The following is a 57,671-nucleotide window of genomic DNA, read 5'->3' as shown; positions in this document are numbered from 1 at the left end:
CCGGGACCCTAATAAAATATCACATTTAACCGAACTGAAAAACATTCAGGATGTGCTGGAACTAATTTACGATGTTGCAAAAGAGCAGCGTAAAGTGATAGAAAAATACCGTGACGAAGAGATTACTCCTCCACAATCGTAAAACAGTAATCATCAAAAAATTTCACACGTGCTTTCAGTTCATCCGAAATTTTGTCGTCATGCACTCTGCAACGGATATCATAAAGATGTTTCAGCCCAAAAGGTTTCACCTCGTAATGTTTTTTCAGAGACCAGTGTTTGGAATGGTGAATTTTATACATACTTTCTTTCACACTCCAGATGATGGTATAGAATATGACTTCCGCATCAGATGGGATGAACCCGCGCTCATTTTCGTAAGTGAATTTATCTATAACCCTTAAAATTTTAGGATTGAATTTCTCTATATCAATTCCTATTTTATTTTTTGAAACTGCTATCGCAGCAAAAGGATAAGAGTGTGTGATTGAGATTTCGGCATCGTTGGGAGAAAGAAAGGGCTCGCGTTCTCTGTACAGGATTTTAGAATCAGGTTTTAAACTTTTCAGAAGTCTCCTCACCATTAAAACTTCCAGGAGCTTTTTCGGATGATAATCTTTTACTTTTTCCGCATTTTCAGGCTCTAAAAGTTCATCTATATTCAAATCATCATTCCCGTCATATTTCCAGACAAGAATGGTGGCTTTATCATCAGAAAAATCCCGGTAAAGAGGCATCGTTTTGAATTATTGTGCAAAAATAACGAATTTTTTCTGGGATAATAGATGTTGTGAGAAGCAAGTTTGCCTACTCAGATTCTGAAATAAAAGCTGGCCTGAAAAATAATTGATTTATTTTTTTAAACTTATAATACAGCTTAATCCTCTTAAGTTTAAAGAAAACTGTGAAAACTCATATTTTTGAAGTAAAGGATGCGTTTTTTTTTCTAAACTATATGTTGTAATTTTGCACTTTAAATATTTGAATTTAAAATCATTCAGAAGATATGAGTACAACAACACAATACATTCCTTATAAAGTTAAGGATATCTCCCTTGCAGAATGGGGAAGAAAAGAAATTACCTTGGCAGAGGCAGAAATGCCAGGTTTGATGGCTATCCGTGAAGAATATGGGCCATCTCAGCCGCTGAAAGGAGCAAGAATCGCAGGATGTCTTCACATGACGATCCAGACTGCAGTTTTGATTGAAACTTTGGTTGCATTAGGTGCCGAAGTTACCTGGTCTTCTTGTAATATTTTCTCTACTCAGGATCACGCTGCTGCTGCAATTGCCGCTGCAGGAATCCCTGTTTATGCCTGGAAAGGTCTTAACGAAGAAGAATTTGACTGGTGTATTGAGCAGACTTTATTCTTTGGTGAAGACAGAAAGCCATTAAATATGATTTTGGATGACGGTGGAGATTTAACCAACATGGTTTTCGACAGATATCCTGAATTCACAAAAGACATCAAAGGTCTTTCTGAAGAAACAACTACAGGAGTTCACAGATTGTACGAAAGAATGAAAAACGGAACTTTGGTAATGCCTGCAATCAACGTGAATGATTCTGTTACCAAGTCTAAATTTGACAACAAATACGGATGTAAAGAATCTGCAGTTGATGCTGTAAGAAGAGCAACTGACATCATGTTGGCCGGTAAAAGAGTGGTAGTTTGCGGATACGGAGACGTAGGTAAAGGTACTGCTGCATCTTTCAGGGGTGCCGGTTCTATCGTTACGGTTACAGAAATCGATCCAATCTGTGCGCTACAGGCTGCAATGGACGGTTTTGAAGTAAAAAGATTAGATTCTGTAGTAGATAACGCAGATATCGTAATCACTACAACAGGTAACTTCAACATCGTAAGAAAAGAACATTTCTTAAAATTAAAAGATAAAGCTATCGTTTGTAACATCGGTCACTTCGATAACGAAATCGATATGGCTTGGTTAAACGAGAACTACGGACACACAAAATCTGAGGTTAAACCACAGGTTGACATCTATACTTTGGAAGAAGGTAAAGAGGTGATCATTCTTGCTGAAGGCAGATTGGTAAACCTTGGTTGTGCAACTGGTCACCCATCGTTTGTAATGTCTAACTCATTCTCTAACCAGACTTTGGCTCAAATCGAACTTTGGACTAATTCTCAGGCTTACGGAAACGAAGTGTATATGTTACCAAAACATTTAGATGAGAAAGTAGCAGCTCTTCACCTTAAAAAATTAAGCGTAGAGTTGGAAGTTCTTTCTACTGAGCAGGCTGAGTACATCGGTGTAGAAGTACATGGACCTTACAAGCCGGAATACTACAGATATTAATTATCGGTAATGAGCAATTGATAATGAGCAATTGATAATGAGCAATTGATAATGAGCAATCATTGGCAATCATCAATATACAACGCTTCGGAAATTTTTCCGGAGCGTTTTTTTATACAAATTTTCTCAAACTCTCCCACTTTCCACTCTCAAACCCTAAAACCCTAAAACTAAAATCTAATCAACTAAATTACTAAACCACTAGAATACTTCTCCTCAAACTCTCTCACTCTCCGACTCTCCTACTCTCAAACACACTAAAGAGCTTTTTCCCGCTATCCGCTGTTTCTTTTGCTCTTCGTTGTTCCTCATCACAAAAGGATGCCGCTGCTATCGGGGCTAGTCCAAGATTGCGCATACACCACCCCGTCAAAAAATCGAAGATTTTTCGCCACCCTCCAGAGGAGGGGAATTGACACATATATTAATTAACATGATTTCGGATTAAGCTTTAAGTATAAATTTTCACAGAGTTAAATCAATAGCGTCGGGCTTTAGCCAGATCTTTCTTATAATGAACATTATAAAGCTTTAGCCGAAACTTTAAGGTAGATTTCGGCTAAGGCCAAATGTATATCTTTTTTCCATGAATGGGTTAAAGCACATTCCTGTTGAATTATAGAATCTTTCTTATCTCGTATTCAAGTTATTGAAATCTATTCTTCACTAACTAACAGATATATTATCAAGTTTCAATTAATGTAGCCAACTCATTTTAAATTTAAAAACTTACACAGATATACTTCGTTTTTCCAATAAAAGTGATAAAATCCTATATTTCATCAGACAGATTCACAAAAAAATAATATATTTGATATCATTAATAAACAAAAAAACAAATAATGAAAAAACAGGGAGTTTCAACCGCATTCGTCGCAGCATCTTGGATAGCATTGGGAGCGGGAATGATAGGATTTATTGTAGGGTTGGCGAGAGCCGAAATGCAGCTTAACGAAAAAGGATATTATTTCACCATTCTGCTGTACGGTTTGTTTGCGGTAGTTTCACTTCAGAAAGCCGTGCGTGACCGTTTGGAAAACATCAAAGTAACTGATATTTATTACGGAATCTGTTGGTTTGCGACGCTTTCATCGATTGTTTTGCTGGCCATTGGTCTTTGGAATGCCACCATTTTACCAAGTGAAAAAGGATTCTACGGATTTGCATTTCTGCTGGCTTTATTTGGTGCCATCGCCGTCCAGAAAAATACGAGAGACAATATGACTCAGGAATAAAAGAGCTGAAACCCACCAGATCCGGTGGTTTTTTTTTTGGGTAAAATCACTATTTCACGAAATAATGAAAATTAAAATAACTATCTTTGATTTTCTTTTAAGATACCAAATTAAATTCAGAATAATGATTGTAGAAAATTACTTTTTTAAAATAAAATTACTAAACAAGTCTAATGCATCAAATTTAAGGATGATGGGCAAAACATTTGCGATGGTGCAGAGTTTTTACCAGCCTGTTAGCGATTTGGATGTTGCTTATGTGGCAGATTTCCATAACATTTTTAAGCGTGCTGCTGTTTTTCATTCTGACATAGCGGGATCGATCAGCTTTATCACTCTGAAAAATAAACCAGATGATATTTTACACAACTGCGTTTAATCCCAAGAGCTCAAAACGAAATATTTTTCACGCAGTGCAATGCTAAAGGCTTCCAACCAAAATATGATGTTTTGCAGAGAAAAATTAATGATGACAAAATTCATTTCAGAACCCCATCTTTAGTACTCTGCCCTGTTTAAATACATCCCCAAACACTTGAGAAATATCAGAATCATCAAAAGTTTACACCAATCCAATTAATATGAATAAAACAGTATTCACCTTAATCATCTCGCTTTTATGTTTTTTTCCAAAAGCACAGGATGAATTTATCACAACGTGGAAACCCAGCAACACCGCCAATATCCTTCCAAACAATCCTCCATTTCCATCTTCTGCTACACAGGCATGGGCTCCTTTTGCAGGAACAGATTATAAAATTTCCTGGGAAGAAGTAGGCTATCCTGCTCATAATTCTACGATCAGTAATGTTACTTCTCAGTATCAGGTCTTACTGGATTTTGGCACCGCTCATAATCCAATTCCGGCTAACGCCACCTATACAGTAAAAGTGAGCAATGGAAACGGTAATTTCCACCGTATTTATTTCAGCGATGATGATCCCACAAATACCATTGGCCATCTTGGAGACAACGCTAAAATTGTACAGATCAACCAATGGGGATCTACAGTATGGTCTTCTATGCGTAATGCTTTTTCAGGATGTATGAATTTAAATATGACTGCTAGTGATATTCCCAATCTGAGTGCTGTAACAGATATGTCTTCTATGTTTGCCGGCTGCTCATCTCTTATCGGTAACAGTTCTATCAACAGCTGGGATATTTCCGGTGTAACCAGTTTACAGGGTATTTTCATGTCCTGCACTGTTTTCAACCAACCTATAGGAAACTGGAATACCGGTAATGTACAAAACATGGGTACAGTGTTTCTGATGAATCAAAACTTTAATCAACCCATAGGAAACTGGAATACTTCTCAGGTAACCGCCATGGACGCGATGTTCAATAACGCGAAAAGCTTCAATCAGCCCATCGGCGACTGGGATGTCTCTAATGTAGATGAAATGGAATTTATGTTTGCCAACGCATGGGTTTTTAATCAACCTCTGGCCAACTGGGATGTGTCTGGAGTGTGGCAGATGAACCACATGTTTTTGAGTGCCAAGGCCTTTAATCAGCCTATCGGAAACTGGAATACCTCTGCTGCAACTGTCATGCACGGGATGTTTTATAATGCTTCAGTCTTCAATCAACCCATTGGAAACTGGAACACTTCGAATGTTACCAGTATGAATACGATGTTTCAAAATGCCTCTGCCTTCAATCAGAATATTGGCAGCTGGAACACTTCACAAGTTAATAATATGAGCAATATGTTTACCGGTGCTGCAAATTTCAATCAAAATCTGGGCAGCTGGAATCTCAGCTCACTTGTCAATGCATACAGCATATTTCAAAATTCCGGACTGAATTGCCAAAATTATGACAGTACGCTGTACGGCTGGAGCTCAAACCCTTCTACAGCAAGCAATATCAACATCAGCAGCGCCTCACCAATGATTTACACGCATCCCGCAGCAGTAAATGCCAGAAATTACCTCATCAACACCAAAGGATGGACGATAACAGGAGATACGTATGACGACAAATGTGTTTCAGCTCTATCTACACAGGAAGCTGCATTTTCTGACGATTTCAGTATTTATCCGAACCCGGCGTCAGATTTTATTTATTTTAAAAATTTAAAGGCTGCTGTGAGCTACAGGATTTTTGACAACAGTGGAAGGTTAGTTTCGAAAGGCGAATCAGAAAAAGACCGAATTGATATTAGAAATTTAACAAAAGGAAACTACATACTTCAAATCACAATGAATAAAACAATAAAAATCCTTAAAATTGTAAAGAATTAACATTAAATAAAAACGATATGGAAAGGTCATTCTTTACCTTGATCATTTTATTGTTTTGTTTCTTTTCAAAAGCACAAAACGAGTTTATTACGACTTGGAAACCGCAAAGTTTTTCCAATTCAACTTTAGCTGATGCTCCCTTCCCGTCATCCTATACCCAGGCGTGGGCTCCTTTTCGGGGAAACAATTATACGATCTTTTGGGAAGAAGTAGGTTATCCCTCGCACAACATGACTATGAATAATGTTACCTCTGCCTCACAGGTGCTTCTGGATTTTGGCACGCCACTTAATCCAAATCCTCAAAATGCGTCTTACAGAGTAAAGGTAAGCAATGGCAATGGTAATTTTCATAGGGTTGCATTCAGAGATGATTTTCAAAACATGGCTCAGACCTATTCATTCGGAGATACAAATAAGATTACAGAAATCAATCAGTGGGGTTCTACGGTATGGTCTTCTATGAGAGGAGCTTTTTACGGATGCAAACTCTTAAATATGACGGCAACCGACAGCCCGAATCTCAACAATGTTTCAGACCTGTCTTACATGTTTGGAAATTGTGAAGCACTTACAGGAAATGCATCTTTCAACAATTGGAATACCGGCGCAGCCAATACTTTACTGGGCATCTTCAGCGGCTGTACATTATTTAACCAACCTATAGGAAACTGGAATACGTCTAATGTACAGAATATGAAATATGTTTTTACATCGGCTCAGAATTTTAATCAGCCCATCGACAATTGGAATACTTCTCAGGTTCTTACGATGGAAGAGATGTTCAACAGTGCCAAAAGCTTCAATCAGCATATCGGCAGCTGGAACACAGCCAATGTCGTCAATATGAAAAATATGTTTATCAACGCGTGGGCTTTTAACCAGCCGGTCGGCAGCTGGAACACTTCTCAGGTAACAACTATGGAAGGTATGTTCACTTTTGCAAAAGCCTTCAACCAACCCATAGGAAACTGGAATACTTCAAACGTAACAGCCACGCATTCTATGTTTTTTGGTGCAACGGTATTTAATCAACCGATAGGAAACTGGAATACATCAAATGTCACTGTGGCGCATGGAATGTTTTTTATGGCAGTTGCCTTCAATCAAAATATCGGAAGTTGGGATACTTCCCAGATGATCAACATTCAAAATATGTTTAATGGAGCTACAGTTTTTAATCAGAACTTGGGAAACTGGAATCTCTCGTCACTCGTTTTGGGACAGGGAATGTTTTTTAATTCCGGTTTAACCTGCCAGAATTATGACAGGACGCTCTACGGCTGGAGCCTGAATCCTGCAACTCCCAATAACATCAGCCTTCAAAGTGCATCGCCGATGAAATACGCTCATCCGGCTGCAGTGACAGCGAGAAACTATCTCATCACCTCAAAAGGCTGGTCTTTCACCGGAGACAGTTACCAGCCGACATGTGAGTCAGATTTATCAATCTCTGAAGCCACTCTTTCAAATGGGATATCAGTCTATCCTAATCCGGTTTCAGATTTTATTTATTTTAAAAATTTAAAAAATACAGGGAACTACAAAATTTTCGACAGCAGCGGAAGAATTGTTTTACAGGGAAAATTGAATGTAGACAAAACTGATGTAAGAAATTTAACCAAAGGAAATTATCTGTTTCAGATCAAAACTAAAGAAGCCTTGATCAATCTTAAATTTATCAAAAAATAACCTACCTGTCTTTAACTCAAAAATATTTAAAAAACCTTTTTAGACTTTATTATTTTAAGACTTTACAAACCATAAAAACCAAAGAAAGGTAAAGAAAACCGCGTACTTTCTGTTTAAATTTTTACAGGGTGAAGAAAAATTGCCATAATAAAAACAACATCACACCAAAATATTATGAAAAAATCACTTTTATTATTAATTTTAATTCTGTTTTCGCTTTCGGTCACGGCTCAGAATGAATTTATCACTGTCTGGAAACCCTCTAATGCTTCCACAACAAATATATTTGGAGGTATCCCTTCCACGGCTACACAAATATGGTTTCCAGGTACTGGCAATAATTTTAATGTTGCCTGGGAAGAAGCAGGATTTCCTACACATAACGGTGTTCTGTCTAATATCAGTTCATCCAAAAACTTTCTGATTGAATTTGGCAATCCGCAAAATCCCGTGCCAGCCAACGCAACTTATATTGTGAAAGTAAGCAACGGAAACGGAAATTTTGAGGCAGTAAAATTTCCTGACACATTTTTCCCAACCCCGATTGATGTTCCTCCGCTTGTAAACATATACAGCGGAGATGCCAAGAAAATCCTGAATGTTTCACAATGGGGAAACATCCATTGGAACAGTATGGAATTTGCATTTATGAACTGTCAGTTTCTCAATGTTTCAGCGACAGATTTGCCGGATTTATCAGACGTAACAACCGCACAGGCTATGTTTTTTTCAAGCGGCTTGGTTGGTAATTCGAGCATTTCTCTCTGGGACACCTCCAGTATTACCAATATGGCGTATATGTTTGGGCAAACCGCGTTCAATCAGCCATTGGGGAATTGGGATGTTTCGAATGTCACAGATATACGGTGGATGTTTCATGCATGCTCAAACTTCAATCAACCACTCAACAGCTGGAATACATCGAGTGTAGTACGTATGGATCATGTATTTCATTATTGCAATGCTTTCAATCAGGATCTTTCAAACTGGGATACTTCAAATGTCACCCACATGGATCTGCTTTTTGGCGCGGCAGATATATTTAATCAGGATCTCGGTACCTGGGATTTATCTTCAGTAGTTGATGGATTACAAATGCTCAGCGGAACCGATTTAAGCTGCAGCAATTGGGATAAAACACTTTTCGGATGGTCTAATAATCCCAATTCTCCCAATAATTTTAATCTGGGAAATGTATCTTCAGCAGTCTACACACATCCGCTTGCCGTCTCCGCAAGAAACAACCTCATCAATGTAAAAGGATGGACATTTTCCGGCGACGTTTACGACCCCACCTGCGAATCTGATCTGTCCACTTCAGAAACCATTTTTGAAAAGGAAAGTTCTATTTACCCAAATCCTGTATCTGATTTTATTTACTTCAAAAACATAAAAAATACTGACAGCTACAAAATCTTCGATCACAGCGGGAGAGTTGTTTTGCAGAACCATTTTAATTCAGATAAAAATCAAATTGACGTCAGAGTATTATCGAAGGGAAATTATATTCTCCTGTTAAAAACAAAGCACTCAATGAGGACGTTTAAATTCATTAAAAAATAAGTACTTTCTTTAAAAACATCAACTTCATCTTAAAATCACTCATTACCACATTAATTTTGATTTTTTATATCATAAATTGAATAACTTTCAGGAAAGATTCATGCACATCTGCAACATACTTTCCCACTTCGGAAACAACCCATAGCACTGCTGCAGGGAGTTTTCTGTATGTCAAATACAGTTTATAAAAAACAAAATCCGCTTCGTGGCGGATTTTGTTTTGTTTTTAAATATCGAAATGATTGGGATGTTTAGATTTAACATCATCCACCGTTCCCAAAACTTTATCTTTCAAAGCATCCTGGTATTTCTGAAGATTTTCAGAAACTGTGTCGTCTGCACTGGCAATGATTTTTGCTGCCAGAATTCCTGCATTCAAAGCTCCGTTCAAAGCAACTGTCGCTACGGGAATTCCGCCCGGCATCTGAAGAATAGAGAGAACAGAATCCCATCCGTCTATAGAATTGCTTGATAAAATCGGAACTCCAATTACAGGTAAGGTAGTGCAACTCGCGACCATTCCCGGTAAATGTGCGGCTCCTCCGGCTCCTGCAATGATTACTTTCAATCCTCTTTCTTTCGCTGTTTTGGCGTAATCAAACATTCTTTCAGGCGTTCTGTGCGCGGAAACCACCGTCAGTTCGTAAGGGATATCAAGTGATTTTAAAAATGTTGCTGCCTGTTCCATGATTGGCAAGTCGCTCTGACTTCCCATTATTATTCCTACCATTTTCGTCAGTTTATTAGATGGTTCAAAGATAGAGATTTAAAATTCAAGGTTCAAGATTTAAGATTTAAGATTCGGGATATGGGTTGCAAGATTTGAGATTTGAGATTCAAAACTACTTTAAATTGAAATACTGGAACAATATACTATTAAACCAATAACCAACTAAACCACTAAATCATTAATCAACAAAGTCACTAAAATATAAAACCACTAAATTACTCAACCACTAAACTGCAAAACCATCCCAAATTCTCTATCTTTGCCGCTACAATTCTCTGTCTTGAAAGATCTCAAACTCACTTTAGCCATTCTCACCGTTGCCATCGTTTGGGGAACCACTTTTTTATCGATACGTGTTGCCGTGGAAACCATTCCGGGATGGTTTGTGGCAGGGATCCGTCAGTTTCTGGCAGCCATTATCATGATGCTGATTCTTCTCTACCGAAAGGAATTCAAATGGATTGGCTGGAACAACCTTAAATATCAACTCATTTTCTCAACACTCATGCTCATTATTGCCAATGGAATGACAACCGTTGCAGAAGAAAGGGTGACGAGCAGTCTGGCATCTCTGGTGAGTGCCTGTTCGCCAATTATCGTTTTTCTGGGAAGCATTGCAATCGGTCTGCAAAAGTTTAGCTTCAGGGCAATGACGGGGATTATTCTCTGTTTCAGCGGAATTCTTTTTATCTTTTGGGACGGTTTGAATGACCTTTCCAATCCTGAATATCTCTTGGGTGTGATTTTCCTGTTTATCGCCATTTTCGGTTGGGCATCAGGAACAATTTTCACAAAGAAACTCAATCTTCAGAGCGGAAATATAACCCTGAATCTCTTCTACCAATTTATCTTTGCCGGAATTGTGCAGCTTTGTTTTGCACTGGCATTTTCAGATGATTACAATTTTGAAAACTGGAGCTTTAATAGTATTTCAGCGATGCTTTATCTTTCGGTTTTCGGTTCTGTGGCAGCATTTTTTGCCTTTCATTATGCTTTAACCAAAATTTCGCCGGTTCAGGTTTCTATTTTAACTTATTTTAATACTATTATCTCCATTTTCCTCAGCTGGTTGATTTTGAATGAAAGTATTTCAGCTAAATTTTTATTAGCTGCAGTTCTGATTATTGGCGGTGTTTTTATCATAAACTATTCGCCGGAAATGTTTAAGAGAAAACAGATTGAAAGATAATTTAATCCTTAAAAACATCATTTCACATCCCTGAAATTAAGCCCAACAGCTACGGAGATTTGCTTCTGTCACGATTTTTGCCTATATTTTTAGACCAAAACTTCTGTTATGACAAAAAAATCTTACTCTCTGCTCTGCATTTTACCTATATTTTTTCTCAGCTGTAACGATAAAGAAAAAAATCAGGAACTTACCGATCGCGAAAATAAGCTTTTGGAAAAAGAAAAACTTTTTGCCACGAAAGAATCTGAATATCAATCTCTTTTAAAAATGAGAGACAGTATTTTCAGCAAAAAAGATTCTGTGGAAATCATTAAAAAATGGCCGGCAGAAGTTTTTGGCGCATGGACGGGCAAGGTGATCTGTACAGAATCATCGTGCAGCGACTATGTGATCGGCGACCAGAGAATTGATACATGGGAATTTGACAGTGATTCCATGCAGCTGTTTTCAAAAATTATCAACAATAACAAACTTGTGAGATTATACGCAGGGAAATTTGAAAATAACGAAGTAAAACTCAATTATAAAACAGATTCCACGGCAGAAAAAGCTGTGGAAATGAATGTTCTTCTGAATGAGTTTTCAGCCAATAAAATTCGCGGTCAGCGTACGGTAAATATCGATAACAAATGCATGGCGAAGTTTTCTGTAGAACTGACAAGAATCTCTAAATAAACACTTATGATTTTAAGCTTACACAATCTCAGCCTGCCTCTTGAGGATCCGGTTTTGAAATTCCTGATTGTTCTTATCATTATTCTGGCGGCTCCGCTTTTACTGAACAAAATTAAAGTTCCGCATCTTTTGGGATTAATTATCGCAGGTGCCGTGATTGGCCCCAATGGCTTTAACATTCTTGCCAGAGACAGCAGCATTGTAGTAACGGGAACTACCGGACTTCTTTACATTATGTTTCTCGCCGGTCTGGAAATCGACATGGGCGATTTCAAAAAAAACAAATGGAAAAGTCTCGGATATGGTGCATATGCATTTATTTTTCCGTTTATTCTTGGTTATATAGGATCATATTATATCCTGGGGTTTTCTGTAATGACATCGGTACTTTTTGCGAGTCTGTTCTCTTCCCAAACGCTCATTACCTATCCCCTAATCAGCAAGCTTGGTATAGCGAAAAACAGAGCTGTAAATATTACGGTTGGCGGAACTATGATTACTGACGTGGCCACCTTACTGGTTTTGGCCGTTGTCGTAGGAATGGTGCAGGGAGATGTGGGAACTTCTTTTTGGTTCAAACTCACAGGATCGTTTGTTATTTTTGGGATCATTGTGCTGATGGTTTTCCCTCTTATTGGAAGATGGTTTTTTAAAAAAGTAGACGACAAAATCTCTCAGTATATTTTTGTTTTGGTGATGATATATCTTGCCGCACTTTTGGCAGAGCTGGCTGGAGTAGAAGCTATTATCGGAGCTTTTTTTGCAGGTTTGGCATTAAACAGATTGATACCACATACATCCTCTTTGATGAACCGTGTGGAATTTGTCGGAAACGCCATATTCATTCCATTTTTCCTGATAAGTGTCGGTATGCTGATAGATTTTAAAGTTTTCTTCAACAGTTTTGAGACCCTCAAGGTTGCGGGTATAATGCTAACGGCATCAATAGGAGGAAAATATATATCGGCAGTTTTTGCACAAAAAACATTTCGTTTTACAAAAGATGAAGCCGTTCTTGTCTTCGGACTAAGTTCGGCTTCCGCTGCAGCAACTTTAGCTACGGTAATGGTTGGCTACAACATCATTATTTCGGAAAGCGAAACCGGTGAACCGATCAGGCTTCTGAACGAACATGTCTTAAATGGCAGCATTCTCCTTATTTTAATTTCCTGCACCATATCATCATTCGTTTCGATGGCAAGCGGTGAAAAAATAGCAGCAAGAGAAAACGAAGAAACTATCACAGGAAATAACCACGAAGAGGAAAATATTCTTTTAGCTTTAAATTACGAGAAAACCGTTGAAAGAATGGTGAACATGGGAATTTTGATAAAAGCTCATTCCAACACCAAAGATTTTTTTGCTCTGAATGTTATCAACGAAGATAAAAATGAATCTTCTGTAAAAAATGCTGAGAAACTTTTACATCAGGCAACCGACACAGCGGCAGCAGCGGATGTGAATCTTCAGGCATTAAAAAGATATGACAACGACGTGATTAATGGTGTAAACAACGTGATTAAAGAACAGAAAATCACCGATTTACTCATCGGTCTTGAAGATGATAAAGGATTTTCTGCTTCATTTTCACATAATCTTTACAACGGTTATCTGAAGAATGACGACGTTAATATTCTGGTTTACCATGCAGCACAGCCACTTTCGACCATTAAAAAATACGCTGTTATCATTCCTGAAAACGCTCACAAAGAAGCCGGATTTTTCCACGCGCTCGTTCGAGTGTGGAATATTGCGAGAAATTCCGGTGCGACCGTGGTGTTTTATGCAAAAGAAAATATTCTCGATATATTGCAGAAAATAGTAAAGAAAGCCAACATCGAAGCAGAATTTGTCATCATGAACAGCTGGGAAAATGCTGAAGAAGCGGCTTCCAAAATTAAGGAAAATGAAGGTCTTATTATTTTTATGGCAAAACACGGAATGCAGTCTTATCATCCAAGAATGCGTATGATCCCAGAACTTCTGAACAAAAGCATGCTGGATCATAATTATTTACTGATTTTCCCTTACTCAGAACACAAAGAAAACAATGTAGAAAGGCGCTCAGTAGGTAATCACGATGATTTTATGGAAATTGGGAATGTGATTATGAAGATATTTAAATAATTTCTTGAAAAATATAATTTTAATTGTTTAAGGAGATTTTTCCGGAATGAGTTCTGACAGTTTCTCCTTTAAATTTTCGGCCCTAAAACGCCCTTCGTGATAGTAACTCAAATTCTGATTTTCATCTAAAATAATCCATAACGGATAAACAGGCTGGTTTTTATTTTTAGATAAAGCCAAAACCAGCTCATGAATTCCGGAGTTTCCATTAGGCAAATAATTAAATTCTTTTCCCTGAAAAATAATTTTTTCCTTCATTTTTTCAGCTTCTAAATTGATGAAATGAAAATTTGCGTTGATGGTTTTTACTAAAACTTTGTCTTTATTTAAACTGAAAGCTTCGATTTTACAGATGGAGCACCATTGGGTGTAGATGTGAATAATAATCGGTTTCGGATTTACTTTTTGTTGCGCTTCCAACTCTGCAAACGAAATCGATTTTATTTGTGAGAAATAAAATTGTGGAATTAATATTATTAAAAACAGAATATTTTTCATTGTAAAATATTGAACCGTTTAGTGCTATAAGTTGCCAAGTTTTTTAGGAAATATCCCATATATTCAAGATCATAATGCTATAAATTTACCATCGATTATTTCAAATTATATTTCACACCCAAAAACCCTCTGATTCTCTGCATTGGCGCATAACCGTAGGTTGTATCGAAAGTATAACGGTTCGGATTATTGATCGGATCATTCACATTATTATCAAACGGATCAAATGGTCGCAATAACGGATCTTTCGGCGTAAAATTGAATAAATTTTTCACACCGCAGTACACTTCAAACCCAGATTCAAAACTCTTTGACACCTGAATGTTCGCCAGAGAATACAGCGGAGAATATTCCGGTCGGTAATCGTTAGGCAAAACAGGCAACCGCATCGGGCCGTAAAACTGTCCGGTAAAATCGATGGCAAGATTGTTCTTAAATTTGTAAGTCAAATTGTATGTTCCACTCCATTTCGGGGCATGCAGCTGGCGGGATTTTTCTCTCTCATTATCAAATTTCTGATAAACATCGAGATAAGTGACCCCAAGATTGACAGTCAGAGGAAAATTAAAACTGAAATCCACATTCACCGATGCACCCCGGGAAATTCCGTAACCATTCAGATTATCGTAAATAATTTTATCAGGTTCAGAATCAAAATCACCGACGATTTTATTGCTGAAATAAGTGTAAAATGCAGATGCATCCACATTTATTAAACGATCACCTGCTGGAATTTTCCAGACATAATTTAAATTTGCATTAATGGATTTTTCCGGTTTTAAATCAGCCTGAATCACCACTTTACGCGAGCCAGTCAAAGCCGCATGATCTTCGGTAAACAAATTCACCACTCGGAAACCAGTTCCAAAATTAAATCTGAAAGTATGATATGGATTTGGAGAAAATTTCCACGCAAAACGCGGTGAATGCACAGCATGGTGGATTTTATCGTAATCAAAACGGTAACCCAGCAAGACCGTATTTTTTTCATTAATCTCCCATTGATCCTGAACAAACGCTCCAAAAATCGGTGACTTCATCGGCTGATTGGTCACTTCATCCGAACCTAATGTTCCGGGAGTATTATCATCATAAAATGTTTTTTTGAAAGTAAGACCTAAAATCAAATCATGATTTCCTAGCTTTTTGTCCCAATACGTTTGGGCAAATGCAACTTTTTGCAACGCTTCATAAGGCGTATTTCCGTAAAATGAATTCTGGTCGTGGTAATTATAAGAAAACTGTGCGAAAATCTGTTCTTTCAAAGGCAACTGATACATCCCGAAAGCCTCTACCCTGTTCGTATAAATACTTTCTCCGTAGACTTCGTCGCCTCCACGGTGCGATTTATTCCACTGCATTTCTCCGCCGAAACGGTCTTCATACAGGTATCTCAAGGCAAAACTTGCCATTCGGTTTTCTTTCCTTTTAAAATTCCATTTATTAAAAAGAGAAATTCTGTTCTGAAGCGCAGCATCCGTGAAATTATCTTTATTCTGATCTATTTTTTCATTAAAACTGAAATAATTAAGACTTAACAAAGAAGCCGCATTTTTGCCAACAATAAATTTTGTAGAAAGATCCACATTATTTTCCACCCATGTCGTTGTCATCAGATTGACACTCAATTTTGGAGCAGTTAAGGCATTTTTTGTGATAATATTAATGACGCCACCCATCGCTTCAGAACCGTACAGCGATGAAGCAGGGCCTTTTACAACCTCAATTCTTTCAATCAGACTGTTGGGAATTCCACTTAAACCGTAAACTGTGGAGAGCGAACTGACAATCGGCATTCCGTCAATCAAAATCATTGTGTATGGCCCTTCCAGACCGTTGATGTGAATATCTCCCGTGTTACAAACTGAACAGTTGAGCTGTGGCTGAACTCCGTTGACCATTGCAATCGCTTCAAAAACACTCGGCGTAGGATTTTTCTGAAAAAATTTCTGACTGTAAATTTCCACATTCACCGGGCTTTTAGATTTGCTTACCGGTTTTATCGTTCCCGTAATTACCACATCGTCAATATCACTTATCCTTTCCTTTTTTACAGGAATTTTTACGGAATCAGATTTTTTATTAAAATCTAAACTATCCGTTTCCTGAGAGAAACAGAAACCCGGAAAAAGTATAGCAGAAAAGAATATTCGCTTCATGAAATTAAAATTGTTAGACAAAACTAACAATTATTTTTAGAACAGCAAAACTATTTTTTAATTAACCACAAAAGTCACAAAAGCCTTCGTTTATTTAAAGTTCTCCAACTTTGAAAACAGAAGTTTAAAAAAGCTGGGTGTAATTATTCTAAATGTTTTGAACTTATCAACAGCACTCGTCAAAACTTAATTTCTGGCATTAACTTTTGTGGTTAAAATAACACAGCTTAACTGGATGTAATTATTTTCAAACCTTTTTTGAACTTATCAACAACATTCATTAAACTTAATCTTAAGCATTCAACTATTGTGACTTTTGTGGTTTAAAAATCTTTGCACACAATTCATTAAAAAATATTAAATTTGAGAGTCAACATATAAAAGTAAAATGAGATATCATCATTCGGGAAATATCCCACAAAAAAGGCATACAGTTTTCAAATCTCCGGAAGATAAATTCTACTACGAGCAGCTTTTCGGGACGGAAGGTTTTCATGGGATTTCGTCTCTGCTCTATCATATTCACCGTCCGACGCAAATCAAATCAATCGGCGAAGCAAAAGACGTGACTCCAAAGATCGCGGTTGACAAAAACGTGACGCCAAGAATGTTTAAAGGAATGAATGTGACTTCTGAAGACGATTTTATGGACAGCCGAAAGTTTCTGATGGTGAACAATGACCTGAAAATGGGATTGTCGAAGCCAAGGAAATCGATGGATTACTTCTACAAAAACGCTGAATGTGACGAACTTTTATACGTTCATAACGGAAGCGGAACCTTGAAAACTTTTGTCGGAAATCTTGAATTTTCATTTGGTGATTATTTAATTATTCCCAGAGGTACGATTTATCAGGTGGAGCTAAATTCTGATGACACTGTATTTTTTGTGGTGGAAAGTCACTCTCCAATTTATACTCCGAAGCGTTACAGAAACGAATTCGGGCAGCTTTTGGAACATTCTCCGTTTTGCGAAAGAGACATCATCGCACCGACTTTTGTAGAACCGAAGGACGAAAAGGGAGAATTTTTGATTAAAGTAAAAAAAGAAAATCAGATCACCGATTTCATCTACGCAACGCATCCGTTCGATGTTGTGGGTTGGGACGGTTATTTTTATCCTTATAAATTCAATATCAAAAACTTCGAGCCGATTACGGGAAGAATTCACCAACCACCGCCAGTACACCAGACTTTTGAGGCACACAATTTTGTGGTTTGTTCGTTCTGTGCAAGAATGTACGATTACCATCCGTTGGCAATTCCGGCTCCTTACAATCACTCGAACATTGACTCTGATGAAGTTTTATTCTACACCGAAGGCGATTTCATGAGCAGAAACCACATCGATTTAATGGACTTCACTTTGCACCCAGGCGGAGTCGTGCACGGACCTCATCCAGGAGCGATGGAACGAAGTATCGGGAAAAAATTCACTGAAGAATATGCTGTTATGGTTGACCCGTTTAGACCTTTAAAAATTACGGAAGAAGCGATGAAAGTTGAAGATCCTTCTTATAAAACTTCGTGGCTGGAAAGTGAGGATCATAGTTTGGAGGACAGATCGCAGGAATAGTCTTGCTTTTGGCGAATGGCTTATGGCTTTTTGCTGTAAATGTGATACATGATAAAAGGATTGAATGTGAAAGTTCAGTCCTTTTTGTTTTTTAAATTCAATAAAACATGACAAATATCTTCACTTTTAAAAGACAACATTTAGACTTATTCTAAACAATAAGACTTATCTTTAGAATATTAAAGTAAGCGATAAAAAATTTCAATATGTATAATTATATCAGTGCAGAAGAAGCTGTTTATACCATTAAAAGCGGCAACCGTGTGTTTTTTCATGGAAGTGCGTGTACTCCAAATCATTTGATTGATGAGCTGGCAAGGCAATCTCACCGTTTGGACAATGTGGAAATGGTTTCCATTACCCAACAGGGAAATGTGGAAATCGCAAAACCTGAATACAAGGATAAATTTTTTGTGAATTCACTTTTTGTTTCAACGCCGGTGCGTGATGCAGTCAATTCTGACCGCGGAGATTTTGTTCCGGTTTTTTTAAGTGAAATTCCAATCTTATTCAGAAAAAATATTTTACCGTTGGATGTTGCTTTAATTACCGTTTCACCTCCTGATAAACATGGTTTTTGTACATTGGGAACCTCTGTAGATGTTGCCAGAGCAGCCGTCGATACTGCAAAAATCATTGTTGCCATTGTAAATCCTCTGATGCCAAGAACGCATGGCGACGGAATGCTTCACATCAGCAAAATCCATAAATTGGTCTGGCATGAAGAAGAACTTCCAACTGTAGATTACGGCGCAAAAGTAGGACCTGATGAAATGCTGGTCGGAAAAAATGTTGCAGAACTTATCGATGACAGATCGACTTTACAAATGGGAATCGGAACTATCCCTGATGCGGTCTTAAAGTGTCTGGGAAACCACAAAGACTTAGGTGTTCACACTGAAATGTTGAGTGACGGAGTGATTGATTTAATTCAAAATGACGTCATCAATAATAAGTACAAAGGCTACAACGACAATAAAACCATTACAAGTTTCTGTTTCGGGACGAGAAAATTATACGATTACGTAGACGACAACACGGTTTTCTCTTTCGATGATCTAAGCACGGTCAATTTCCCTATTAATATTATGAGAAATCATAAAATGGTCGCCATTAATTCTGCCATTGAAATCGATTTGACCGGACAAGTCTGTGCAGATTCTATAGGAACAATGCAGTACAGCGGCATCGGCGGACAGATGGATTTTATGCGTGGAGCCGCGCTAAGTGACGATGGAAAACCAATTATTGCCATCACTTCAAGAACGAAAAGAGGAGTCTCCAGAATAGTACCTTTCCTGAAACAGGGAGCCGGAGTTGTGACGACCAGAGGTCACATTCACTGGGTGGTTACAGAATATGGAAGCGTTTATCTGTACGGAAAAAACCTCAGACAGCGAGCTCAGGAATTAATCAGTATTGCCCATCCCGATGACAGAGAAATGTTGGAGAGAGCGGCTTTTGAGAGATTTAAACATTAATTATAACATTTTATAATTTAATGAAAAAAATAATTTTTATCTGCTTAGTTTTAATAACTAGCTTTTTGAATGCTCAAAACTTAAAATTTAAGAATTTTAAAATTGCAGACTACGAAATTACAAGCGATGGAATTGTTGAAATTTCAACTCATTCTACAGTTGATAAGAAGGGAAATATAATTGTTTATTCAGACAGCTGGGATGGGAAAAATTTCTTTGAATATAAATTGAGCAATAGTGAAATTGAAAAGTTGAATTCTCTTACAGAACGAGACTTAGAAAAATTTGTAAAACAAAAAAAATTAAATGAAAATCAATTTTTTGCAGGGAAGAGAAAGTTTATCACTTTTGATTATAAAGGAAAAAACAGAAGCCTTTGTTTTATAGAACCATTTATGAATGAAGAATTTGCAGAAATTTTAAAATTACTTGGAAAGAATATTTACGGTCATGACGAGAATGCAAAAATTCCAATGATGTCAACTGATTTTGAAAAGACAAAGAAAGATATAATTAACAGAGAAAAAGTGGATAATTACTTACCTCAAAAAGCAATTATTAGACAAATTAAATAGTTAAATATACCTTTGCTAAATTAATTTGCGAAACCATATAAGAAGCTGTACATTATTATATGACTTTTCTGCTTAAAAAGAATCATAAATATTTTATTAAAACTTTAACTTACAGCTGTTTGTTTCAATTTTAACATTATCGCAGAATTTTGTAATTTGCAACATCAATAAAAGTAAAATACAGAAAATATGTCAACATTAACATTTGCCGAAAAAATTGCTCAGGCAGAGAACTTTTTGCCAATTAACGGTACAGATTATATCGAGTTTTATGTGGGGAATGCAAAGCAGGCAGCTCATTATTATAAGACAGCGTTCGGTTTTCAGTCGGTTGCGTATGCAGGTCCTGAAACAGGTGTGAGAGATCGTGCTTCTTATGTTCTTCAGCAGGGAAAAATCAGATTAATCCTTACGACAGGTTTAAAGTCTGACTCTCCAATCAGCGAGCATGTAAAAAAACACGGTGATGGTGTTAAAATTTTGGCACTTTGGGTTGATGATGCCTATTCAGCTTTTGAAGAAACGACTAAAAGAGGTGGAAAACCATATTTGGAACCTACAACTTTAACTGACGAATTTGGTGAAGTGAGAATGTCCGGAATTTACACTTACGGAGAAACCGTTCACATGTTCATCGAAAGAAAAAATTACACAGGTCCTTTCATGCCTGGCTACCAAAAATTGGAAAGCGATTACAAGCCTGAAGAAGCAGGATTACTGTACGTTGACCACTGTGTAGGAAATGTAGACTGGGACAGAATGATCCCAACTGTTGAATGGTACGAGAAAGTAATGGGGTTTGTAAACATTCTTTCTTTTGACGACAAACAGATCAACACAGAATATTCTGCTTTGATGTCTAAAGTAATGTCAAACGGAAACGGTTTTGCAAAATTCCCGATCAATGAGCCTGCGGAAGGTAAAAAGAAATCTCAGGTTGAAGAATATCTTGATTTCTACGAAGGAGAAGGTGTTCAGCATATTGCAGTAGCAACAAAAGACATTATTCACACTGTTACAGAATTGAAAAAAAGAGGTGTGGAATTTCTTTCAGCTCCACCGGAAGCTTATTACGATATGGTTCCTGAAAGAGTGGGTCACATCGACGAAGACATCAAAAAACTTCAGAGCTTAGGCATCCTGATTGACCATGATGAGGAAGGTTATTTACTTCAGATTTTTACTAAACCGGTAGAAGACCGTCCTACCCTATTCTTCGAAATCATTGAGAGACACGGGGCTCAGAGCTTTGGTGCCGGTAATTTCAAAGCGTTATTTGAAGCGTTGGAAAGAGAGCAGGAAAAAAGAGGGAATCTTTAATTTTTTTTAAACAATATACAGTTTTTTGTCAGGACAAACAATCCTGACAAAACTTTTTATAAACACAGGATTATGAACAAAATTTTCAGCGGATTAATGCTTATTGGGGCCAGTTTTTTTGCCAATGCTCAATACGGAAGCATCAATGCTATTCTTACAAAATTGGAGGAAAGAAAAGGCATTAAACAGAATTTAAGCGATGTCAATATCGATGATAAAAAATTTGTCTTGATTAAAGATTTTAAAGATCACACAGAAAGAAATTTCATTATTATCAAAGGCAAAAATGCCACATACGTGGAAATGTTTGATGATAAAGCAACCAACGAAAGTACCTCGAACGTATTTTCCGGTGACATTGTGAGAAGCAGAAAAAATATTGTTTCTTTAAGAGCCGATATGCTTGAAAACAAAAAAGTTCCGATTCCTGTTACTAAAACACTTTTGCTGACAAAGCTGGATGAAATTCTCTACCTAATCGACGTCAACAGCAAAGACCGTTGGATTGATGAAGCATCTTTTTCAAAAGCAAAATCTTCTAAAAAGTAGTTAAGCTGTTGGCAAATGGCTTTTATCTTTTGGCTTGCAGAACTATCCTGCTAATTTTTATTCAACACTAAAAACTTTCTAACAAAACATTTAACAAACTGCATAGAAATTTCAAAAAACGATCACACTTAAATTAGTGGAATTCGAAAAAATTTGTGCAATAAAAATTAAAAATCTTATGAAATCATTTGTAGAATATAATTCAGATTCAGACTTTTCGATACACAATATTCCTTTCGGAGTAGCGGTGTTTAACAAAGAATTCATCGCTTGCTGTACAAGAATCGGTGATCAGGTGATTGATCTGGCGACCTTGTATGACCTTGATTATTTTGAAAATATTAAAGGTCTTGAAGACAACGTTTTTGAAGCATACTCATTAAACGAATTTATCGAGCTTGAAAAACCTGTAACCAACGCCGTTCGTCTGAAACTTCAGGAATTACTTTTGGAAGGTTCAATCCTGTCAAAAGACGAAAAAACCATAGAAGCTGCTTTTTATGAGCTGGATCAGGTGAAAATGATGATGCCGGTTCACGTTCCGAACTATACAGATTTCTACAGCAGCATTGAGCACGCTACCAACGTTGGAAAAATGTTCAGAGATCCCGCCAACGCATTACTTCCAAACTGGAAACATCTTCCGGTAGGTTATCATGGTAGAGCTTCTTCAATTGTGGTTTCAGGAACTGAAATCAACCGTCCAAATGGTCAGACCAAACCTGCTGATGCAGAAAAGCCTGTTTTCGGACCATCAAAACAATTGGATTTTGAGCTTGAAATGGCGTTTATCCTGAACAAAAATACAGAAATGGGTGAAACTATTTCTACAAAAGATGCTGAAGATGCTATTTTCGGAATGGTGATTTTCAACGACTGGTCAGCTCGGGATATTCAGTCTTGGGAATATGTTCCGCTGGGACCGTTTTTGGCTAAAAATTTCGGTTCGTCAGTTTCTCCGTGGGTGGTTACTCTGGAAGCTTTAGAACAATTCAAAACCACTTCTCCTACTCAGGATCCCGAAGTTTTGGATTATTTAAAATTTGAAGGAGACAAAAATTACGACATCAATCTTGAAGTGTATTTACAGCCGGAAAACGGTGAAAAAAACCTCATTTCTGAAAGCAATTACAAACACATGTACTGGAATATGACCCAACAATTGGCTCATCAGACTGTTAACGGTTGCAACGTAGAAGTTGGCGATTTATATGCAAGCGGAACCATCTCAGGAAGCGACCCAAAATCTTTCGGTTCTATGCTTGAATTAACGTGGAGAGGGCAAAACCCGATCACATTAAGTAACGGCGAAGAAAGAAAATTCATCAACGACAACGATACGGTAACGATGAAAGCGTGGGCTGAAAAAAATGGCGTGAGAGTAGGTTTCGGGGAAGTTTCCGGTAAAATTGTGCCTGCTAAATAAATTTTCAACCACAAAAGTCACAAAAGTTTTTTCACATCTAAAGCTTGATGTTTTGTGAATAAAGTTCAAAAAAGCTGTACGTTAAATCATTGTATATAAAACCAGATGATAACACAATCTTATTTAACAGATCTGACCTATAAAATTAATGGAGCATGCATTGAAGTTCATAGAATTATGGGTCCAGGTTTACTTGAGAGTGTTTATCACCAATGTTTGATAGAGGAATTCAGCATAAGAAATATAATTTTTAAATCTGAATTAAGAATCCCAGTAATCTATAAAGGAAAAGAAATCAATTGTGGCTTTTCGTGCGATTTTCTTGTTGAAGACCAAATTGTTCTTGAAATAAAATCGGTTTCTTCATTAAATGAAATTCACAGAGCTCAGGTTTTAAACTACATTAATTTATTGCAAAAGCCCAAAGGTATTTTAGTCAATTTTAATGTAAAAAATTTATATCATTTAGGTCAAGAAACATTTGTAAACAAATATTATGACATGCTTTTTTGAACTTTAAAAATCACTAATTATAACACTCAAAACTTTTGTGACTTTTGTGGTAAAAACAGAAACTAAAGAATCTGCATTCACCTTTTTTGAACTTTAATAATCAATAATTATAACTCTAAAGATTTTTGTGACTTTTGTGGTTAAATAAAAAATTATGAAAACACTCACTCCATCCGAAATAACTCCCGTACAACTGCAAACAATAATGCAGACTGCAGTTTCGCCACGACCTATAGCATTGGCTTCTACGATTGATAAAGACGGAAACAGCAATTTATCACCTTTCAGCTTTTTCAATATGTTCAGTACGGTGCCGCCGATCTTGATTTTCTCTCCTTCGAGAAGAGTGAGGGACAATACGACGAAACATACCCTGGAAAATGTTCTGGAAGTTCCAGAAGTCGTGATTGGGACAGTCAATTTCCCAATTGTACAGCAGATTTCTCTGGCATCAACCGAATATGGAGACGGTGTAAATGAGTTTACAAAGTCGGGATTGACGATGAAGGATGCTGATTTGGTTCAGCCAAAATTGATTGAAGAATGTCCGGTCAATTTTGAATGTAAGGTTTTGGAAGTAAAATCTTTGGGCGACCAAGGCGGTGCGGGAAATCTTGTGATTTGTGAGGTTCAGAAAATCCACATCAGAGAAGAATATCTGAATGAGGAAGGAAATCTCGATCAGGCAAAACTGGATATGGTAGCCCGTTTGGGTGGAAATTTTTATTCAAGAAATAATGAAAACAGCCTTTTTGAAGTTCCGAAACCTTTGGTAACGAAAGGAATTGGTTTTGACCTTCTCCCCGATTCCATCAAACTCAGCAAAGTCTTTACAGGAAACGATTTGGGAATGCTGGCGAATGTAGAAGTTTTACCTTCAGAAAATTGTCATGATGATGAAAATATTCATCTGGAAGCTCAGAAATTTTTGCTTTATAGTAAGATTGATGAGGCCTGGAAGGTTTTAATAAGATAAAAATTTTTACTTATAAAAAACTCCTGAAGAAAAATCTTCGGGAGTTTTTATATTATTTCTTCATATATATTTCAAAAAAGTTGTAATCAACCTCGTAAATAATTTTAGGTTTTAATCCTAATTCTACTTTTTCAAATAGTTCTACCAGCTTTTTTCCATCAATTAATTCAATTGGAGGTGCCCCATCTCTTGAAGCTTCCCTTTTTGCCTCTTCAGAAAAAGTTCCAGTTGTTAAAATAATACCCTTATCAGCTCTTCCAATCATAGCATTTCTAAAATCGCCAATTTGAGCTCTTGATACGGTGCCTTTGTACCTTTTACATTGGAAGAGAACTTTCATACTTACAAAAGGATTTAGCTCTAAAGTTCCATAGCCATCTATTCCTCCATCGTGAGATGCTTGTGTTACACATACATTTTCAAATCCATGCTCCCTCAATAGTCTCTTACAAATATGTTCAAAACCAGTTGGAGTTACCGATTGTAGAACTTCAAGCAGACTTGGTGTAATTTCATGTTCTAATTCCTCAGGCTCTTCCTCTTCTTGAATATTAACTATTTTTGTTGGAGAAGATTTTTCTTTTTTTGCTTTTTGATGAATTTCAACCCATTTTAAGAAGAGTTTTCTTGAATCATCTAATGTTAAAGATGTAATTTGTCCTTTTGAAGTTAATGTCCATACACCCTTTTTCGAGTTATCCAATAATCCTTCCCATACCAAATATTGTCTTGCCCAAGCAACTTGATTATCGAATCTTAAAATTCCTGATTTCATAATCTCCTCTCGAATAGAATCGGAAACTTTTTCTTTTTTAGCGATTTCTTCAACAACCTCTTTTGGTCTTGCTGAACCACCTAATTCACGAAGAGCGTCTAATAGAGGACCAAACCATTTGGTGAACGTTGCTTGTTTTGATTTCTTTTTTATTTCTGTCATTACATCTTCTTTTAAAAAACTCCAAAATCAAAAGAATTTGGAGTTTTAAATGTATAAAATAAACTCCTATTTCAAAGGAATATTCGCTAAAATATCCTTCGTAAAACTCCAGAATTTCTGGGTTGAAGAAATATTGGCTTTTTCGTCCGGCGAGTGGGCTCCTCTGATGGTAGGGCCGTAGCTAACCATTTCCATTTCGGGATAATTGGCGCCGATAATTCCGCATTCCAAACCGGCGTGACATGCGACAACGTGTGGTTTTTCGGTGAATTTTTCGGTGTAGATTTTTTCCATCATCTGAACGATCTCAGAACCTGGTTTTGGTTTCCAGCCAGGATATGATCCGCTGAATTCTACATTCATTCCTGCCAGTTCGGCAACAGATTTCAACTGTTCGGCAACTGAATCTTTAGATGAATCTACGGATGATCTTGAAAGGTTTAAAATCTTCAGACCACCTTCCTTCAACTCAACTCTTGCGACGTTGTTTGATGATTCCACCAAATCCTGAACGTCAGGGCTCATTCTGTAAACGCCATTGTGCAGCGATTTCAAGACCAAAATAATCTTCTTTGAATCTTCCTGAGAAAGTGCTTTGTCTGAACTTGTAGAATTTTCGATATTGATCTGAAGTCCGGCTTCGATGGAAGCGAATTCTTCTAAAATTTCTTTTTTAATTCCTTCGGTTACATTATCGATAAACTCAGCTGAATTTCTAACAGAAACCAAAGCAACAGCCTCTCTCGGAATCGCATTTCTCAGACTTCCACCATCGATAGAAATCAACTGTATATTTTCGTTGGTTAAACCTTTGTAAAGAATTCTTCCCAAAATAACATTGGCATTCCCAAAACCTTTGTGAATATCCATCCCTGAATGTCCACCCTGCAGACCTTTCACTTCTATTCTTACGATCTGTCCGCTTGCGGCTTCTGTCGGGTAGTTTTGATAAATGGTAACGTCAATTCCACCGGCGCAGCCAATGTCGATTTCATCGTCTTCTTCAGTATCTAAATTTAAGAGGATCTGTCCGGTCAATTGTCCCGGCTTTAAACCTAAAGCTCCGGTCATTCCCGTTTCTTCATCGATGGTAAATAAAGCTTCCAAATCAGGATGTGGAATGTCTGAACTTTCCAAAACCGACATAATCGTTGCCACACCCAATCCATTGTCAGCGCCTAAAGTTGTACCTTTTGCTTTTACCCAGTCGCCATCAACTTCCATTTGAATTCCCTGAGTTTCAAAATCGAAGTTCACATCGTTGTTTTTCTGACAAACCATATCCAAATGCGACTGCATTACGATAGATTTACGGTTTTCCATTCCAGGAGTGGCCGGTTTTTTAATAATGACATTTCCAACTTCATCAACAGTAGTTTCCAAGCCTAAATTTTCGCCGAATTCTTTGATGAAGGCGATTACTTTTTCTTCTTTTTTAGACGGTCTCGGAACAGCATTAAATTTGGAAAAATTCTTCCAGATAATCTGCGGTTCTATGTTTGATAGTTCCATAAAATTTATTTTTATCAAAATTACGGATAAAAAAAATGCTCCCGAAATTCAGGAGCAGTAATTTTTTCAATGATGGATGCGGGGTGTTAGGTGCTGGATGTTAAAAGCTAGAAGCTAATCGCCAGTTGCCAACAGCCATTTAACAACCACACTCCCCATAAATAGGAATAACTGTTTTCGTTCCGTCAGGCTTTTCAATGGTTAAAGTTCCGTCAAAAAGCATGGCTTCTTCAGATTTCAGTTTTTTACCTTTTACAGAAATCTTGTAATTTTCATTTTCAATTTCTTTGGTTAAAACATCATCAACTTCCATATCACTTGACGAAATCAGGGGCAAAGCAAGACGCTTTCCGTCAATTTTCATGTAGGCTAAAGTTCCGGCATTGTCTGCGTAAATATAATTTTCGTTTTCAAAATCTTTCTTGCTGCGTGCAAAATAGCAGGAACACTCCTTGATTTCCGTTGGAAAAGGAAAAGCTTCCACCGAAATTGCTGCATTGGGTTTTTCAATGATAGAATCTTTCTTTAAAACCTGCGTACTGTCTGAACTTTTGTCTGTGGGAGTTTGAGTTTCTTTTTTGCAGGCTGTCAGTAAAAGTGCAGTTGCGAAAACAAAAATATATTTCATTTGAAGTAGTTATTAAAAAAAAATGTAGGCCAGAAGCCAGTTGCCAGAAGCTAAAACCTTGTTATCCTCTTGCTCTTTCCAGCAAAATCATCATCAGTAAAGAAAGAATCACCAAACTTTCGTCATCATCATCAATATCGATCACTCTGTCGAGCTGAAATCTTCTTCCAAACATTGACGGCATTTTTTTCAGCTTGAAATATTCTTTGCCGTCAATACCTCTCACAGTGTAGGTAGGATTCAGGAAATATCCTGTAAATAGGCCTACTACAGGAATTTCGCCCACCATTCCGTCTAAAAACTTCACCCAGGCATTGTCTTCAGTGATGGTAAATTTCTGTTTGTCGCCAAAATCAAGTACATCGTAGCTCGATTTCCAGATTGAACGCATGCCCTTTCTTGCCAGTCTTCCGAAACTTTTGCCTGTGGCAATTTCAGTCATAGAATAAGATGCATTAAAATCAATCCATTGGTTGGCCTTAATTCTGAAAAGCTCTTTTGTCTTACTTTCATCATTAAAAACAATCACATCTTCTTTCAGTTTAAACATTTTCTGACGAACGTATGCCACCGCATTTCCGTTTTTGTCTGTAATGTTGAAATCGCTCGCCAGCGTGGATAATTTGAATTTAAAATCCAGCGGATAATTGAGGTTGTTAAGTGCCATAATTTTTTTTCTGTTTATTGTTTGAAGTTCAAAGATAAAGTTTTTTAATGAAGAGAAATAAAAAACGGAACTAGTTTTAGACCCATCAAATTAATATTTCTTAACAGAAAACCTTATTTTTGTATTATGGATTATCCTAGTAAAGTTTTGGCGAAAGCAGTTGATGAAATTTCCGGATTGCCGGGGATTGGGAAAAAAACAGCTTTGCGTTTAGCCCTCCATCTTTTGAAACAGCCGAATTCCAGGGCAACAGGTTTGGGCACCTCAATCATCAATCTGGTGAATGAAATTAAATACTGTAAAGAATGTCATAACTTCTCTGATTATGATGTTTGTGAGATCTGCAGCAGCCAAAAGCGTAATGGTGAGATTATCTGCATCGTAGAAGATGTACGTGACGTTATTGCGATAGAAAATACCGGAAAATACACCGGAAAATATCTGATTTTAGGAGGAAAAATTTCCCCCATTGAAGGCATGGGACCTCATCATCTGAATATTCCTAGTATTGAAAAAAAGATTAGTGACGGTGGCGTTTCTGAATTTATTTTTGCACTGAGTGCAACGATGGAAGGCGATACAACAGCGTATTACATTTATAAAAAGTTTAAAAATTCTGAGGTGAAATTCTCAAGCATTGCAAGAGGAATTTCTGTGGGAGATGAACTGGAGTATGCCGATGAAATTTCTCTCGGAAGATCGATTATCAACAGACTTCCGTATAACGAAAAAGATTAATTTGCTGTGAAATTATCCTTTATCATTGTTAATTACAACGTCACTCAACTTCTCAGAAACTGTCTGGTTTCTATTGAAAAATACACAGAAAATATTGATTATGAAGTAATTGTAATCGACAACAAATCAACTGACAGCTCGTGGGGAGATTTGATTCCGGAGTTTCCGGAAGTGCATTTTATCGCTTCGGAAAATAATGAAGGTTTTGCAAAAGCCAATAATAAAGCGGTGAAAACTGCCCGAGGAGAATATATTTTACTTTTAAATCCCGATACCGAACTGGAAGGTTTTTATTTAAATGAAATTTTAAATTTTGCTGATTCTAAAAATGATTTCGGATGCCTCGGCGTAAGAATGCACGATGCCCACGGAAACTTTCTGCCTGAAAGCAAAAGAGCCGTTCCGGATATGTTTAATTCTTTTGAAAAACTATTTACAGGTTTTAAAAAGAACAATTCAAAATCATATTACCGGAATGATATTAATGAGTTTGATGTTGCTGAAGTAGAAGTCATTACCGGCGCATTTTTCCTGTGCAAAAAAGAAGTTTACGAAAATTCCGGAGGTCTTGATGAAAGGTATTTTATGTACGGAGAAGATGTGGATTTGTGCTATACTTTTCTCCAAAAAAGATTTAAAAATTATTATTACGGAAAAGCATCCATCCTTCATCACAAAGGCGAAAGCACGATAAAAGATGAAGTTTATCTAGAACGATTTTACGGGGCAATGCAGATTTTTATTGATAAATATTATAAAATTCAAAAGCCGTTACAGTACTCATTTTTAAAAGCCGGATTGAAATTGAGGCATAAAATTGAGCAGATTAAACTTAAATAAGCCAAGCAAAAATATTTTCAATATTTTTTAATACTTATATCAAAACGATTTCTGATTAACTTGAAAATATTTTTCATTCTCACTCACATTTAATATAAGTTTCGGCTGAAGCCATAAAGAATATATTTCTTAAAAAATAGGCTTCCTTCGGCAAGCTCAGGATAACATGCCCATTCCTATTGATATTTCAATTATTTTTATCGGATCACACCAATATTAGCTAAAACAAAAAAGCAACTCCGAAATGAAGTTGCTTTAATTTTATATAAATTTTTAAGATTATTTTGCTGGAGTTACCGGAGCTGTTTGTGCCGGAGCACCTTGAGATGCCGGAGCTGATCCTTGAGATGCCGGAGCTTCTTTCGATGTAGGAAGAGCCGGAGCTTTTGCAGTTGGCTTTCCTGTAATTACAACGCTTACCAAAATCAAAATGATGATTACCGCACCCAAAGTCCAGGTTGCTTTTTCCATAAAATCATTGGTTCTCTGTACGCCAAACTGTGCAGATGAAGCACCTCCGAAAGTACTTGAAAGGCCTCCTCCTTTAGGGTTCTGTGCCATGATAACGATTACCAATAAAACGCTGGCAATCATAATAAGAACCATCAATAGTATAAATATAGTCTCCATTAATTTTGATATCTTTTTGAATGGGCAAATTTAATCTTTTTTTGGCGAACGGCAAAATAAAGATTTCCTTTAAAATAAAAAACGGCAACAAAAGTTGCCGTTCAGATTAATTATGTTGATTATTATTTGAAATCAGCATCTTTGGCCTGGTTTACTTCGATAGATTTTACTTCCATCGTCATATCCATTCCCATTTGGTTTACCGTTATGGTGTAAGGCATTTTCACACCTGCTACATCTTTGTAATTTGAAAACAAGGTTGGAATTGTCATTTCCTGACCCTGTGCTTTTACAGTTTTAGTCTCACCTGTTTTAAGACCAGACTTCACACTGTAATAATAAGTGGTGTCGCCACCTTTAATGACGTAAGAATCTTCACCATTAATTTTCTCGATACCTGCAACTTTCATATCTGCAGATTTTGTGAAACCTAATTCCTCAAAAAGTTCCGTATTTTTTGTTCTTTCAGCAATTTCTTCTTTAGTCATAGGAACTTTTTGTCCCTGCTGTTCAGAGAAACCTGTTTTACCGTCGAAAACCTGCTTTTGCAGCACCATTTCACCCATTTTCACAAGGGTAAGTTCTTTGCCACCCTGAGCTTTAACAGTTTTAATATCAATAGTCTGCCCTTGCATAGACATTGAAGCGTTCATTCCGTAAGAGTTTACTTTTGCAAGATTTGCCTTACCTCCGATTGCGGTGATGTATTTGTCTGCTACAGAAGCTACCGTTACGCTGGCATCTGCTTTCTGAGCAACCGGTTTTCCTACAGGATTAGCATTTGCATCATAATATTTTACAGGGTAACCCAGTTTTTCTAAACCTTCAGAGATATCAGAAGCTTTACCGGCGATAAAAATTCTGCTCTGGTTAGGATAAACTGTTGTCTTAACCGCGTTTGATACATCCGCTGCAGTTACTTTATCGATAGATTTTAAATAATTGGTATAGAAATCTGCCGGAAGATCATTCACTTTTTGATTTACAGCAAATCTGGCGATGGTTGCAGGCTGCTCAAGAGACATGATGAAACTTCCTTTCAGTTTTGCTTTGGCGTTTGCCAATTCATCAGCTTTAACGGTAGAAATCCCGTTGATTTCGTTCATGAATTCTTTAACCGCTTTATCTGTAACTTCATTTCTTACGCTCGCATCCGCCGAAAATTCAGGAGAATATTTGCTTGCGCTCATATTTGAGTAGGCTCCGTAGGTGAAACCGTTTTTCTCACGCAGATTCATGAAAAGTCTTGCTTCACCGCCGCCACCAAGAATATAATTGGCGATTGTTGCCGGGAAATAATTGGCATCTTTCATTTTCAGGCTGTTGATATTTCCTACAGAAACTACAGACTGCACTGCTGTAGGAACGTCAACCACATTGATTTCAGTTTTAGTAACGTTTGCTGCAGGCTCAAGAGGCGCAAAGGTAGTGTTGGCTTTCTTCCAGTTTGAAAAAGCTTTTTCAACCATTGGTTTCACTTTATCAAACTTCACATCTCCTACAATTACCAGATAAGCATTGTCTGGAGCGTAATATTTTTTGTACGTATTCTGTACATCAGCCAGCTGAATTTTGTTGATTGATTCTACCGTTTCAAACTCACCTCTTGCTGTGTTTTTTCCGTAAACCAAAGCGTTGGAAACTCTTGAAGCAATAGATGAAGCATTTTTTTCTTCACTTTTAAGAGCTTCTACTGATCTTTCCTTAGATTTCTGAATTTCGTCTGCAGAAAATTTCGGATTAATAACGGCATCTGCCATTAAAGTTAAAACTTCCGGAAAATATTTTGAAAGAGAATTGGAAGAAGCGCCTCCTGAATTGAAGCCTAAATTAGCCCCAAGGAAATCTATTCTTTTATTGAATTCGTCTTTGCTTAAGGTCGTTGTCCCATTGCCCAGCTGGTCTGCCATGATTTCGCTTACTCCGGTTACAGGCCCTTCATAGTAAGGCTGTCTGTCCATAGAAAGGCTCATGTTTACTCTTGGTAGCTTGTTGTTTTCCACCACCATCACAGTTAAACCGTTTTTCAGCTGGAAAGTTTTGGGCTGAGCAATGTTGATGGTAGGCGTAGGCCCCGCTTTCGGCATTGCATTAAGGTCAATTTTTTGTGCAGAAAGCATTCCTGAGAATAAAAATGCTGCTGCTATATATGTTAATTGCTTTTTCATTTGTAAAAATTTAAAGGATATAATAATTTAAAAACTGGATATTTCTAAATAATTATTTTTTTTCAGGTACGTAATTAATGATTACTCTTTGGTTAGAATTCAGATACTTTTTGGCAGCATTCTGCAAATCCTGTTTTGTGATCGATCTGTAGATATCAATTTCTTTATTGATTAAATTGGTATCTCCCATCAACACATGGTTTGTAGCCAATGAAGCTGCAATCCCCTGAATACTTGAATTTGAATTTACAAACTGATTTTCAAACTTATTCTGAAGTTTTTGGTAATCTTCCTGAGAAATTAAAGTCGTCTGAAGTTTTTTGATTTCAGCATCGATGTCTGTCTGCAAAGTTTTTCTTTCTGTAGTTCCCATTGGGATAGCAAAAAACCCGAACACTCCGTAATCTTCCATTCCAAGGTTAAAAGCCTGTACTTCTAAAGCTTTTTTCTCCTGGTCCACTAATTTTTTGTACAGAATAGAAGATTTTCCGCTGCTCAGATAAGACGAAAGCATATTTAAGATATACGAATCTTTTTCTTTATTGGAAGGGCTTCTGTAAGCGAAGATATACGCAGGTAGCTGAATATTAGGATCTGTAACCGTTTTTTCTGTTTCCTGAGTGATAGGAGATTCTTTCGGGAAGTTTTTAGGAGTCACTGTCCCTTTAGGTAAACCGCCATAATATTCCTGAATCCACTTTTTAGTCTGCTCTGGCTTGATATCTCCTGCCACTACCAGGGTAGCATTGTTCGGAACATAGAATTTCTTGTAAAAATCTCTGAACTCCTGTAATTTAGCTGCATTCAGATCGTCGATAGAACCAATTACTGAGCCGCTGTAAGGGTGGTTGGTAAAAAGATTCTGCTGAATAGCATTCATCAGATTTCCGTAAGGCTGATTGTCCATTCTCAGTCTTTTCTCTTCTTTCACCACCTCTCTCTGAGTGTCTACACCAATCTGGTTGATCTCAGCGTGACGAAGTCTTTCGGCTTCCATCCAAAGACCCAGCTGCTCGTTGTTTGACGGGAAAGTTTCGTAGTAATACGTTCTGTCCATCGTTGTGTTGGCATTATTCTGTCCTCCGTTTGAAGATACAATCTTAAACCAGTCTCCTCTTTTAATATTTGGCGTTCCTTCAAACAAAAGGTGTTCGAAAAAGTGTGCAAAACCAGTTCTGCCTTTTGTCTCATCTTTACCACCAACATGGTACATAACCCCCGTGGTAACTACCGGTGCAGAATTATCCTGATGAAGAATTACGTGCAAACCGTTTGGTAAATCATACTCTTCGAATTTGATTTGTTGTGCATTCAGCATTACTCCAAAAAAAGCAGCCGCTGCAGCACTAAGAAGTCGTTTTTTCATAAATAGAAATTGTTTTGTCAATTGGTGGTAAATTTACTTTAAATGTTACAGAAAGAGAATATTTTTTAATGAAATAAAAGTATATTTATCTTCATTATATTAAAAAAAAATCATGAAACCACTACGCGCCTCTGCTCTGCTGTTTTTTTGGTCAACTTTGTTTTTGAGTCAACGACTTAGTGATTCGACCAGATGCGAAAATCTTCAGAAGAAGGATTCTGCAGATTATTTTCAGATGAAAAAGGAATCACGGGGAGTAAATTATGACAGACTTTCAGAAAAAATCATATCAGATATTGACAGCACAGAGTTAACACAGCCTAGCCTAGTGGTTGAAATAAGGGATTATTATATGTTGAAAAAACCTATTTTTAATATGGAACCCTGCAAATGCTGTTTTGAGCAACTGGCAGCAAATCCTGTTTACAATGATACTAATTTTTGGACTCCGAAAAACATTAAAAAGATTGTCAAAAAATTTAAAATAAATGTGATTCCGCAAAATGCCACTTTCGGATATTTCTTTTACGAAAAAGCTTCAGATGGAGAAAAATCGAAACTGAAAAAGATATACAGAAAATCAAAAAGACAAAAATCGGGAATTTATAAAGACAGATCGCCGGATCAACAGCAGTTTTATTATTACCCTTTTAACAGTAAAGAAAACATTACACTCATAGATCAGTATCCCAATATCAATTTTACCACACTCCGTTTATACATCAGAAATGAAGTTGGAAATAAAGTTTCTGTAGAATATCGCTATGACGTAGACAATATGTCCAGGAAATCTGTAGTCAAACTTTATCAGTACAAAAACGGCGACTGGAAAGATATTACCCGACAGGAATATGGCCACGATTAAATTGCTTTAAGCCTTTTGCATTCCCACCCCAAAATCCTACCTTTGTAGTCCTAATTTTTTTGCTGTATGGAGGATTATCTGAAAGGACTGAATGAATCACAATTTGAAGCCGTTACCACACTCGACGGACCGCTGATGGTGCTTGCCGGAGCAGGTTCGGGAAAGACGCGTGTACTTACCATGCGTATCGCCCATCTGATCACAAACGGCGTCGATCCTTTCAATATTCTTGCGTTGACCTTTACGAACAAAGCAGCAAAGGAAATGAAGGAGCGTATTGCAAAAGTGGTCGGACAAAGCAATGCGAGAAGCCTTTGGATGGGAACTTTTCACTCAGTTTTTGCCAGAATTCTGAGAAGTGAAGCGCATTATCTGGGCTATCCTTCCAACTTCACGATTTATGATCAGCAGGATGCCCTGAATGTCATCAGAAAAGTGTTGAAAGACATGAATATCGATGCAGATTTATACAAACCCAAAAAAGTTCAGTCCAGAATATCCAATTATAAAAATAATCTCATCACTGTAAAAGCCTATTTCAACAATCCCGAATTGATGGAAGCCGATGAAAAGGCGAATATGAAACACATCGGTCAGATTTATCAGCGTTACGTCGATCAATGCTACAAAAACGGGTCGATGGATTTTGATGATTTATTGCTGAAAACCAACGAATTGCTGACAAGATTTCCGGAAGTTTTGGCAAAATATCAGGACAGATTTAGGTATATTCTGGTAGATGAGTATCAGGATACGAACCACTCTCAGTATTTGATTGTGAAAGCTTTAGCCTCAAAATTTGAAAACATTTGTGTGGTGGGAGACGATGCACAGTCGATTTACTCTTTCCGTGGTGCGAATATTTACAATATTTTAAATTTCAAAAAAGATTATCCCGAAGCCGTAACGGTTTCTCTGGAACAAAATTACCGTTCCACCCAAAACATCGTGAATGCCGCAAATGTCGTGATTTCTAAAAACCTTCAGCAGTTCAAGAAAAATGTTTTCAGTGAAAACGAAGAAGGCGAAAAAATAAAAATCTACCGTTCCCTTTCAGATGCTGACGAAGCCAATTTCGTTGCCGGAAACATCTGGGAACTTAGAAATACTGAACAGAAAATGTTCCGTGATTTTGCGATATTATACAGAACGAATTCACAGACGAGAGCGTTTGAAGATGCTTTAAGAAGAAAAAACATTCCTTACAAGGTGTATGGCGGACTTTCATTTTATCAAAGAAAAGAAGTAAAAGATTTAATTGGATACCTGCGTCTTTTGGTGAATGAAAATGATTCTGAAGCGTTGATGAGAGTCATTAATTATCCTACCAGAGGAATTGGTGAAACGACTCAGAACAGATTAATTGTCTTCGCAGATGCTCAAAACATTCCAGTTTCAGCAGTTTTAGACAATCTCGGAATGTATGCACCGCAGTTGAAATTTAACAACGGTGTTTTAACAAAACTGAGCGACTTTTGGGCGATGATTAAAGCATTTCAGGTTTTACTTAAAACAGAAACAGCGTACAGCGTCGCCATGGAAGTGGCTAAGCGAAGTGGTTTGATTAAATTTTTAAAAGATGATCAGACTCCTGAAGGCATTTCCCGCGTAGAAAACGTTCAGGAATTGATGAACTCGATGCAGGGTTTCATTGAAGAGCAACAGCAGATTGAAGACGGTGACCCAAGTTTGCCCAATTTCCTCGAAAATATAGCACTTTCCGCAGATACTCAGAAAAAAGACAATGATGAAGACGATATGGTTTCTTTAATGACCATTCACCTTTCAAAAGGTCTTGAATTTCCCGTCGTGCATTTGGTTGGTCTGGAAGAAAATCTATTCCCGAGTTTTATGAGTTCGGCAACCAGAGAAGATCTGGAAGAAGAAAGACGTTTGTTTTACGTTGCCCTTACCAGAGCCGAAAAACAGGCATTTTTCTCTTACGCCATCTCAAGATTTCAATGGGGGAAAATTACCGATGCCGAACCTTCAAGATTCTTAAGTGAGATCGACAGTGAATATCTGGAATTCCTAAATCCTGCTATTGAGAAGCGATTTATTAACAATTCCGGTGTGACCTCCAATATTTTTGATGAGCATCCTTCTGAGATCAGAAGTTTCAAAAAAGTAGAAAAGAAAACAATTTCTAAAACGGAAAACGACAAACCGATTGCCGAACCAAGAAAGCTAAAACCTGTTGCTACTGCAAAAATCATCAATCCAAGCGGCGCCTCTTCGCAGGATATTGAAGTGGGCGACAAGGTGAGACACGACCGTTTCGGGATTGGAGAAGTTGCATTTTTAGACGGAACTGATCCTCAGAATATCAAAGCAAAAGTAGTTTTCCTGCACGAAGGCGAAAAGAATTTGATTTTGAAATATGCTAAGCTGACGAAGATTTAGATTAAATTTTAAGAGTAGATAATGAAAAATAAAATTCTTATTTCAACAGTTTTGTTTTTACTTATAAACTGTAAAAAACAACAATTCAATGAATTTGATTTTTCATATGGGAATACTTTTGAAACAGATTTTTCGATAAAATTCAGTCCTTCAAACGATTCCGTTTTCATTCGCGAACATTGGTCAGCAAATGATTTAAAAAAACCTGTCAGTCAAACAAATTATGTATCTCAACTTAATAAATTACAGAAAAAAGAATTAGATAGTTTTATTCAAAATATTAATTTTAAAAGTTTTGATACTATCTATTTTGAAAATTATCAGGATGGAAATCATTCAAGTTTCTTTATCAATAAAGATGGTTTGCTTAAAAAGATAATTGTTCATAGTGATAATGCACCAAAATCACTTACTGATTTTGCTGCCTGGATTTACAATACTAAGAAATCTCTAAAACTTATAGAAACTCAAAGAAAATTTGACTTTAGAAGTAAGACTAATGAGCTAGAACCCCCAAAGGCTCCCTGACAAAAAATGATTTTAGATTTCCCAAGCCACAAAGTGGCGACATTCATCAGCACAGGGTGAAGCCCTGTGAAATTAGGCATACATAAGTCATGAGCGCTGAAAGGACAAATCAATTTGATTATACACAGATTTCGCGGATTTTCACAGATTTAAATTTTGATAATCAAAACCTTTAATTCATAATTCTAAAATCACAGAGAAATTGAATCTCATCATGAAAATCTTCGATTTTCAATCTAATGTGTTCTCTTCAACGCAAAGTTTTGATCTAAATCTTATGTGACTTATGTGTCAAAATCTATTGCAGATCTTTAACAACAATCTCATCTTTAGCTACGATCAAAAAATGGTAAAAATCACAATTCGTATATTTAAAGTTCAAAATTTGTAAAATGAAAAAATTCCTCACGCTTATCTTCGTAATTTTTAATTCTATATTACTATTTTCTCAGGAGTATCAGACCATTTCAAACGTTCAGTATTACGATGAAAAAACAAATAAATCTGATTCTTACATTAATGAAAGATGTGTTCTCGATGTTTATGTTCCGAAAGATGTAAAGAATTTTTCAACCATCATCTGGTTTCACGGTGGCGGAATTACGGGTGGCGAAAAACACATTCCGGATGAACTTAAAAATAAAGGAGTTGCTGTTATAGCCGTCAATTACAGACTTTCCCCAAAAGTAAAGGCTCCGAAATATATTGAAGACGCAGCAGCTGCGACGGCTTGGGTTTTTAACAATATTAAAAAATACGGCGGAAGTGAAGATTTGATTTTTATAACCGGACATTCGGCGGGCGGATATCTCGCTTCGATGGTAGGTTTAGATAAATCATATCTGAATAAATATAAAATTGATGCCAATAAATTAGCAGGAATCATTCCCTTCAGCGGACAGATGATTTCCCATTTTACGACAAGAAAAGAAAAAGGAATTGAGGAACTGGATGCAAGAATCGATGAAATGGCACCTCTGCATTTTATCAGATCTGATGCTCCGCCCTTGCTTTTAATTACCGGTGACCGTGAGAAAGAACTTCTCGGCAGATATGAAGAAAACGCTTATATGTGGCGAATGATGAAACTGAAAGGTCACAAAGAAACGATCTTATACGAACTTGACGGTTTCGATCACGGCGGAATGGCAGTTCCAGCTTTTCCTCTACTTTTAAATGAAATTAAAAGGATAGAGAAAATTAAAAATATCAAAAGATGAAAAAAGGGTTTATTGGATTTTTAATTCTGCTTTTTTCTTGTCAGAGTAATGACAACACGACAATTGTCGGCAGTTGGCAACTCAGCGGATCCAGATATGGAACCGGAGCAGAGATAATTTCACATGAATTTGATTCTGAAATTGTAATTAATTTTGAGAACAACGGAAATTACAGAGAGTACACAAACGGGAAGCAGATTTCTGACCGATTTTTTATCAACGAAAAAGATTTTGTGGTTTTGCTCAATTCTAAACTGCAAGACAGTACCTTTTACTCTTATCAAATTAAAGGAAATAAATTAATTCTGGATGAGGTCGACAAAAATGGCAGTTTTATCTGTGACGAAGGCTGCACATCTATCTATAAAAGACTTAAGGAATAAAAAATGAAAATAAAAGAGATACAAAATTGCCTCGTATCTCTTTTATTGTTTTTAAAATAAATTGAAAATGAAGGATTTAAAAAATCTATACTGTTTGAGTGGCAGCAATAATTAAAAATTTACGATATCTTTTTTCCGCGAAACCTTTACGTTCGACGACTAAGAGGATTCAATTTGGAAATTTTAGCCGGAGTTTTCAAGTCATGTCCTGAAGTTTCGGGATTGGCTCTTTTGTTTGACTACGTCGAATCTTTGATTTCAAGAAAAAAGAACGTCCACATTATCTCTCCACCAGCTCTTTCACATTTTCCCCGTAAAAATCAGTGTGCGATGTTTTCACCTGCAACAGCTGATACCATTTTCTGAAAGCTCCAACAAAAACTACCAGCATTAAAACCATGGCAACAATCGCTAAAGTCGCGAGTAAATACTGTTGCTTTGGAATATAAATATCCATCACCTGAATATAGCCAGCCCAAAATGTAATAATCGCCATAAAAACTCCCGGAATTGCTGAGCAGAGGGCGTATTTTCCGCGGTTCAGACGGATGAGCATCGTGGTGCAGACAATCAAACCACATGCGGCAAGGAGCTGATTACTGATTCCAAAGAGTGGCCAGATGCTGCTCACGTTTCCGGTGAAAACCAAATATCCCCAGGCAAAAGTAAAGAGTAAACTGCTGATGATAATTCCCGGAGTCCAGTTTTTATCATTGAATTTTGGAATCACTGAACCCAGCATTTCCTGTAAAAAGAATCTTCCGACTCTCGTTCCGGCATCGATGGCTGTAAGAATAAATACTGCTTCAAACATGATCGCAAAGTTGTACCAATAAGCCATCAGCTGATCCATGTATGGGATTTTGTTGAAAATATGAGCCATCCCTACAGCGAGTGAAACCGCACCCCCCGTTCTTCCGTGCAGATCAATACCGATTCTTTCTGAAAAATAATCTATATCTACACCATGCAAACCTGGATGTGTTGCCAGGAAGGCATCATACGTATCTTTTGGCGTATTGATAGCAAAATAATCTCCCGGCATCAACGTACATGCGGCGATAAGTGCCATTAATGCAACAAAACCTTCAACCAACATCGCTCCGTACCCTACGAAAAGAATTTCTTTTTCTCTATTCAGCATTTTTGGAGTCGTTCCTGTTGCAATTACCGCGTGAAATCCTGAGATTGCTCCACAGGCGATTACAATAAATATAAAAGGTAGAACAGGGCCACCGATTACAGGACCGCCACCATTTACAAATTCAGACAAAGCGGGCATCTGAATGGTTGGATGAATCACAATCACCCCTATCGCCAACATAATAATTGTTCCGATTTTTAAATAAGTTGAAAGATAATCTCTCGGAACCAAAAGCAACCAAACCGGAAGCACGGAAGCCAAAAATCCGTAAAGAGGAATTGCTATAGAGATTGTGGTGATGTCCCAGGTAAACATATTGTTCATGGTTTCGTTCTGCATCAGATTATGACCGCCAATGATTCCGGCAATCAACAGAATACCCCCCAAAATACTGGCAAACGTTACCGAATTTTTTCTGTATCGCATAATCAAACCCATGATAATCGCAATCGGCATGGTAATAACTACAGTAAACAGCGACCATGAAGCTTCATGCATCGCATTTATACAGGCTAAAGACAACCCTGCAAGCGTTAAAATAAGAATAAACAGAATGGCAAAACCGGCAACTGTTCCTGTAGTTTTACCAATTTCTTTTGAAGCGATGGTTGCCAAACTTTGACCTTTGTGTCTCACGGATGCAAAGAGCACCACCATATCGTGGACTCCACCTCCCAGAACGCAGCCGATCAGAATCCAGATGGCACCAGGAAGATAACCGAACTGTGCGGCAAGAACGGGACCTACCAGCGGACCTGCAGCGGCAATCGCAGCAAAATGATGACCGAAAAGCACATTTTTATTGGTCGCAACATAATCTTTTCCGTCGGCAAATTCTACGGCGGGAGTCGTATTTTTGTCGTTCAGGCGCAATACTTTATTGGCAAGAAAAATTCCGTAAAAACGGTAAGCGATTGCAAAAATGAGCAGTGAAGTAAACACCAGTGTTAATGCATTAATTCCATTTAGAAATTCCATATCGATTTTGTTTTATGTAAATAAATAATTAAGGCAAATGTTTATTTTATTACTGATAATTTAAACATTTTACCAAGATACTTATTTTCGTTAAAAAAATTAAGATATGTATATCAATTTAGCAAATTAATATTTTAACCCGTTTTAATCATTGATTCCAAGAGAATCTTTGGATAGAAAACTATAACATTTTTCAGTTGATCACAGCGTTTATTTTCTGCCAAAGCACGTTGTCGAAGTCCGATAATGCAAGGTTAGCACTGTCTGCGGCATCTCCCATTCTGATTATTACGATTTTTCTGGACGGTACCACGTAGATTTTCTGATCATTTTTACCTAAAGCACAAAACAGATCATCCGGAGCATTGGGAATTAATTTTCCGTTAAACTGAAACTGCGTCTGTGGCATGTGATAGCTGGATTTTCCGTTGAGCCACCATAGATATCCGTAAGCGGGATTGATATTTTGAGAAGTGATGGTTGCCGCCTGAAAATATGTTGGATTAATAATTTGGTTCCCATTCCAGTTTCCGTTGTTCAATGCCAGGAGCCCAAATCTTGCCATGCTTTTAGCTGTGCTCCAGTACACACTGTTGTCGCCGTTCTGAATCCAGCTTCCAGACATTCCTACTTTATCCCGGAGTTTGATATTAAAGTATTGTGACCAGCTCTGTCCCGTTGTTGCAGCCACCACATCCTGAAGTTTTACATAAACATTATGATATGCCCATCGGGTTCCTGCATCTGCTTTATACTGTAGATTTGATGGGGAAACATCATCACCTAAACTGTCATCCAGACCTGAAGTCATCGTCAGAAGATTTTTGCATGTGATTAAATTTTCTTTGGCTAAAGGAGCGGCTGTCCAGCCAGCTCCGATGTATTGTGAAACTTTACTGTTGATGCTGAGAAAACCTTCCTGCTCTGCGATTCCTGTAACTGCCGAGGTTAAAGTTTTTCCGGCACTTGCCCAGTACCAGGGCGTTGTAGAAGTATGACCGTTGAAATAATATTCCATTACTATCTTTCCATTCTGCAGAATTATGAAGCTTTTGGAATGTTTCGATTCGAGATAGTTTAAAAGATCAGGAACTTTATTCTGATGCCAGTTCAGACCCATGAGTGATTTTGTTTCCCAGACATCTGAACCATTAGCTGGAAAATACATTGCTTCAGACACTGTTGGGATTTCCTGCGCAGGATTTTCTGCATCATCACCGGAACTGCAATTTATTAGTGATAAACTTAACAGCGCAGCAAAGAATACTTTTGTTTTCATATCTAAAATTAGTTTTTATTGACAAATTTTTAGATAAATAAAAAGTTTCTAAGTTAAATACTGCCCACGAATTACTTTTTATGCGAAATAATAAAATTGACCATTTCATTATTAAGCTCTTCCTGATAGGTTTTATCTGTGGTGTAAAAACCGTGGTTTCCTTTTTTTACAATAATGAACTTGTGTTCTGTATTCTCTTTATTCAGCATTTTGTTCAGGCGTTTTGAATGTCTGACTGGTGCAATCTTGTCTTTATTTCCGTGTAGAATGAGAGTAGGAACTGTATTTTGTGTGTAGGTCAAAGGAGAAATAGTTTTACAGATTTCCACAACTTCTTTTTTATTTTCTTTGATGTCCAAGCCTGTTATTCCCTTGATCAGCTTTCCTCTTAAATCAATAATCTTTTTTGAAATTAAACCTACCGTAAGCAGAAGCGGCTTTGTCGCTCTGGTATGAAGCAATCTGTTCATATCAACAGGCCCAAAATTATCCACCACGTAATTTACTTTTGCTGAGTATTGAGAAAGTCTTGAATCCCCAACAAAATCTTTATCCTCCGTATACGCACTCAATAAAGAAAGGTGCGCGCCGGCAGAGACACCCCACATTCCGATATTGTTTTCGTCTAAATTATATTCATCTGCATTTTTCCTAACCCATCTCACCGCATCTTTTGTATCCTGAACAGGTGTCGGAAAATGAACATCTTCACTCACCAAACGGTAGTTGACACTGATGACTGCATGGTTTTTTTTTAAAAGCTTTAAAATCGTATTTTCAACATAATTATCAGCATAGATCACTTTGTCACCTTCCACCCAGGCACCGCCGTGAACGTAGATCACAACTGGAAGTTTTGTATTTTCAGAATTTTTCGGACGGTAAATGTCAAGCTTGATTTCTTTCCCACTCTCGTCTGTTTTGTAAACAATATTCTCTGAAACACTGGCACTGTCAAACAGAACTGTGCTTTTCTGCTTCTGTGAAAATCCTGCTGTGGATATTGTAATTAACAATAAAAAAAATAGGTTCTTTAAAAACCTATTACTGAAAGTATCTGAGGCCAATGATCTCATAAAATATGGTTTGCAAAATTATTTTACCAGTTCCTCAAAAAGTTTACCAAAAGTGATATCCAAATCTTTCGACTTTCCCGGATGAGGTCTTGATGTTTGCACAACAGCACTTCTCACCGCCGTCAGCCAGCGGAATCTGTCGGGAATTTCAAGCTGGGCAATTGGTCCGCCTTCTTTTTTTCCTTCGGCTATGTTTTTAAAACTTTCAAGATTCTTAATTACATCTTCATAATCCAGTTTGCTGTGCATCAGTTTAAATTTATCCGGACAGAGATAAAAATCTACTTTTATAAATTTTTCTCTTTTCGAGAACATCACCAGCCCGATATTGAAAAATTCTTCTCTTTCAACCTTTGGCACCAGACGTATAACGGCATATTCGTATATTTTATCCTCTTGCATTTTTGGCTTCGTTTACAAAGATTTGAGAATTTTCTAACCTGGTTTTCAGGAAATTAAAATATACATCACGAATTTCATCGGGATTTTCTTCCGCATCATTCCAGTGCAGCCATTCCTGAGGAATCAGATCAACAATTTCTCTGAAAAGATTTTCATTTAAAATCTGATGAGCAAAAACATCTGCTTCATCTATTTTAGTGGCTTGAGGCAACAAAACATGGTCTTTCACATATTTAAAAGGCGTTTTTGCAGCGGTGTCAAAATTCTGCCATGAGTGATGGAAATAGAAAGAAGCTCCGTTATCAATCACCCACAGTTCTTTGTGCCACATCAGAAGGTTGGTATTCTTAAAAGTACGGTCGATATTGGTGATAAATGCATCGAGCCAGACGATTTTCGAAGCTAAAAGCGGATCAACTTTCACACTCGAATCAAATGCAATTGATTCTGATAAATAATGCAAACCCAAATTCAGACCTTCAGAATTTTTCAGCAGGTCCTGAATTTCTTCATCCGCTTCAGTTCTCCCGAAATCTACATCTAAATTTGCAAATACAAGCTCAGGAATGGGTAATCCCAAAGCCTGCGTAATCTTTCCGCCCAGCAGTTCGGAGATCAGCATTTTTACACCGTGACCTGCACCGCGAAATTTCAAGACATATTTAAAATCGTCATCCGCTTCTGCCAAAGCCGGAAGAGAACCTCCTTCGCGAAGTGGCAGGATGTATCGCATGACCGTCACCGTTCTTAAATCCAACATATCGCAAAAATAAGGTTTTCCTTTGTGTTTAAATCTATTTGTGCTATTTTTAGGTTTAAAATTTGTTTAATCATCCTTATTCCGAAAGAAGATTATATTGATTTCTCTTGATCTTTTTAAATTTAAAATGAATCTGCAACATCTTCTTTAAAAAAATAAGACTATGAAAGTTATTAAAAAAGAAAATATTCACCTTTCTAACTCCGATACCAAAGATTTTTTAGCTGATGCATACTTTCCGGAAACTCAGCAGAAACTTCCTCTCGTCGTTTTTGTGCATGGCTACAAAGGCTACAAAGATTGGGGCGCATGGAATATGATGGCTGAAAGATTTGCGGAAGCCGGATTTTATTTTGTTAAATTTAATTTTTCACATAACGGAACAACTGTTGAAAACCCTCATGGGTTCGACGATTTGGAGGCTTTTGGATATAATAATTATTCAAAAGAGCTTTCAGATTTGAGTTTCGTAATCAATCATTTTTCAAAAGAAGATGAAGTAGATGAAAATAAAATCGTACTCATGGGGCACAGTCGTGGTGGCGGAATTTCAATTATTAAAACTGCTGAAGACATCCGAATTCACGGTTTAATCACACTGGCGAGCGTAGATTCTCTGGAGAGATTTCCTAAAGACGGCGCGTTTGATCAATGGAAAAAAGATGGTGTTTATTTTGTGGAAAATGGCAGAACAAAACAGCAGATGCCGCATTACTATCAGTTTTTTGAAGACTTTGAAAGCAATTTCCACCGTTTTGATGTTGAAAGATGCATGGAAATGGCGAAAGCTCATGTTTTGGTTGTACACGGATTGGCAGATGAATCTGTTTCCTCCAAAAATTCAGATCATCTTCATCTTTTAAATCCAAATTCCGAACTTTTTCTGGTAGAAAATTCCAATCATGTATTTGGTGCAAAAGAACCTTGGGAAGAGAACTTCCTGCCTTACGAACTTGCTGTGGTCACAGAAAAATGCATTGATTTTTTAAATGAAAAAATTGTGAATGAGGAGTTTTAGTGAATAATTTAAACAATATGGTCGCTCACGTTAAATTTTAAAATTTGGAAGTATTTTTCGTTCGCAGAGGCGTTCTACTCAGCAAAGTCTAATATTTATTTCAAGGGATTATTAACGCTAGTAAAAATTCAGATAGCAAAACTCCCAAAGAAAAATCTTCGGGAGTTTTTATATTATTTAAATTAAATTTCTAAGGATAAGGCGCAATTGCCACTTCGAGACCTTCCATTTCCATTGACATGTGCAACTGGCAACCCAATCTGCTGTTGCTTTCAACGTGATAAGCTTCACCCAACATCGCATCTTCTTCATCACCCATTGGTTCCAATCCAGGATCATTGATCACGTAAACCTGACAGGATGCACACATAGCCATTCCGCCACAAACCCCGATGGATCCTTCTTCTGCCAATTCGTAGGACCGGATGATTTCCATTAAATTCATAGACATATCCGTGGGTGCAACTACGTCGTGTGTAAGGCCTTCTCTGTCAGTAATTTTAATATTAATATCAGACATAATCCTTCAAAATTAGTCAATTTTTTTCACAACTGCTTTTTCAGCTTCTTTACGGGTTCCGTCGAAACCATCAATTCCGCTTACGGTTGTATATTTTAATACGAATTTTTTACCGGGATTCAGTCTGTTATAAACGCTCTGACACATCAAAGTTGCTTCGTGGAAACCGCATAGAATTAATTTTAATTTCCCCGGATAAGTGTTGATATCCCCAATTGCGTAGATACCATCAATATTTGTCTGATAATCTAAAGCGTTGTTTACGACAATAGCATTTTTTTCAATATTCAGTCCCCAGTTTCCGATCTCGCCTAATTTTGGCGTCAATCCGAATAATGGAATGAAATAATCGGTTTCGATATCAAAAGGTTCCTGCCCATCAACCGCTACAGTGATGGCTTCTACTTTTCCGTCACCTTTGATGGCAGTAACTTCTGCTGGTGTGATTAATTTAATTTTACCCTGATTTTTAAGATCCTGAACTTTTTCTACAGAATCCAAAGCTCCACGAAATTCGTTTCTTCTGTGAATTAAAGTTACTTCACTGGCAACATTAGAAAGGAAAACACTCCAGTCTAAGGCAGAATCTCCACCTCCTGCAATCACTACTTTTTTATTTCTGAAATGTTCAGGTTCTTTTACAAAATATTCAAGACCTTTTTCTTCGTAATCCGCAATATTAGCCATCGTAGGTTTTCTTGGTTCAAAAGTTCCCAAGCCACCTGCAATTGCAATTGCTTTACATCTGTGAAGAGTACCTTTATTGGTAATCACTTCAAACCATTCGTCATCAACTTTAGTGTAAGAAACAGCTGTTTCTCCCAAAGTAAAACCCGGCTGAAACTGTTTAATCTGCTCCATTAAATTATCAACCAGCTCACCTGCATTCACAGATGGATAACCGGGAATATCGAAAATCGGTTTCTTAGGATACAACTCAGCCAACTGACCTCCCGGCTGCGGAAGTGCGTCGATAATGTGGCATTTCATTTTCAGCAAACCTGCTTCAAATACGGCAAAAAGCCCTGTTGGTCCTGCTCCGATGATCAATATATCTGTAGTTATCATACGTAATAATTTTAATGAAAATAATTAAATGCAAAAATACAAATTAAAATGTGAAGCCTATTTAATTAAGTCTTAATAAAAAACTGAGATTTATCAAATCCTTAAAGACAAACACCTTATATTTGGCAATGTTTTTGAACCACAAAAGTTTATGAAAAAATTATTCAGCATTATTTCAATTTTTATACTGAGTTTTACACAGGCTCAGATCACTAATATTGCAGATGGAGAATCTATTACACTTAGAATTCATTACGGATTTCTTACTGCAGGCAACGCCACTTTGGCAACCAAAAAGGTAAATTTCCGGGGATCTCCTCATCTTTACGTAAGGGGTACAGGCTACACGAGCGGTGCTGTAAAAGCATTTTTTAAGGTGGAAGATCTGTATGAAAGTTACATCAATATGCAGACAGAACTGCCAAGTTTCTATGTGAGGAATGTGAAAGAAGGAAGCTACAGACAACATTTTGAAACTTCGTTTAATCACGCCAACAATACTCTTATTTTAACAGACAAAAAGACGCCGGCAAACGGCTCTAAGACAATAAAATCTGTAAAGGGTGTACAGGATATGCTGTCATGTTTTTATTATTTAAGAAGTAAAACGTCTGCAGAGCTGAAAACCGGAACTGTAATCAACATGAATGTCTGGATTGATGACGAAATGTTCCCGTTCCAGCTGAAAGTGATGGGATCTGAAAATCTGAGTACTAAATTTGGAAAGATCAACTGTCTTAAAATTATTCCGTCTGTAAAAAGCGGGAGAGTTTTTAAAGAAAAAGAAGGTGTAACGATGTGGGTGACGAATGACGCCAATCACATCCCTGTTCTTTTAAAAGCAGAGCTTGCGGTAGGATCTTTAAAAGCGAGCTTAGACAGCTATAAGAATATAAAATATCCTTTGAAGTTTAATTAGAAACATATTTAAAAAGTACAAAAGCCTTCAGAATATTTCCGGAGGCTTTTGTTTTATAAAAACTAAACTAAACTGTTGCGGCTTAAAAACTGATATATAATTTTACTTATTACTGACATCCTTTAAAAGCATCTATTTACAGAGATTAACTCTGCAAATAGATAACTTTAGTAAGGTCAATCAATTGTGTTTTTAGATTATATATAAGTTTGTGTTTTTCTAAAAAATAGTATCAAACGCAGAGCCTTATCGGCTCTGCTGGTATGATACTAGGTGTTTCATCATTTGTGCTTATTCACACCAAATCAAAAATTAATATATGAAATAATTTTCTTTACTCCCTGTACTCACAGATAAGATGTGTTTATGAAAGCAAAGTTTTACAATCACTTAATCTTATCAGGAAACCTTATGTTTACCTTGTTTGTATGAGCAATTTTCTTATGACAAAGATAGGGTGAGAAGAGAGTACTAATTAAAAAAAACTTGTAGATATTTATCGCAATGTTTGTAGATATTTGTCTACAAAATGCTCCATATTTCTACGGTCTTTTTATGATAAGGTGTTTGAAAAACGGAAATTGAAACAAAGATACTGTATTTCAGTTTGCCTACAGCCAAAGTATTATCAGTAAAGAATCTAAGCAGAAAAGATTATCATAAAAACTATTATAATTATTCAGCAGAAAATAATGATAAGAAAATCACATTTTATAATAAGACAAAAAAGAAAAATCAAAACCATGTGAATAAATATCAGTATTTTTTCAGAAGCGAAGCGAGCTCTACCAAACTGTATATACCCAGCTTTTCAAAAACTCTTTTCTTCATTGTACTTACACTGTTTTGCTTTAAGCCTAGTGCGTTAGCGATTTCAAGATTTCCCATTCCGTCTGCGTACATTTCCACCACTTCAAGCTCTCTTTTTGTGAGTTTTTCAAGCGGACTTTGAGTATTGTTTTTCTGGAGAGAACTCAAAAGCAAACCCTGGGTAACAGATGAGATATACCTCCCCTCTGTCACCATTTTAATGACCGCATTCTTAATTTCCTCTTCCTCGCTTACCTTGGTAAGAAAACCATTGGCTCCGGCATTCAGAAACCGTAAAGCATAATCGCTCTCTTCGAGACCTGAAAAAATCAGGATTTTCAGGTCTGGGTTTGCAGATCTTATTTCCGGGATAATATCCAGACTGTTGCCATCAGGAAAAGCTGCATCTATGATAAGCATTTCAATTTTATTTTCGTCCAGGCGAGCCAAAACCTTCTGTAATGTTGATGCGTGAAAAACATCGCCTTCAAATCCCAAATCATCAATAAGAATTTCAACTCCCTGCCTTATCAGACTGTGATCGTCTGCCAAAAGAAAAGTTATATTTTTACGTTCTGTCATTTTTCAGTTCTAAATTTAAAGTGAATTCCACTCTGGTTCCCACGTTCTTTTCACTTTCCACTTTAATATCGCCAGAATACAGCTGTGCAAGCTCTCTGCAGAGGCTTAAGCCAAGACCGGCGCCCAGATTTTCAACTTTATCTGATATTACCCCCTGGTAATAAGGCTCAAAGATCTTTTCGAGATCACCTGATGAAATTCCTACGCCGGTATCTGTGATTATTGTTTTTAACGTAACCGTATTTTCATCCTTCGTTACCGCCCTGGTTACCACTTTAATCTCGCCATTTTCTGTGAACTTATTGGCATTCCCCAAAATATTCATGAAAATCTGATTGATTTTATTACAGTCCGAGAAAACGTTTATCTGCCTGTCAATATCCTGCTCTACAACAAAACGGTTGTCGCGGGTTTCAATATATGGCTGCACAGAGTTTAAGATAGAATCAATCTCATTTTTTAAATTAAACTCTACGGAAATCAATTTATTTTCTGCCTGTTGGTTTTTTGTATAATCTAAAATCTGATTGGCCTGTATCAACAGAGTATTATTGGTAAAACTGATCGATTTCAGATATTCCTGAATGCTTTCATCGGTAGTTTTCTTCTTAATTCTTTTGATGAAAATATCCATTATTTTTAATGGTGAACGGAGCTCATGGCTCAACATTCCTAAAATTCTGTTTCTGAAGTTGAGATTTTCAGTAATCTGAAGATTAGCTTTGTTGAGTTTTCTTTCATAAACAAATGCAATTCTCGTGAGAATCATAATTAAAACTGATACAATAAACATTAGAATCATGGAGCCAAAAATCAGGTATTTTCTGATTTCATTGTTTTTGGATTTCTGAGCTTCGTATTCTTTTTCAAGATCAGATTTTGAAGATTTTACAGCAGCTTCATACACGTTCATCAATCCGTTGCTGTACAGAAAAAGATTATTAAAAACCCCATAAAAACTTTCGGTTCCTGCCTGATTGTCTTTTACTCTGATTTTAATTTTGTTATTCTCTACGGTGTAATGATTATTTACCTGTTTGATAATGCGGTCAAAATCAGCTTTTATACTTTGGGCACTTGGCATCACTCCTTCTTTTACAGTGATTACCACACTGTCTTTCTCTCGTTGTCCTTTGTTTGAAATAGCTTCACCGAGCCTTCCAAACAGCCCTTTTTTCTTAATCGTATCTCTGTAAACTTTGGTATCCAGAACTACATTAAATTTATCAAAATCATAATTCAGATTATATTTTTGAAGCGCCGGCAGCTCGTCAAGCGCTTTTCTTGCTACCGCAGATGTGTACTTTTGGGTAGAATCGATCATCTTTTTTAAATCTTTTTCTGTGGAAATGCTGGCTTTCGGAGCAGAAATCAACTCTTTTATTTTCGGAAATTTACTTTCATACCGGTTAATATTGGCAAGATTATCGTCCAGAGATTTCAATGATGCAAAATAAGAATGCAGAAAACTTTCATCTCTTGTCACCATAAATTTCTGCAGAAATCCTTGTGCATTAAAGATTTCTTTTCTGGACTGATCTGTAAGATTTTCTAAAGCATGAATCTCATCAAGCTGCTTTTGAAAAAAAGAAAGTTTCTTATCCTTTACAAATTCATTATAAAAGAATGCAGCAATAATCAACTGGATAATAAGAATACAAAAAATAAGAGAATAATGTACAAGCTTTCGGTATCGAAAACCATAAGGTTCTGAAATAACAGAATCATTTTTCATACTCAGTCTGTTAGAGTTTAGTTTAGTGTTTTTTTTGGTGTAAACAGAATAAAAGACCGCAAATTTACACTTATTTATAAAACCTCACTATGGTTTGACCTAAATAAGCGAATTTTATTCTATTTCTTTAATAGAACAGTATTTCTTCGGTTTACATTTTCACAGAAGTAATTTACAAAAAAAATCCCGTGATAAATCACAGGATTGAAAAATATTTATGTTAAAATTATAAAGTCTTAAACTGCTCCAGAGTTCTGATATCATTTTCGAAGAACATTCTGATATCGCTCATTTGATAAAGAAGCATTACGATTCTTTCAATTCCCATCCCGAATGCATAACCGGAATATTTCTCAGAGTCGATGTTTACGTTCTTCAGAACCGCCGGATCCACCATTCCACAGCCCATGATTTCGAGCCATCCGGTACCTTTCGTAATTCTGTAATCTGTTTCAGAATTTAAACCCCAGTACACATCAATTTCAGCACTTGGTTCAGTGAAAGGAAAGTAAGAAGGTCTCAATCTGATTTTAGATTTCCCGAAAAGTTCTGTTGTAAAGAATTGAATTGTCTGTTTTAAATCTGCGAAACTTACATTTTCGTCAATGTACAAACCTTCAATCTGATGGAAAATACAGTGTGAGCGAGAAGAAACCGCTTCATTTCTGAAAACTCTTCCCGGAGAAAGAATTCTTATCGGCGGCTGGTTTTCTTCCATATATCTGATCTGAACAGATGAAGTGTGCGTTCTTAGTAAAATATCAGGATTCTGCTCAATGAAGAAAGTATCCTGCATATCTCTTGCCGGATGGTATTCCGGAAGATTAAGTGCTGTAAAATTATGCCAGTCGTCTTCAATTTCAGGACCGTCTGCCACGGCAAAACCAATTGATTTGAAGATTTCAATAATCCTGTGTTTCACAATATTGATAGGATGTCTGGATCCCAGGTCCTGCGGAAAGGCAGGCTTGGTTAAATCATCTTTCTCAAGAATAAGAGATGAAGCAGAAGCATTTTTAAGGTGTTCCAGCTTTACAGCAACTGCATTTTTAAGAGTATTAATCTTCTGTCCGAATTCTTTTTTCTGATCATTGGGAACTTCTTTGAATTTTTCAAAAAAATCATTTAAAATCCCTTTTTTCCCACTGTATCTGATACGGAAGTTTTCGATCTCCTCCTTAGATGTCGATTTGAAACCGTTTACTTCCGCCAAAAGCTCTTCTATCTTTTCTATCATTATATTACCCTTTCAAAAAATGTTTCTGCAAAAATACGGTTTTCAGTTTAAAAAGTTTTGTAATTAACATAAAAATAATCTGCTTCTTAAGAAACAGATTATTGTATATTTTGTAACGGTAAAACATTATTTCTGTTCCATGCCTTTCACCATTATCTGCAGCGTAACTTCATTTTTAATAACACCATTGGCTGCCGGCGACTGAAATTTCACCCCAAATTCTTCTCTCATAATATCTTTAGGCTCTGTAGCGATGCTTACTTCAGTTCCGTTCACAGAAACGTTTGCTTTAAACTGCACGGGCTTAGAAATCCCTTTAATTACAAGATTTCCGTCTAATAAAGTGTTGTAATCACCCTCTGCTGCAGGCGTCACCTTTGTAATTTCATAAGATGCCGTGGGAAATTTTTCAACTTCAAAAAAATCTGCACTCTTCAGATGACCGTTCAGTTTCTGCTGATCTTCTTTTTTATCCTTGAGATCTTCAGAACTTAGAGAAGACATATTGGCAACAAATTTTCCGCTTTCTAATTTTCCGTCTTTGATGGTTACGTCACCACTTTCAAATTTGATATTCCCGAAATGACTTGTATTTTCAGATTTAAAAATCTTATAACCCTTCCACTCTATTCTGCTGTTCAGCGTATCCAGAACGAATTTTGAACCATCTTTTGTGGTCACCACTTCATTAGACTCACTGTTAAGTGGTTTTTCTTTACCGCAGGAAACCGCCACTGCTGCAAGCATTAAAGACGCTGTATAATGTAAAAGTAGTTTTCTCATCAATTTATATATTTAAAAATGTTACGGTTGAAGATAAACGCCGATATTAAATTATAAAATTAAATATCAAAAAATTCCCAGGATGTAAAAATTACTATGCAAAACTACTAAAAAAACACAGTTTTTTGGCAAAAACCTTACATTTGTGTTATGCTTTTGGAAATAAACAACCTCTATTTTTCATATTCTGAAGACCGGCCGCTTTTTCAGAATCTCAATCTGAAATTCGATGCCGGAAAAATTATTGCGCTTGCAGGCGAGAGCGGCTGCGGAAAATCTACACTTCTGAGCCTGATTTATGGCCTTCTGAACTGGGAAAGTGGCGAAATTATTTTTGACGGTAAAAAAACTTTCGGGCCGAAAGCCAACCTCGTTCCCGGCGAACCGGAAATGAAATATGTGGCTCAAAATTTCGATCTGATGCCTTATGCAACGGTGGCTGAAAATGTGGGAAAGTTTCTTTCAAATATCAATCTTGCAAAAAAGAAAGAAACGGTAAATGAACTTTTAGAAGTAGTCGGACTGACAGAATTTGCAAATATCTTACCTAAAAATTTGAGTGGCGGACAGCAGCAAAGAGTGGCCATCGCAAGAGCACTTTCGGTTTTGCCAAAACTTCTGGTTCTGGATGAACCCTTTTCCAATCTTGATTTTTCGAGGAAAATTGAGTTGAGAGAAAGGCTTTTTAAATATGTAAAACAAAACAATATTTCTCTGATTATTTCCACCCACGAAATTCAGGATGTCTTGCCATGGCTCGATCAGATGGTGGTTTTGCAGAAAGGCAGACTGATTCAGAATGACAGTCCGGAGGAAATTTTCGACAATCCTTATAATGAATATGTTGCAAAACTTTTCGGCGAAGTAAATATTTTTAATGAAACTGAAAGAAGAGATTTTCAGCTTCAAAGATTTTCCGTTTATCCGGGATCTGTAAAAATTTCAGAAAATGGATTTGAGGCTGAAGTAATTGAAAGCCGCTTTGCGGGAAGTTTTTACTGGAATAAAGTGGTTGCAAAAAATAAGGAAATTGTTGTTTATTCAGACAATAAGCTGGCAGGAACTGTTTATTTTAATTTTAAATAAAGAAAATTCCTACCTGCGTTTCTTTCAGATTTCCGGAGTAAAATCAGCAATTGAGTTTTTGAAAAATTACACTGGGGTATTTTTTCCTGTTTTTTAATTTAATTTTTTCTTTTTTGACAGATAAATCCCGTAGTTTGGAATAAGACAAAAACCAGTAAAACAATAGTTGTCTCTAAAGCCCCCCTGCGCCGAAATAAATCTGAGCAAAAAGCACAATTGCAATAAGCGAAAAATGAGTGACTACAAATGGCACAATACGTTTCTTTTTCAGCAAAATATATAGAACGTTTTCTACAGTTGAAGAATAAAAAAACAAACCTGCAAAAATCATAAAAATCAGAAAACCCGATATAATAATATTTTCTTCCGTAAAGTAATCTTCAGAAAACATATACAGTATCCATACAGTTAAGAAGCCAATTCCAGAAGCCAGCATATTTCTGAGAATATTGCTGATATAAACTTTATCTGAAAAAAGTTTTCCTGTAATCATTCATCCAATATGTTTATGCTTTCTTCACAAACTCTGATTTCAGAGCCATTGAGCCAAATCCATCAATTTTACAGTCGATATTGTGATCACTGTCTGGTCTCAAACGGATATTTTTAACTTTTGTTCCCGCTTTTACAGGCTTCGGGGCACCTTTTACAGGTAAATCTTTTACCACGACTACAGAATCGCCATCTTTCAGTTCATTTCCGTTGGCATCAAGAATTTTATCTGAATCATCCGTTTCCGAAGGATTCCACTCGTTGAAACATTGCGAACAAACCATCAGATCATCCTGTGCATAAGTAAATTCAGACTGGCATTTCGGGCAAATCACTGCGTCGCTCATTTTTTTAAATTTTTGCAAAGGTAGGGTTTTGGGTTGGAAGATGGAAGGGGGAAGATGGAAGTTGGGAGACGGGAGTTGGGAGTTATAGAGGTGTCGCTCCTACGGAGCTTTTTGAGAATTCTGCAATTCTACTACAAAGGTTTTGCTCCGATGGAGCATTATTCAGAATGCGATAAATTTAATCTTATGATAAGGATATCTGAATTAAACAGTCGTAAAAAAGAATTAAATAAAAACATTGAATTTCAAACATTGAATCCTGAATTTTGAACCTTAAATATTAAATTTTCAATCTCAAATCCCAAACTTCAAATCTCAAATTTAAAAATCGTATTTTTGCAGATTCAAACAGCTGACAGCAATTTATGGAATTAATTCACAGAAACCTCGCCATCGGTATTCACGATGCTTTGCAGGAAACTTTTTTCGAGAAAAACAAATACGCAGACAAAGTAATAGAAAGACTTCTGAAATCTCACAGACAATGGGGAAGTCAGGACAGAGCGGTTGTTTCTGAGATTTTCTATAATATCATCCGCTGGAAAAAACGACTTGAATATTACATGGGCGAAGGGGTAAAGCCCAACAACATTTACAAATTAATCATTGCATATCTGCTTTGGAGCAAAACCAATTACAAAAGATTTGAAGAATTTGAAGGCATCAAAATCGCTGACATCACTACAAAACTTAAAAAAGGAACTGTTCCTACCAAAGCCATCGAACATTCTATTCCGGAATGGCTTGTAGAAACTTTGGAAAGAGAATTAGGACCAAAATGGGAAAAGGAAATGTTGGCTTTAAACGAAAAAGCACCAACTGTTTTAAGAGCAAATTCACTGAGAACGACACCTAGAGAATTGATTTCTGATCTTTCTGACGAAAATGTGGTGGCTCATCCTATCAGAAATTACCCCGATGCGGTGCAGCTTGAGGAGAAGAAAAATGTATTTTTAACTACGGCTTTCAAAGAAGGTTTGTTTGAAGTTCAGGATGCTTCTTCGCAGAAAATCGGTTATTTCCTTGATGTAAAAGAAGGCCAGAGAGTAGTTGATGCCTGTGCAGGAGCTGGCGGAAAAACGCTTCATATCGCTGCTTTGATGAAAAACAAAGGTCAGATTATCGCTTTGGATATTTTCGAATGGAAACTGGCCGAGCTGAAACGCCGTGCAAAAAGAGCCGGAGCCCACAACATCGAAACGAGAGTGATCACCGATACCAAAGTCATCAAAAGACTTCACGATAAAGTAGACAGACTTTTGATTGATGCACCATGCTCAGGTTTAGGCGTTTTGAAAAGAAACCCCGACAGCAAATGGAAAATCGATCAGGATTTTATCGACAGAATAAAAAAAGAGCAGCAGCAGATTATTCAGGATTATTCTAAAATGCTTAAAGTGGGCGGTAAAATGGTGTATGCAACCTGTTCGATCTTACCCTCAGAAAACAATCTGCAGGTGGAAGAATTTGTAAAAAATAACCCTAACTACAAAATGATTAAAGACGAAAAAGTAATGCCAAGCGAAGGCTATGACGGTTTTTACATGGCTTTGATCGAGAGAGTTTCTTAGAAAGATTTAGATTTAAAAATAAAAAGAATCCGTCTCACAACAAAATTTGAGGCGGATTTTTTATTTCAGTAAAATGTATATTATTTTGAAAAATAGAAAAAGTTGTCCTCTTTAGGCA

General features: G+C 36.9%; 53 protein-coding genes (1 of these 53 running past the window's edge). 29 read left to right on the top strand and 24 right to left on the bottom strand.

What is annotated here, in order from left to right:
- A protein-coding gene (locus ASG31_RS04010) for an FUSC family protein (protein WP_056028270.1) crosses the window boundary here: on the top strand, positions 1-142 show its 3' end. It extends 2,120 nt beyond the left edge of the window; the window shows 142 of its 2,262 coding nt (coding positions 2,121-2,262); its start codon lies off the left edge, out of view; it ends in the stop codon at positions 140-142.
- Here ASG31_RS04010 and ASG31_RS04005 read toward each other — a convergent pair.
- Positions 123-737, bottom strand: a complete 615-nt coding sequence (locus ASG31_RS04005) for a 4'-phosphopantetheinyl transferase family protein (protein ID WP_056028267.1) — start codon at positions 735-737, stop codon at positions 123-125. The genes ASG31_RS04010 and ASG31_RS04005 overlap by 20 nt on opposite strands.
- A 269-nt stretch (positions 738-1,006) precedes the next feature.
- Between ASG31_RS04005 and ahcY the strand changes: the two genes are divergently transcribed.
- The 6 genes from ahcY to ASG31_RS03975 all read left to right on the top strand — a co-directional run bounded on the left by ahcY (position 1,007) and on the right by ASG31_RS03975 (position 9,064).
- Positions 1,007-2,323, top strand: a complete 1,317-nt coding sequence (gene ahcY, locus ASG31_RS04000) for an adenosylhomocysteinase (RefSeq protein ID WP_056028263.1) — start codon at positions 1,007-1,009, stop codon at positions 2,321-2,323.
- 842 nt (positions 2,324-3,165) lie between these two features.
- Positions 3,166-3,558, top strand: a complete 393-nt coding sequence (gene yiaA / locus ASG31_RS03995; RefSeq protein ID WP_056028260.1) for an inner membrane protein YiaA — start codon at positions 3,166-3,168, stop codon at positions 3,556-3,558.
- A 124-nt stretch (positions 3,559-3,682) separates the two neighbouring features.
- Positions 3,683-3,937, top strand: coding sequence for a BspA family leucine-rich repeat surface protein (locus ASG31_RS03990; RefSeq protein WP_157844432.1), 255 nt, complete (start codon positions 3,683-3,685; stop codon positions 3,935-3,937).
- A 202-nt stretch (positions 3,938-4,139) separates the two neighbouring features.
- Entirely contained in the window at positions 4,140-5,810 is a 1,671-nt protein-coding gene (locus ASG31_RS03985; RefSeq protein ID WP_056028256.1) for a BspA family leucine-rich repeat surface protein, read from the top strand.
- Between the two features lie 17 nt (positions 5,811-5,827).
- Positions 5,828-7,501 (top strand): BspA family leucine-rich repeat surface protein, encoded by a 1,674-nt coding sequence (locus tag ASG31_RS03980; RefSeq protein ID WP_056028254.1) that lies wholly within the window; start codon positions 5,828-5,830, stop codon positions 7,499-7,501.
- 174 nt (positions 7,502-7,675) lie between these two features.
- Entirely contained in the window at positions 7,676-9,064 is a 1,389-nt protein-coding gene (locus ASG31_RS03975) for a BspA family leucine-rich repeat surface protein (protein WP_056028248.1), read from the top strand.
- Positions 9,065-9,290: 226 nt separating this feature from the next.
- Here the strand turns inward: ASG31_RS03975 and purE are convergent, their stop codons facing one another.
- A complete protein-coding gene (gene purE / locus ASG31_RS03970; protein WP_056028245.1) occupies positions 9,291-9,794 on the bottom strand; it encodes a 5-(carboxyamino)imidazole ribonucleotide mutase in 504 nt (167 codons plus the stop codon).
- A 280-nt stretch (positions 9,795-10,074) separates the two neighbouring features.
- Here purE and ASG31_RS03965 point away from each other — a divergent pair, with 280 nt between their 5' ends.
- The 3 genes from ASG31_RS03965 (at position 10,075) to ASG31_RS03955 (ending at position 13,788) form a co-directional block, all read left to right on the top strand.
- On the top strand, positions 10,075-10,983 hold the full coding sequence (locus ASG31_RS03965; protein ID WP_056028241.1) for a DMT family transporter: 909 nt from the start codon (positions 10,075-10,077) through the stop codon (positions 10,981-10,983).
- A gap of 108 nt (positions 10,984-11,091) precedes the next feature.
- Positions 11,092-11,661, top strand: a complete 570-nt coding sequence (locus ASG31_RS03960; RefSeq protein ID WP_056028236.1) for a hypothetical protein — start codon at positions 11,092-11,094, stop codon at positions 11,659-11,661.
- Positions 11,662-11,667: 6 nt separating this feature from the next.
- Entirely contained in the window at positions 11,668-13,788 is a 2,121-nt protein-coding gene (locus ASG31_RS03955; protein ID WP_056028233.1) for a cation:proton antiporter, read from the top strand.
- Positions 13,789-13,815: 27 nt separating this feature from the next.
- On the opposite strand, the gene ASG31_RS03950 is transcribed toward ASG31_RS03955, so the two are convergent.
- Complete coding sequence (locus tag ASG31_RS03950) at positions 13,816-14,286, bottom strand: hypothetical protein (protein WP_056028230.1); 471 nt, start codon at positions 14,284-14,286, stop codon at positions 13,816-13,818.
- Between the two features lie 95 nt (positions 14,287-14,381).
- The gene (locus ASG31_RS03945; protein ID WP_056028227.1) at positions 14,382-16,445 is read right to left on the bottom strand and encodes a TonB-dependent receptor plug domain-containing protein; all 2,064 of its coding nucleotides are present in this window, start codon (positions 16,443-16,445) and stop codon (positions 14,382-14,384) included.
- A 388-nt stretch (positions 16,446-16,833) separates the two neighbouring features.
- On the opposite strand from ASG31_RS03945, the gene ASG31_RS03940 reads away from it, so the two are divergent.
- The 8 genes from ASG31_RS03940 (at position 16,834) to ASG31_RS03905 (ending at position 24,861) form a co-directional block, all read left to right on the top strand.
- A complete protein-coding gene (locus ASG31_RS03940) occupies positions 16,834-18,021 on the top strand; it encodes a homogentisate 1,2-dioxygenase (protein ID WP_056028222.1) in 1,188 nt (395 codons plus the stop codon).
- A 206-nt stretch (positions 18,022-18,227) separates the two neighbouring features.
- On the top strand, positions 18,228-19,502 hold the full coding sequence (locus ASG31_RS03935; RefSeq protein WP_056028219.1) for an acetyl-CoA hydrolase/transferase family protein: 1,275 nt from the start codon (positions 18,228-18,230) through the stop codon (positions 19,500-19,502).
- 20 nt (positions 19,503-19,522) lie between these two features.
- Complete coding sequence (locus ASG31_RS03930) at positions 19,523-20,077, top strand: hypothetical protein (RefSeq protein ID WP_056028216.1); 555 nt, start codon at positions 19,523-19,525, stop codon at positions 20,075-20,077.
- A 189-nt stretch (positions 20,078-20,266) separates the two neighbouring features.
- Positions 20,267-21,397, top strand: coding sequence for a 4-hydroxyphenylpyruvate dioxygenase (gene hppD / locus ASG31_RS03925; protein WP_056028213.1), 1,131 nt, complete (start codon positions 20,267-20,269; stop codon positions 21,395-21,397).
- Positions 21,398-21,469: 72 nt separating this feature from the next.
- Positions 21,470-21,946: a hypothetical protein gene (locus ASG31_RS03920; protein WP_056028210.1), complete on the top strand. Its 477-nt coding sequence runs from the start codon at positions 21,470-21,472 to the stop codon at positions 21,944-21,946.
- Positions 21,947-22,124: 178 nt separating this feature from the next.
- Entirely contained in the window at positions 22,125-23,372 is a 1,248-nt protein-coding gene (gene fahA / locus ASG31_RS03915; protein WP_056028208.1) for a fumarylacetoacetase, read from the top strand.
- 105 nt (positions 23,373-23,477) lie between these two features.
- Positions 23,478-23,885: a GxxExxY protein gene (locus ASG31_RS03910; RefSeq protein ID WP_056028205.1), complete on the top strand. Its 408-nt coding sequence runs from the start codon at positions 23,478-23,480 to the stop codon at positions 23,883-23,885.
- 154 nt (positions 23,886-24,039) lie between these two features.
- Positions 24,040-24,861, top strand: coding sequence for a flavin reductase family protein (locus ASG31_RS03905; RefSeq protein ID WP_056028202.1), 822 nt, complete (start codon positions 24,040-24,042; stop codon positions 24,859-24,861).
- A 52-nt stretch (positions 24,862-24,913) separates the two neighbouring features.
- Here the strand turns inward: ASG31_RS03905 and ASG31_RS03900 are convergent, their stop codons facing one another.
- From ASG31_RS03900 to ASG31_RS03885, 4 genes are all read right to left on the bottom strand, one after another.
- Positions 24,914-25,798 (bottom strand): restriction endonuclease, encoded by an 885-nt coding sequence (locus ASG31_RS03900; RefSeq protein ID WP_056028199.1) that lies wholly within the window; start codon positions 25,796-25,798, stop codon positions 24,914-24,916.
- Positions 25,799-25,864: 66 nt separating this feature from the next.
- Positions 25,865-27,310, bottom strand: coding sequence for an aminoacyl-histidine dipeptidase (locus ASG31_RS03895; RefSeq protein ID WP_056028196.1), 1,446 nt, complete (start codon positions 27,308-27,310; stop codon positions 25,865-25,867).
- Positions 27,311-27,449: 139 nt separating this feature from the next.
- Positions 27,450-27,938: a hypothetical protein gene (locus ASG31_RS03890; RefSeq protein WP_056028193.1), complete on the bottom strand. Its 489-nt coding sequence runs from the start codon at positions 27,936-27,938 to the stop codon at positions 27,450-27,452.
- A gap of 61 nt (positions 27,939-27,999) precedes the next feature.
- Complete coding sequence (locus ASG31_RS03885; protein ID WP_056028189.1) at positions 28,000-28,605, bottom strand: hypothetical protein; 606 nt, start codon at positions 28,603-28,605, stop codon at positions 28,000-28,002.
- Between the two features lie 126 nt (positions 28,606-28,731).
- Here ASG31_RS03885 and recR point away from each other — a divergent pair, with 126 nt between their 5' ends.
- Positions 28,732-29,343, top strand: coding sequence for a recombination mediator RecR (gene recR, locus ASG31_RS03880; protein ID WP_056028186.1), 612 nt, complete (start codon positions 28,732-28,734; stop codon positions 29,341-29,343).
- Between the two features lie 6 nt (positions 29,344-29,349).
- A complete protein-coding gene (locus ASG31_RS03875; RefSeq protein WP_056028183.1) occupies positions 29,350-30,183 on the top strand; it encodes a glycosyltransferase family 2 protein in 834 nt (277 codons plus the stop codon).
- Positions 30,184-30,462: 279 nt separating this feature from the next.
- On the opposite strand, the gene secG is transcribed toward ASG31_RS03875, so the two are convergent.
- The 3 genes from secG to ASG31_RS03860 form a co-directional block, all read right to left on the bottom strand.
- Positions 30,463-30,813: a preprotein translocase subunit SecG gene (gene secG / locus ASG31_RS03870; RefSeq protein WP_056028180.1), complete on the bottom strand. Its 351-nt coding sequence runs from the start codon at positions 30,811-30,813 to the stop codon at positions 30,463-30,465.
- Positions 30,814-30,935: 122 nt separating this feature from the next.
- The gene (locus ASG31_RS03865; protein ID WP_056028177.1) at positions 30,936-32,981 is read right to left on the bottom strand and encodes an insulinase family protein; all 2,046 of its coding nucleotides are present in this window, start codon (positions 32,979-32,981) and stop codon (positions 30,936-30,938) included.
- Between the two features lie 52 nt (positions 32,982-33,033).
- Positions 33,034-34,347, bottom strand: a complete 1,314-nt coding sequence (locus ASG31_RS03860; RefSeq protein ID WP_056028174.1) for a M16 family metallopeptidase — start codon at positions 34,345-34,347, stop codon at positions 33,034-33,036.
- A gap of 112 nt (positions 34,348-34,459) precedes the next feature.
- On the opposite strand from ASG31_RS03860, the gene ASG31_RS03855 reads away from it, so the two are divergent.
- From ASG31_RS03855 to ASG31_RS03835, 5 genes are all read left to right on the top strand, one after another.
- Complete coding sequence (locus tag ASG31_RS03855; RefSeq protein ID WP_131725490.1) at positions 34,460-35,212, top strand: hypothetical protein; 753 nt, start codon at positions 34,460-34,462, stop codon at positions 35,210-35,212.
- Positions 35,213-35,278: 66 nt separating this feature from the next.
- Complete coding sequence (locus tag ASG31_RS03850; RefSeq protein WP_056028168.1) at positions 35,279-37,615, top strand: ATP-dependent helicase; 2,337 nt, start codon at positions 35,279-35,281, stop codon at positions 37,613-37,615.
- Positions 37,616-37,636: 21 nt separating this feature from the next.
- Positions 37,637-38,143 (top strand): hypothetical protein, encoded by a 507-nt coding sequence (locus ASG31_RS03845; protein ID WP_056028165.1) that lies wholly within the window; start codon positions 37,637-37,639, stop codon positions 38,141-38,143.
- Between the two features lie 392 nt (positions 38,144-38,535).
- On the top strand, positions 38,536-39,363 hold the full coding sequence (locus ASG31_RS03840) for an alpha/beta hydrolase (protein WP_056028161.1): 828 nt from the start codon (positions 38,536-38,538) through the stop codon (positions 39,361-39,363).
- Entirely contained in the window at positions 39,360-39,746 is a 387-nt protein-coding gene (locus ASG31_RS03835; RefSeq protein WP_056028158.1) for a hypothetical protein, read from the top strand. The genes ASG31_RS03840 and ASG31_RS03835 overlap by 4 nt, the downstream gene beginning before the upstream one ends.
- Before the next feature lie 280 nt (positions 39,747-40,026).
- Here ASG31_RS03835 and ASG31_RS03830 read toward each other — a convergent pair whose 3' ends face one another.
- From ASG31_RS03830 to ASG31_RS03810, 5 genes are all read right to left on the bottom strand, one after another.
- Positions 40,027-41,868, bottom strand: a complete 1,842-nt coding sequence (locus tag ASG31_RS03830; RefSeq protein ID WP_185113192.1) for a carbon starvation protein A — start codon at positions 41,866-41,868, stop codon at positions 40,027-40,029.
- A 193-nt stretch (positions 41,869-42,061) separates the two neighbouring features.
- Positions 42,062-43,147: a serine hydrolase domain-containing protein gene (locus ASG31_RS03825; RefSeq protein ID WP_056028155.1), complete on the bottom strand. Its 1,086-nt coding sequence runs from the start codon at positions 43,145-43,147 to the stop codon at positions 42,062-42,064.
- Between the two features lie 71 nt (positions 43,148-43,218).
- A complete protein-coding gene (locus ASG31_RS03820) occupies positions 43,219-44,163 on the bottom strand; it encodes an alpha/beta hydrolase (RefSeq protein WP_231433813.1) in 945 nt (314 codons plus the stop codon).
- 78 nt (positions 44,164-44,241) lie between these two features.
- Positions 44,242-44,625 (bottom strand): DUF3037 domain-containing protein, encoded by a 384-nt coding sequence (locus tag ASG31_RS03815; RefSeq protein ID WP_056028149.1) that lies wholly within the window; start codon positions 44,623-44,625, stop codon positions 44,242-44,244.
- Positions 44,612-45,385, bottom strand: a complete 774-nt coding sequence (locus ASG31_RS03810) for a HipA family kinase (RefSeq protein WP_056028146.1) — start codon at positions 45,383-45,385, stop codon at positions 44,612-44,614. Before ASG31_RS03810 ends, ASG31_RS03815 begins: the two co-directional genes overlap by 14 nt.
- A 163-nt stretch (positions 45,386-45,548) precedes the next feature.
- On the opposite strand from ASG31_RS03810, the gene ASG31_RS03805 reads away from it, so the two are divergent.
- A complete protein-coding gene (locus ASG31_RS03805) occupies positions 45,549-46,403 on the top strand; it encodes an alpha/beta hydrolase family protein (RefSeq protein ID WP_056028144.1) in 855 nt (284 codons plus the stop codon).
- A 190-nt stretch (positions 46,404-46,593) separates the two neighbouring features.
- Here ASG31_RS03805 and ASG31_RS03800 read toward each other — a convergent pair whose 3' ends face one another.
- Positions 46,594-46,923: a 2Fe-2S iron-sulfur cluster-binding protein gene (locus ASG31_RS03800; protein ID WP_056028142.1), complete on the bottom strand. Its 330-nt coding sequence runs from the start codon at positions 46,921-46,923 to the stop codon at positions 46,594-46,596.
- 12 nt (positions 46,924-46,935) lie between these two features.
- Positions 46,936-47,991 carry an NAD(P)/FAD-dependent oxidoreductase gene (locus tag ASG31_RS03795; protein ID WP_056028140.1) on the bottom strand — a complete coding sequence of 352 codons (1,056 nt, stop codon included), beginning with the start codon at positions 47,989-47,991 and terminating at the stop codon, positions 46,936-46,938.
- A gap of 151 nt (positions 47,992-48,142) precedes the next feature.
- Here ASG31_RS03795 and ASG31_RS03790 point away from each other — a divergent pair, with 151 nt between their 5' ends.
- Positions 48,143-48,910, top strand: coding sequence for a DUF3108 domain-containing protein (locus ASG31_RS03790; protein WP_056028137.1), 768 nt, complete (start codon positions 48,143-48,145; stop codon positions 48,908-48,910).
- A gap of 756 nt (positions 48,911-49,666) precedes the next feature.
- Here ASG31_RS03790 and ASG31_RS03785 read toward each other — a convergent pair.
- The 4 genes from ASG31_RS03785 to ASG31_RS03770 all read right to left on the bottom strand — a co-directional run bounded on the left by ASG31_RS03785 (position 49,667) and on the right by ASG31_RS03770 (position 54,057).
- Positions 49,667-50,302, bottom strand: a complete 636-nt coding sequence (locus tag ASG31_RS03785; protein ID WP_056028134.1) for a response regulator transcription factor — start codon at positions 50,300-50,302, stop codon at positions 49,667-49,669.
- Positions 50,289-52,037 (bottom strand): sensor histidine kinase, encoded by a 1,749-nt coding sequence (locus ASG31_RS03780; RefSeq protein ID WP_056028131.1) that lies wholly within the window; start codon positions 52,035-52,037, stop codon positions 50,289-50,291. Before ASG31_RS03780 ends, ASG31_RS03785 begins: the two co-directional genes overlap by 14 nt.
- A 226-nt stretch (positions 52,038-52,263) precedes the next feature.
- Complete coding sequence (pheS, locus tag ASG31_RS03775) at positions 52,264-53,274, bottom strand: phenylalanine--tRNA ligase subunit alpha (RefSeq protein WP_056028128.1); 1,011 nt, start codon at positions 53,272-53,274, stop codon at positions 52,264-52,266.
- A 126-nt stretch (positions 53,275-53,400) separates the two neighbouring features.
- Entirely contained in the window at positions 53,401-54,057 is a 657-nt protein-coding gene (locus ASG31_RS03770; RefSeq protein WP_056028125.1) for a YceI family protein, read from the bottom strand.
- A gap of 150 nt (positions 54,058-54,207) precedes the next feature.
- Between ASG31_RS03770 and ASG31_RS03765 the strand changes: the two genes are divergently transcribed.
- The gene (locus tag ASG31_RS03765) at positions 54,208-55,143 is read left to right on the top strand and encodes a sulfate/molybdate ABC transporter ATP-binding protein (protein WP_056028122.1); all 936 of its coding nucleotides are present in this window, start codon (positions 54,208-54,210) and stop codon (positions 55,141-55,143) included.
- Between the two features lie 172 nt (positions 55,144-55,315).
- Here the strand turns inward: ASG31_RS03765 and ASG31_RS03760 are convergent, their stop codons facing one another.
- Both ASG31_RS03760 and ASG31_RS03755 read right to left on the bottom strand, forming a co-directional pair.
- Positions 55,316-55,636 carry a hypothetical protein gene (locus ASG31_RS03760; RefSeq protein WP_056028120.1) on the bottom strand — a complete coding sequence of 107 codons (321 nt, stop codon included), beginning with the start codon at positions 55,634-55,636 and terminating at the stop codon, positions 55,316-55,318.
- Positions 55,637-55,649: 13 nt separating this feature from the next.
- Entirely contained in the window at positions 55,650-55,982 is a 333-nt protein-coding gene (locus ASG31_RS03755) for a zinc ribbon domain-containing protein YjdM (RefSeq protein ID WP_056028117.1), read from the bottom strand.
- 365 nt (positions 55,983-56,347) lie between these two features.
- On the opposite strand from ASG31_RS03755, the gene ASG31_RS03745 reads away from it, so the two are divergent.
- Positions 56,348-57,553 carry an RsmB/NOP family class I SAM-dependent RNA methyltransferase gene (locus ASG31_RS03745; RefSeq protein ID WP_056028111.1) on the top strand — a complete coding sequence of 402 codons (1,206 nt, stop codon included), beginning with the start codon at positions 56,348-56,350 and terminating at the stop codon, positions 57,551-57,553.
- Positions 57,554-57,671: the final 118 nt, after the last annotated feature.

The organism is Chryseobacterium sp. Leaf404 (assembly GCF_001424145.1).
Lineage (GTDB): Bacteria > Bacteroidota > Bacteroidia > Flavobacteriales > Weeksellaceae > Chryseobacterium.
The sequence above is the reverse complement of the archived record's forward strand: the minus strand, read 5'-3'. Positions and strand labels throughout refer to the sequence as shown.

Coding starts and splice junctions, on each gene's coding strand:
- ASG31_RS04005 (WP_056028267.1), bottom strand. CDS start 737: ATGCCTCTTTACCGGGATTTTTCTGATGATAAAGCCACCATTCTTGTC.
- ahcY (WP_056028263.1), top strand. CDS start 1,007: ATGAGTACAACAACACAATACATTCCTTATAAAGTTAAGGATATCTCC.
- yiaA (WP_056028260.1), top strand. CDS start 3,166: ATGAAAAAACAGGGAGTTTCAACCGCATTCGTCGCAGCATCTTGGATA.
- ASG31_RS03990 (WP_157844432.1), top strand. CDS start 3,683: ATGATTGTAGAAAATTACTTTTTTAAAATAAAATTACTAAACAAGTCT.
- ASG31_RS03985 (WP_056028256.1), top strand. CDS start 4,140: ATGAATAAAACAGTATTCACCTTAATCATCTCGCTTTTATGTTTTTTT.
- ASG31_RS03980 (WP_056028254.1), top strand. CDS start 5,828: ATGGAAAGGTCATTCTTTACCTTGATCATTTTATTGTTTTGTTTCTTT.
- ASG31_RS03975 (WP_056028248.1), top strand. CDS start 7,676: ATGAAAAAATCACTTTTATTATTAATTTTAATTCTGTTTTCGCTTTCG.
- purE (WP_056028245.1), bottom strand. CDS start 9,794: ATGGTAGGAATAATAATGGGAAGTCAGAGCGACTTGCCAATCATGGAA.
- ASG31_RS03960 (WP_056028236.1), top strand. CDS start 11,092: ATGACAAAAAAATCTTACTCTCTGCTCTGCATTTTACCTATATTTTTT.
- ASG31_RS03955 (WP_056028233.1), top strand. CDS start 11,668: ATGATTTTAAGCTTACACAATCTCAGCCTGCCTCTTGAGGATCCGGTT.
- ASG31_RS03950 (WP_056028230.1), bottom strand. CDS start 14,286: ATGAAAAATATTCTGTTTTTAATAATATTAATTCCACAATTTTATTTC.
- ASG31_RS03945 (WP_056028227.1), bottom strand. CDS start 16,445: ATGAAGCGAATATTCTTTTCTGCTATACTTTTTCCGGGTTTCTGTTTC.
- ASG31_RS03940 (WP_056028222.1), top strand. CDS start 16,834: ATGAGATATCATCATTCGGGAAATATCCCACAAAAAAGGCATACAGTT.
- ASG31_RS03935 (WP_056028219.1), top strand. CDS start 18,228: ATGTATAATTATATCAGTGCAGAAGAAGCTGTTTATACCATTAAAAGC.
- ASG31_RS03930 (WP_056028216.1), top strand. CDS start 19,523: ATGAAAAAAATAATTTTTATCTGCTTAGTTTTAATAACTAGCTTTTTG.
- hppD (WP_056028213.1), top strand. CDS start 20,267: ATGTCAACATTAACATTTGCCGAAAAAATTGCTCAGGCAGAGAACTTT.
- ASG31_RS03920 (WP_056028210.1), top strand. CDS start 21,470: ATGAACAAAATTTTCAGCGGATTAATGCTTATTGGGGCCAGTTTTTTT.
- fahA (WP_056028208.1), top strand. CDS start 22,125: ATGAAATCATTTGTAGAATATAATTCAGATTCAGACTTTTCGATACAC.
- ASG31_RS03910 (WP_056028205.1), top strand. CDS start 23,478: ATGATAACACAATCTTATTTAACAGATCTGACCTATAAAATTAATGGA.
- ASG31_RS03905 (WP_056028202.1), top strand. CDS start 24,040: ATGAAAACACTCACTCCATCCGAAATAACTCCCGTACAACTGCAAACA.
- ASG31_RS03900 (WP_056028199.1), bottom strand. CDS start 25,798: ATGACAGAAATAAAAAAGAAATCAAAACAAGCAACGTTCACCAAATGG.
- ASG31_RS03895 (WP_056028196.1), bottom strand. CDS start 27,310: ATGGAACTATCAAACATAGAACCGCAGATTATCTGGAAGAATTTTTCC.
- ASG31_RS03890 (WP_056028193.1), bottom strand. CDS start 27,938: ATGAAATATATTTTTGTTTTCGCAACTGCACTTTTACTGACAGCCTGC.
- ASG31_RS03885 (WP_056028189.1), bottom strand. CDS start 28,605: ATGGCACTTAACAACCTCAATTATCCGCTGGATTTTAAATTCAAATTA.
- recR (WP_056028186.1), top strand. CDS start 28,732: ATGGATTATCCTAGTAAAGTTTTGGCGAAAGCAGTTGATGAAATTTCC.
- secG (WP_056028180.1), bottom strand. CDS start 30,813: ATGGAGACTATATTTATACTATTGATGGTTCTTATTATGATTGCCAGC.
- ASG31_RS03865 (WP_056028177.1), bottom strand. CDS start 32,981: ATGAAAAAGCAATTAACATATATAGCAGCAGCATTTTTATTCTCAGGA.
- ASG31_RS03860 (WP_056028174.1), bottom strand. CDS start 34,347: ATGAAAAAACGACTTCTTAGTGCTGCAGCGGCTGCTTTTTTTGGAGTA.
- ASG31_RS03855 (WP_131725490.1), top strand. CDS start 34,460: ATGAAACCACTACGCGCCTCTGCTCTGCTGTTTTTTTGGTCAACTTTG.
- ASG31_RS03850 (WP_056028168.1), top strand. CDS start 35,279: ATGGAGGATTATCTGAAAGGACTGAATGAATCACAATTTGAAGCCGTT.
- ASG31_RS03845 (WP_056028165.1), top strand. CDS start 37,637: ATGAAAAATAAAATTCTTATTTCAACAGTTTTGTTTTTACTTATAAAC.
- ASG31_RS03840 (WP_056028161.1), top strand. CDS start 38,536: ATGAAAAAATTCCTCACGCTTATCTTCGTAATTTTTAATTCTATATTA.
- ASG31_RS03835 (WP_056028158.1), top strand. CDS start 39,360: ATGAAAAAAGGGTTTATTGGATTTTTAATTCTGCTTTTTTCTTGTCAG.
- ASG31_RS03830 (WP_185113192.1), bottom strand. CDS start 41,868: ATGGAATTTCTAAATGGAATTAATGCATTAACACTGGTGTTTACTTCA.
- ASG31_RS03825 (WP_056028155.1), bottom strand. CDS start 43,147: ATGAAAACAAAAGTATTCTTTGCTGCGCTGTTAAGTTTATCACTAATA.
- ASG31_RS03815 (WP_056028149.1), bottom strand. CDS start 44,625: ATGCAAGAGGATAAAATATACGAATATGCCGTTATACGTCTGGTGCCA.
- ASG31_RS03810 (WP_056028146.1), bottom strand. CDS start 45,385: ATGTTGGATTTAAGAACGGTGACGGTCATGCGATACATCCTGCCACTT.
- ASG31_RS03805 (WP_056028144.1), top strand. CDS start 45,549: ATGAAAGTTATTAAAAAAGAAAATATTCACCTTTCTAACTCCGATACC.
- ASG31_RS03800 (WP_056028142.1), bottom strand. CDS start 46,923: ATGTCTGATATTAATATTAAAATTACTGACAGAGAAGGCCTTACACAC.
- ASG31_RS03795 (WP_056028140.1), bottom strand. CDS start 47,991: ATGATAACTACAGATATATTGATCATCGGAGCAGGACCAACAGGGCTT.
- ASG31_RS03790 (WP_056028137.1), top strand. CDS start 48,143: ATGAAAAAATTATTCAGCATTATTTCAATTTTTATACTGAGTTTTACA.
- ASG31_RS03785 (WP_056028134.1), bottom strand. CDS start 50,302: ATGACAGAACGTAAAAATATAACTTTTCTTTTGGCAGACGATCACAGT.
- ASG31_RS03780 (WP_056028131.1), bottom strand. CDS start 52,037: ATGAAAAATGATTCTGTTATTTCAGAACCTTATGGTTTTCGATACCGA.
- pheS (WP_056028128.1), bottom strand. CDS start 53,274: ATGATAGAAAAGATAGAAGAGCTTTTGGCGGAAGTAAACGGTTTCAAA.
- ASG31_RS03770 (WP_056028125.1), bottom strand. CDS start 54,057: ATGAGAAAACTACTTTTACATTATACAGCGTCTTTAATGCTTGCAGCA.
- ASG31_RS03765 (WP_056028122.1), top strand. CDS start 54,208: ATGCTTTTGGAAATAAACAACCTCTATTTTTCATATTCTGAAGACCGG.
- ASG31_RS03760 (WP_056028120.1), bottom strand. CDS start 55,636: ATGATTACAGGAAAACTTTTTTCAGATAAAGTTTATATCAGCAATATT.
- ASG31_RS03755 (WP_056028117.1), bottom strand. CDS start 55,982: ATGAGCGACGCAGTGATTTGCCCGAAATGCCAGTCTGAATTTACTTAT.
- ASG31_RS03745 (WP_056028111.1), top strand. CDS start 56,348: ATGGAATTAATTCACAGAAACCTCGCCATCGGTATTCACGATGCTTTG.